Origin of the sequence: Halorientalis pallida (assembly GCF_004118325.1) — an archaeon.
In the GTDB taxonomy this organism is placed as follows: domain Archaea; phylum Halobacteriota; class Halobacteria; order Halobacteriales; family Haloarculaceae; genus Halorientalis; species Halorientalis pallida.
Genome location: NZ_RDFA01000006.1, coordinates 54,964 through 108,627 on the forward strand (window position 1 = coordinate 54,964; position 53,664 = coordinate 108,627).

A 53,664-nucleotide genomic window follows, 5' to 3' on the forward strand; every position below is an offset into this window, starting at 1 on the left:
CCGCTACCGCTCGCGCCGTGATAAAAGGCCCGCCGAGTCCGACCTGGTCGCTCGGTGCCTTTTTGCCCCTGCCGGGCGGACGGTGGAGCATGTCAGCCGTCGAGTTCGACCAGGTCCTCGTGCCCCTCGACGGGAGCGAGGAGTCACTGGAAGCCGCCGAGTACGCCGTCGCCGTCGCCGAGCGGTACGACGCGGACGTCCACGCACTGTACGTCCTCGACGAATCGGTCGTCCGCAGTCTGGAGTCGGGCGAACTCGAAGGCGATACCGTGGCCGCCGACACCGAGGAGTTCATGGAGTCCGTCGACCGACTCGTGGCCGACCACGACATCGCGATGGGGCACTCGATGGCGCTCGGCTTCGTCACGACCCAACTCACCCACCACCCCGGGAGCGTCATCCTCGACACCGCCGACGCCGTCGCCGCCGACTTCCTCGTGATCCCACGGGAACCGGTCTCGGGCGACCCCGACGAGGTCCTCGGGAAAGCCGCCGAGTACGTCCTCCAGTACGCCAGCCAACCCGTCCTCTCTGTGTGAGCGGCTGCCACGGGCCACCCCGCCGCCCAGACGTGTATGCTGACAAACGTTTTTATTCCCGACTCAAGTACTTATATACTCGGTGACGACCGCTGCCACCGGATTACCGGAACCGCCAGCAGACGGCGGGTCTCGGAAGCGCTATACACACTCCGTAGGGGGCAGTTCGGGTAACTACCCCAACGTTTATGATACTCCTCAGCAAGTATATGATATATACCGGATCTCGATCCGGATATGCTAAGGGGGGTTTAGCATATGGGGAAGCAAGCAACGCAACACGTAGCACAAGCAGTAGTCAGTACTGAGCGGAAATCACACACGGGCGCTCTGGGGGGTGCCTGAGATGACCGCCGATAGCGTGCGGGCTCGGCTCGGCGAACCGGTCGCGAACCTCTGGTTGGCGTTCGACCACCAGCTGTTCGCACTCTCGCCCCAGGCGAGTCGCCTGCTGGCGATTCTCGTGACCGCCGCGTCGGCGCTCATGGGGGTGGTGATGCTTCGAATCGTGGCTACCACGGCCGTGATGTCGGCGGCCGCGCAGTCGGGCGGATCCAGCGGGGGGGCCGATCCGAGGGTCCAGGGCGTGCTCTGTGAGAGCGCGATCCCGATCGATACCTTGATCGCGTTCGGTCTCGCCGCGATCTCGATGTTCCTGCTGGTCAAGGCCATCATGCAGGGGACCGTCGCGTTCAACAAGCTGGGTTCGTCGCGGGCACAACAGCAGTTCGAGGGCAAGCAGGCACTGGCCGGCGCTGGCAAGACGGCGGCCGGTGCCTTCGTCCCACCGCTGTTCGTCGCGGTGCTGAACACGATCTTCCCGGACCAGATGATCGCCCAGTGCCTGATGAACGGACTCACTGGCGGGAACATCTTCGGCACGATCGCCGTGCTACCGTTCTGAGGGCGGGCCAGGAGTGCTCTCCGCCCCGACCGGGGGCCTGCGATGGTGCCCGGCGAGCCGGCGTCACGCACACGGGGGGTCGCCTCCGGACAGTCGAACAGTCACATCGCCGACCACAGTCTCGGGAGTGTCGAACACATGAGACGTTACGTCTTGCTCGCGCTGGTGCTCTGTACCGTACTGGCGGCCCCTACCTCGGCCGCCGCCGGCACACTGTCCGGTCCGGCGGACGGGACCGCAACACAGCAGGCCGTCGGTACCGACTTCGCCCTGCAGACCGACGACAGCACCGGGAACGACACGAGCAGTACACGGAACGACACGGACGGGACTCAGAACGGGACGAGCGGCGACGCCGGCGACGACGGCCTGACCGAGGACGACATCCAGGATGCCGTCATCGGTGCGCTGTTGGGCTCGGACTCCGGGTCGGGCGGTGACTCCGGCTCGGATTCGGACTCGGGCTCCGATTCTGACTCCGGTGTCTTCACCTCGATCGCAGAGGACGCCATCGAGGGCGCAATCCTCGACCTGCTCGACGGACTCGGTGACGACGCGTCGGCGGTCGCGCAGGACTTCCGGAAGAAAGGCATCATCTTCCGCGTCCCGGCACCGGGTGCGATGGGCCAACCGCTGACGTGGGTCCAGCCCAGCGAGTGGACTGGCGACCACGGGGAGAAGTGGGAGCAAACGTACAACTACTTCTGGGTGATCGGATTCCTCGGATTCGCCGGCCTGCTCCCCGCCTTGATGCTCGCGATGGGGAAGGGGAACCGGTCGCCCGACCGTGGCACTGCACAGCGGTTCGTCCGCGGATTCCTCTTGATCGTCCTCGGCTGGATCGTCGTCGCGTTCCTCTATCACTCCGCGGACGCGGTCACGCAACTCATCGCCCCGTCACCCTGGGGTGGTGATGGACCAGGTGGTGCGCCCGGGTACATGGACGTGCTGGAGACGAGCAAGAACAGCGACCTGGCGGTTCTCGGACCGGTCCTCAGCGGCACCAAGGGCGGGCTCTTGATGACCGCGTTCGGCGTCCTCTACGTGCAGTTCGTCCTGACCTTCGTCTGTGCGGCCCTGTGGCCCGCGATGTGGGTGCTCAACGCCTACCGGTCGACGATGGCCCGCTCGGCAGGGAAGATCGGGCTGACGTTCATGGGCGCGTTGCTGCTGATGAAGATGATGCAGGCCGTCATCTTCCGGTTCCTCGTCGGGTTGGATCTGACAGGGACGACGGGCGAACTCGCGGCGACGGTCGGGATCGGTGTCACGTTCGTCCTCCTACCCTACACCGTGCTGGCGAAGATGATCCCGCGGACGTTGTTGATCTTCGGTCTGCACGAACTCCGGGAGAAAGGCCGGGAGGACAGACGCTACCAGGAGCGGATGGGGAACGTTCGCCGGAAGTTCAACCAGTCGCTCCGGCGCAGTCCGGACGGCGGCGTCGAACGGATCGGACCGGCCGACCGGGGTTCGAAGGGACTGCCGAACCGCCAGCGCGGTCGGCTGGAGTCGACCCGCGCCGACCGTGGGCGCGAACTCCCGCGGGGCTCGAGCGGTCGGCCCGACCGACGAACTGGCGGCGATTCGGAGGACAGGAGGTAACTACCGATGTCGAACGATCTTCCACGACCGAGCGACGAGAGACGCGAACAGCGCACCACGCGGGACCCGAGTCAACTGGTCCCGCCGTACATCGACACCTCGATCGAGATTCTCGGTCCGCTGACGACCGCGGATCTCCTCCTGTACCTGCCGGCCGGGATCGCGGCGCTGGTCGCGCTGTTCGCGCTGACGTCGGACACGTGGGGGCTGTTCGTCCCGGCGCTGGTCACCGGCGGCGTCCTCACGTTCGTCGCGACGGCAGCCAAGATCACGACCGACTGGTACTCCTCGCCGCGCGGACGCGTCGAGGCGTGGCTCCACTCGCTGTGGCGCTCACGGACACTCCCCTGGGACCACGAAGACGTCGTCGACCGGTCGATCCCCGGCGTTCGCGGGTTCCAGCCCGAGGGCACCGCCAAGATGGACGACGGCCGCTACGTCGGGGTCGTCCGCGTCGACCCGACTAACGCTGCCCTGGGGGCCGACCGCGAACTCGACGGGCTCGCGGCACAGCTGTCGGGCGTTATCGACGAACAGATCAAGGACTTCGACTTCAAGCTGTTCGCCACGACGGGCGAGTACGACGCCGAGGACGTCGTCGGGCAGTACGAACAGCGCGCGGAAAGCGCCGACCGGCTCGACGAGGACTTCCAGACCGCGATGTACAAGCGGGAACTGCTCGAGGACGTGGCCGACTGGTACCGCGAGACCGACCGGCCCCAGTGGGCGGCCAACGACTGGCGGTACTACGTCGTGGTCGAGGTCACGCCCGGCGACGTGCAGTCCCCCGGTGACGTGAGCGTCTGGGACATGCTCAACCCGCTCTCGAGTGTCGACCCCGAGGCGGCGGACAAGCGTCAGTACGCGACCCTGCTCGACCGGCTCTCGACGGTCGAGGGGGCCATCGACGGCATCACGGGCCTGCACGCCGCCCGGATCGGTGTGCGGGAACACATCGAACTCCTCAGCGAGTACTGGACCGGCCAGGACGCGGTGCCTAGCGAGAACCTGATCCGGGCCATCGAGGAGGAGGAACTCTCGGATGCCCAGCAGGCCCGCATGGACGAACTGTTCGCGCCCGACGAACTCGACGTGCACGGCGACTACGTCGAGGTGGGCGACGAGTTCTGTCGGACCTTCTGGATCGCCGAGTGGCCCGTCGAACCCCAATCACTGTTCCTCCGTGACCTGTTCACCCTGCGGGGCGTCGACGTGGACGTGTGCTTCCACGTCGGAGCCACGGACAAGCGCACGACGACCGCCGAACTCGAACGGATCATCGCCGACATCGAGTCCGAGGGTCACGAACGCCGCGAGAGTTCCGACGTGTCCGCGGCGGACATCGACCGCGACGTGGACGCCTACGTGACCTATCGGGAACTCCTGCGGACGACCCGGACCCAGCCCTGGGACTTCGCGGGCTACGTCACCGTCAGAGCCGATACCGAGGCCGCCCTCAGGCGCGCCGAGTCGGCCATCGAGGAGTTCGACGACGTCGAATTCGCCAAGCAGTCGGTACTCGACGACGACGCCGAGACGATCCGCGACACGCTCGAATCCTCCCCCGCGGACTGTTTCACCGTCGTCCCGACCAGTCGCCAACTCGAGGCGTTCCAGTCCGGCGCGCCGACGGGTCGTGACGCCTTCACCGATGCCTCGAAGATCGACAAGACAACCTCGGTGCCCGGCGGGGCCATCGGCGCGACCTTCCCCTTCTGCGGGACGGACGTGCGCGAACCGACCGGGATGGACTGGGGGCGCAACAAACAGAACGGCGCGATGCTGAAGGCCGACCCCTTCGAGCGCGAGAGCGCCCCGCACATCCTCACCATCGGGAAGTCCCGGAGCGGGAAGACCTACGCCTCGACGAAGGCCGCGGCCCGGTGGTACCTCCAGAGTGAGGATCACACGCTGATCCTCTGTGACACCCAGAGTGGGTTCGACGGCATCACGAAACTGCTCGGCGGCGAGCACATCGTCGTCGACGGGACCCAGACGAGCAACCCGCTGGACATCCAGCCGCTGCCCGACCACGTCCGGGAGTCCGCCGGTGGCCGCGTCGATCCCTACCGCATGAAGATCGAGGAGGCCACACAGTTTTTCGCCGGCATCCTCCGCTCGCAGGGGATCGACCCCGGCGACTACGTCGCCACCATCGAGGAGGGGCTGGAGGGCACCTACGACCGCGCGGGCATCTACCAGGACGACCTGGACAGCCACGCCCGCGAGAGCCCGACCATCGAGGACTTCATCGACACGCTGGGGGACATGCTGGAGAACCCCGACACCTACACCCACACCGAACACGCCGCCGAGATCGAGCAGAAAGTCGAGCGGGTCAGCGACCTGCTCGACAAGCTCTCGGGGTTCAAGCAGGGCGGGAAGTATCACCACCTCGAAACCGGCGCGGGGATCATGGACCCGGACGTGGACATGGCGTACCTGGACCTCCAGCAACTCCGGGACGCCAGTGACGCAGAGAAGTCGATCATGCTCCAGCTCATGCTGGGGCAGGTCGCACAGAAGGCCAAACGGACGCGGGGCAAACTCGTGTTCGTGATCGACGAGGCGCACGTCCTCTTCCACTCCGAGGAGATGACCCGCTGGCTCCAGAAGGCCGCCCGGGAGTGGGCCCGCTACGACGCCGCGCTGTGGTTCATCAGCCAGTCGCCACGCGAGTTCATCCAGCAGTCCTCCGAGCGGGACGTGGGTCAGGAGAACGAACGCCGCACCATCGTCGACCAGTGCTCGACGATCAACTTCTTCCGAACGCCGCGCGTGTCCCCGGACACGCTCGCGCAGTTCGGCCTCGACCGCCAGCAGATCGACTGGATCCGCGAGGAGGCCACGCCCGGCAAGTCCGGGAAGGGGTACTCCGAGGCGCTGACCTACTTCGAGGACTACGAGGGCTGGTTCCCGACGTACGTGGAGGCCTCGCCGTTCGAGGATCTCGTCTACAACTACACGCCCCGTGAACACGGGAACTTCCACGAGTACGTCCAGCGCCACTGGGGGGCCGTCGAGGAGGGGATCATCGTCGACGGCGAGATCACCGTCGATCCGAGCGTCCCGCTGACCGACTCACGGACCGCCGAGGCGGAACCGATCACGGACGGGAAAGGACAGGACCCCGACGAGTCCACGCTGGAACCGCCCGAACCGGAGCCCGAGGAAATCGACGCCGAAACCGACGATCCGTTGGACCCCGGCCTCGATGGGGAACACGAGTCCACGGCCGACGCCGCGACCGATCCCAACGGGACGCCGCCCTGGCTCGACGAGTCCGAGGACGACCCCGATCCGGACGACGTGGACCTATTCTAGCCGGATCGCCATCTCCAGTTCGAAGCTCTCGGTGCTGGTCATCTCGAAGCCGACCTTCTTGTAGACCGCGATGGCGGGGTCGTTCCAGCGCTCGACGGTCAGCCAGACCTGTTCGACGCCCTCCTCCTGTGCGTACCCGAGCAAGTGTTCGAGCAGCTCGGTGCCGATGCCCGCGCCCTGATAAGGGCGGACGACGAAGATCGCCAGTTCGTAGCTCTCGCCCTCGTCGGGGACGAGCGTCGCGTGGCCGACCGGCGCGCCGTCGTGGCAGGCCACGACGTTCAGGCAGTCGTCGGAGAGCAAGACGTCGAGCCAGTCGCGGATGGGCTCCTCGCGGACCGGCGGAATCCCCTGGGCGCGGTCTTCGGCCTCGAAGTCGAGGTACATCTCGACGAGCGCCTCGGGGTCGTCGTCGCCGCCGGAGCGGTACCGGATCTCACGGCCCTCGCCGTCGGTGACGGTGTCGGGTGGACTCGGGAACTCGCCGGCGGGCTCGTCGGGGTACTCCCGGGTCATCTGACGAGGGTCACCGTCGTTTCGGCGTTCAACAGGACGAACTCGAGCGTCTCGTCGAAGTTGATCTTCCCGAGCGGGCTCCGCTCGCCCCCGGCGACGACCAGGCGGTCGAACTGCTCCTGCTCGGCGAGTTCGACCAGCCGACTGCCGGGGTGGCCCGAGAGATGCCGGATGTCGGGCTCCATACTCGTCTCGGCTAGTCGCTCGCGGATCTCGGTCTCGATCTCCTCGGGTGTGAGGGTGATGTCTTCGCGGTCGACGATGGCGACCGTCACCGCGTCGCCGGCTTCCTCGGCCCGCGTGACCGTGTCGGCGAGCGCCTCGAACGATCCGTCGCTGCCGCCGATGCCCAGCAACACTTTCATATTCGTGCCCTCGCGCCGACGGGTCAAAAACCCTCAACACGTTTCCACCGCCACAAGGGCCACGCCGCTGCGTCAGACGTGCGGCCGACACCGCCGATACGCTTTTTCGCCCGGGGGACAGACACCTGATATGCCCGATTCTCCCGTGTCCGACGCCGACGATCGGCCCGGCGACGACCACGACGCCCGGGAGTCCCCGACCGAGGACCAGCCCACAGACGCGGCCGCCGACCAGCAGGACGACGCCGACCAGTCGCCCAACCCGTCCGTGCCCGATGCGGACGAGTCCGCGGGCACGTCTCCACAGCCCTCCGTGCCTGATGATGTCCAGAAGTACGACCGCTTCAAGAAGATCGAGGGCGGCACGTACGACCGGGCCAACGAGTTCCTGCGGGACCGAACCTACATCACCGCCCGCGAGTGGGCGATCGCCCGCCTGTGTGCGGACTTCCGGACCGAGACCGGCGTCGAGATGACAAAGATCGGTGAGAACCTGCCGGAACTGGTCCCGTTCATGACCGACACCTACACGCCCCAGGCGGTCAACCAGGCCCGCGCCGCCTTCGAGGAGAAGGTCCGCAAGGCCGGCGCGACCTTCCTCTACGGCGCGATGTGTGACTTCTTCACCGCCGAAGAGCTGGACGACGTGATGTACGAGGCCACCGAGGTGGCGAAGTTCCTGCTGGAAGTCGAGGGCGTCGAACTCTCCGTCGAGGAGGAACTCGAAGCCGAGGACCGCATCTCCGAGGTCATGCGGGACGTGCGGGAACACTCCGCCGCCCTCCGGCACGACGAGTGTCCCCACTGCGGCGGCGAACTCGAGGGCGGCGAGAGCGACGGCGGCAACACGGCGGCGGAAGCCGACGACTGATCGACGACCGACGGGGGTTCGAGACTGGCAGTGTGTCGACGATAATTGACAGAAAAAGATATCACGCACGAGTCGACCGCGAGATCGATCATGAATCCCGAGTGGAAGGTGATCCTTCTGGACGGACTGATCGGCGTGTCGATGCTCGTGAACAGCTACCTGGGTGTCTCGTCGTCCGTCCAGTGGTGGGCCGTTGTCGTGTTCGTCGGGGCGGCCGTCTGGAACGCCGGAATCTTCTATCGGGTGGAGCGGACGGCAGTCGAGGAGAGCCTCCGTGAGATACTGGTGGGTAGTCTCGTGATTGCCAGTCCCGTTCTGGTCGCAATCGCGATGGTCGTCTCGAACCACCCGCTGGCCGACACGATTCTGGTCGGTGTCTTCGCCGGGTTCGGGGCGGGTATCCTCGGGTACCGCTTCCTCTACGGGATCGTCCGCCCGATCCCCGAACGGCGTCTCGAACGGGCGAGCCGACGGGCTGTCTGAGTCACCGGACCAGGTAGTACGGGTCCTCGGCGATCCGGGGTTCGAGCGCGTCCCGCAGGTCCCGTGCCGACACGGAGACGACGCGCAGACCGTTGAGGTCGTGGTGGTCGAGGACGCCGTCGTCGATCAGGTCTCGCTGGATGCCCAGGCGGTCCCAGAAGTAGAGGTAGTTGTTCTTGCTGTAGTTGCGCTGGGTGATCTCCTCTTCCGTGCCGCCGGGGTACCGGACCGTCCCGTCGATCTCGACCGTCTCGCTGTAGGGTACGTCGGTGACCCGTTCGATGTAGTGCAGTTGCGTGCTGACGAGCCAGCGGGTGCCGATGTCGAGGATGCGCACGTCGTCGCGCTCTAGCTGGGCGTAACAGCCGTCCGGGCCGAAGGTGTCCCTGACCGTACAGCCGTCGAAGCGGTAGTCCCCACACACCTGGATCGAGTGCAGGGGGTCGGCGGTCCGGTAGTCGGCGTCGTCGAAGAACAGGCCGGCGAACGCGCCGAGTTCGGGCTCGGAGTCCGTGCGGTGGAACTCCCCCGTTCGGCGAAACGACTGGGTGAACGCGGGTGTGAGGATCGAGTCGAACCGGGCGTCGAGGTGGTCACGGACGAACTCGTACGGGTCGCCGTCGAACGCGGCGTTCACGTCGCTGAGGCCGACGTGGACGAACACCACGTCCTCGTCGTAACCGTCCAGAATCTCGGCGAAGACGGCCTCGTCGACGGGGCCGGTCGGTTCCTCGCGCTGGCGCACGGCGTAGTGTTTCGCGCTACTCCAGAGCGTTTCCGCGAGCGTCGTGGGTGGGGGGACGTGCGTGGTCTGTGACGGCGACACCGGGAGCGCGCTGCTCGGGGATCCGTCGAAAGGAAGTTTCGACCGCATCTCCGGGAAGTGGCGCACCATCCCGCGGAACTGCACCCTCGACGCGGTTAGTTATAGACTGCCCAATCGGGAGGCCACCAGTAAGCGGTGGTTAGCCCGCGACCCCGGTCAGGCCCGGTCGTCGCCGCCGTCGGTCCCGCCGTCACTGCCGTCGGTCTCGCCGTCGGTGTCGGCGGTCGGGCCGCCGGTTTCAGTCGACCGTTCGATGGCGCGGACGTTGACGCCGACCGCGTCGCCGAAGCGTTCGCTGGCAGTCTCGCCAGCGTCCGCGGCCTCGATGGCCGAGTCCGGTCCGAACCGCTCGTAGACGACCTCGCCGCGAACCAGCGTTAGTTCGGGGAACACCCCGCGTTTCCCCTCGAACGGCGTCCACTCGCACTTCGAGTGGAGGTCCTCGCCGCGGATCTCGCGGCTGTCGTCGGGATCGACGAGGACGAGGTCGGCGTCCATCCCCGCCTCGATCCGGCCCTTCGTCGGGAGATCGAACACCTCGGCGACGTTCGTGGCGGTGAGGTCACGGACGCGTTCGTAGGTGATCTCGTCGTTGCGGGCGGCCTCCAGCAGGAGCGGGAGGGCGGTCTCGACGCCGGGGACGCCGGAGGGAGCGTCCCAGATGCTGGCGTCTTTCTCCTCGCGGGTGTGGGGGGCGTGGTCGGTGGCGACGATGTCGACGGTGCCGTCGACGACGCGCTCCCAGACCTTGCTCCGGAGACGTTCGCGGCGCAGTGGCGGATTCATCCGGCCGAACGTGTCCAGCTCGCCCAGGTCGCGCCGGGAGAGGAACATGTGGTGGGGCGTGACTTCGCAGGTCATGCCGTGTTCTTTGGCTACGTCGATGCCGTCGGGCGTGGAGGTGTGGGCGACGTGGAGGTGGGCGTCGAAGCGGTCGCCGACCTCGGCGGCGGCCCGGACGGCGGCGGCCTCGGCGCGGGCGGTGCGGTAGGCGCTCCAGGCGTCGGCGTCGTCGCGTTCTCTCGCCCCGGGTTCGAACTCAGTGGCGTCCTCGGCGTGGACGGTGACCACCGCGTCCTGCCGGGCGGCGGTCTTGACCGCGCTGGCGAACAGCTCCACGTCGATCCCCATCTCGCCCGTCGAGTCCGCGAGGAAGACCTCGCCCAGGGCGAACATCGGTCGCTGGAGCAGGGCGCTGGGCACCCACTGCTCGGTGACGCCGCCGTTGATGCCGAAGTCGACGAGCGAGCCCTCGCTCGCGCGCTCGGCCTTCCCGTCGAAGGAGGCCCCGTCGATGGTCGGGGGGTCGGTGTTGGGCTGGTCGACGACGCAGGTCACCCCGCCCGCCGCCGCGGACCGACTCCCGGTCTCCCAGGTCTCCTTGTGCGAGAAGCCGGGCTCGCGGAAGTGGACGTGGGCGTCGATCATCCCCGGCAGGAGTCGCTTGCCGCTGGCGTCCACGAAGCGTTCGTCGACCGACTCGGGCATCGGCAGGTCCTCCTCGACGGCCGCGATGGTCTCCCCCTCGACGAGCACGTCGCGCTCCCGACCGTCCGGGAGCGTCGCGTTCCGAATGAGCATACCAACCCTCCGAGCGGGTGGGTCCTAAAACTCGCGGACGGGCCCCCGGGGTCGGGCCGGTCACTCCCCGGCCCACTCCACGGTCGGCAGGTCGTCGACCCACTCGACGCTGCCGAGGTGGTCGCCCACGAGCGCGTCCTCGATGCGCATGATGATCGCGACGGGATCGACCTCGCCGCCGGCCCGCGCGATGCTCCCGACGGTGTCGGGGTCGAAGGGCACGTCGAGGGCGTCGTACACCGGGTCCAGCACCGACCCGATCTCCTCGTGGCCGTCGACGACGACGATGCCGGCGACCAGCGCCGCGTCGCCGGTCACTCGCTGGGCGATGCCACAGACCTTGCCGCCGGCGGCCTGCAGCGAGTAACTCCCCGGGCAGAAGGCGTTCTCGGGCTCGCCGCGTTCGGCGTCGACCCCGATCTCGCGCAGGGCGTCGCGCACGTCGACGCGAACGGCCGCGTAGCGCTCGTCGATCCCCTGGCGCTCGTCGTCGGCGACGGGCTCGATCCGCGCGAACGCGATGGTGTCGCCGGTGTAGGCGACCGGCCGGCCGCCGACCCGACGCTCGCAGACGGGACACTCCCGCTCGCGGGCGGCGGCGACGGCGGCCTCGTACCCCTCGCTGTTGGTGTCCCGGGGGCCGAAGGCGACCTGTCGGTGGGGTCGCCAAACCCGGACGGCGGGTTCCCCGGCGGTGCCCGCGTGTTCGATCAGGAGCCGGGTGACTGCCCGGTCGGCCTCGGCGTCCTCGCCCCGTCCCCGGACCACTCGCATGTCACAGAGAGGGGGACCACCGAATAAGGACCTGACGGCTCGTTCCCGACGGGTTGAAATCCGATCTGACCTATCTTCCGCCAATGGCCGTCACGCTCGACGCCGCCGTGCTCGATCGGTACCCCCGGTTCTCGCAGTACAATTCGCCATACGCCGCCCACGACGAGGGTGCGGCCGTCGACCTGTATCCCGACACCGGCGATGGCGGGCGGGGCGGTCCGGCCCCCTCGCCGGTCGCCGGCGAGGTGCTCGACACTCGGACCGTCGATGCCCCGCCGAAGCCCTACGCGGTCGATCACGACCACCTGATCCTCGTGGACACGGGCGCGCACGTCGCCCGTATCCTCCACGTCGACCCCGCCGTTTCGGCCGGGGATCGGATCGCGGTCGGTGACTCGCTGGGGCGGCTGGTCCGCTCGGGGTTCTTCGCCCCCTGGGTCGACGATCACATCCACCTCGGCTTTCGCGCACCCGACGCCAACCACTACCGGGCGTCGGGGTCGATCCCGCTGGACCTGGAGATCGACGTGTCCCCGGTCCGCTGGGACGGGACCGGGACCGTGGTCGAGGCCGGCGAGACCTACGCCGTGCTGGGCGCCCCGGACCACCCCGACCCGGGAACCGCCTTCGCCGGGGTGGCCGCGACCGTCGACGGAACCGAGTGCGTGCTGGACGGCGGCCTCCCCCACTACGACGGTGGTGGCGTCCTCGGCGGTGAGTCGGGGCCGGTCACGTTCCTCGGCCAGCGGGTCGGCACCAGCGACGGGCGGACGGTCGCGTGGGACGAGGTGGCCGTGCGCGCGGCCGTCACCGCGAGCGAGCCGACGGAAGCCGAGGGAATCACGGGACTCTCGCTGTTTTCCGATCGCGAGTCACTGGGTGTGAAACTCGTCTGCCCGGACCACGGGTTCGCGGTCGGGGACGAGCTGTCGGTCACGCTCGCGCGGCGCTGACAGCACTGTGGGGTGAGTTCACAGGTCGAAAGAACCGGTGAGTAAAAGATGGGCGGGTGTACACGTGTTGCACACATGGCCAACGACCTTCCGGAAGGCGCACCGGTGATGCTCCGGATGTCTGTCGAACGGGAGAACGGGTACCTCTCCTGGCTGGGCGTGCAGATGGGTGACATCGAGTTCGGTGAGGCGAATCTCACGATTCCGTTCGACGAGCGGTTCACCGACAAGGAGGCCGATCCGCCGACCGTCCACGACGGTATCGTGACGACGCTGGTCGAACAGACCACGGAACTGGCGATCCGCACGACGATGCCCGACCCAGTCAACGACCGAGTCGACCTGCTGAGTACGACGGTCAACTTCCTCGACGAGGCGGCCCACGACCTCGAAGCCACGGCCAGCGTCGTCGACACCGGCGACGGGTCGGCGGTCGCCGAGGCGTCCATCGAGAGCCGCGACCCGCAGGGGACGCCGGTGACCGTCGCCTCCGGCCAGGGCGTGTTCCGGATCGACTAGTCGAAGGCCACCGACTCCAGGGTCGTGACCTCGCCGAACAGCCAGTCGGCGTGGTCCAGCGCGTACTCGTGGTGTGCTTCTTCGATGTAGCCGATTGCGTCCTCGACCAGCACCGGCCGGTAGTCCCGGAGTCCGGCACTGCCCGCGGTGTGCAGCACACAGACGTTGGCCAGCGTCCCACAGAAGAGCAGGTCGTCGATCCCCCGCGCGGAGAGCCAGCCGTCGAGTTCCGTCTCGTGGAAGGCGTCGTAGGTGTGTTTCTCGACGACGTGGTCCGCGGGCCGGACGTCGAGATCCTCGACGATCTCGGCCTCCCAGGAGCCCTCGACGACGTGCTCGCCCCACTGCTCGAACTCGTCGTAGTAGTGGGCGTCCTCGAACTGCTCGGACGGGTGTACGTCCCGGGTGTAGATCACCTGCACCCCGGCCTCCCGGGCCCGCTCGATCAGGTCGTCGATAGGGTCGATCACGGCCTCGCTCTCGGGCGCGTAGAGGCTCCCGTCGGGGTGACAGAAGCCGTTCTGCATGTCCACCACCACCACTGCCGTCGAGTCGGTGTCGAAGTCCATGTACGGTGGTACGGCCGGCCTCGAAAAAACCCCTTTCCCGGTCGGTCCACTTTTGACTCGCCGGGCCAAGGGTCGGGGTATGCGTGCCGCTCACGGACTGATACTCGCCGCCCTCCTCGTCCTCGCTGGCTGTAGTGGTGTGCCGGGTACCGGCGCCGACACGCCCGGGACCACCGCCGTCGACACGCCGACCGACGGCGGACTGGGCGACGCCGACACGCCGACCGGAACGGACGAACCCGACGCCGGTGGAACGACGCTCGACGACCCGGCCACCGACCGGATCGGCTGGGAAGCCGGCTACTGGGCCAACGAGTCGCTGTCGGTGACCAACGCCGATGGGCTGAACGAGAGCGAACTGGACGCCGTCGTCGCCCGGTCGATGGCCCGCGTCGAGGTCCTCCGGGAGAAAGAATTCCGGTCGTCGGTCCCCGTCGAGATCATCTCCCGGGCCGAGTTCAAATCGGAGAGCAAGCCGGAGCTGACCCCTTCGCTTCGCACCTTCGACGACGCGAAGTACGAGGCGATGTTCTTCGTCGGCGAGGATCGCTCCTCGGTCCAGGCCCAACTCGACAACCAGGGCGAGAACGTGCTCGGCTACTTCGACCCCCGCAACGACACGATCAAACTGGTCGCCGAGAGCGGCCAGCCTCGACTCCGCAACGAGCGGACGCTGGGCCACGAACTCGTCCACGCGCTGCAGGACCAGTACCACAACCTCTCGGCGATCACGGGCGACACCCGCGACGAGAGCAACGGCCAGTCGGCGCTGATCGAGGGCGAGGCCCGGACGGTCGGGCTGGCCTACGAGCGCCGCTGTGGCGACGGCTGGAGCTGTCTCTCGACGAGCAGTACTCCGCCGACGGACATCCACTTCGGGATCTACCTGCTGAACTTCTTCCCGTACAGCGACGGGCCAGGCCTGATCTCGGAACTCCGCGAGCAGGGCGGCTGGGAGGCCGTCGACGTGGCGTTCGACGACCCGCCCGAGAGCGCCGAACAGGCGATCTACCCCGACCAGTACACGGAACCGCGCGACTCGCCCGCGACAGTCTCGCTGTCCGATACCGCGACCGACGGCTGGACGAGAGTGCGACCGGAGTCGCCGGTCCCAGGCACCGAACGTGCCGACTACGGCCGGTTGGGCCAGTCGGCCCTGAGCGCGATGTTCGCCTACACGCTGTACGACCGGTCGGGGCCGGCGCTGCTCACCCCGGATCAGGTCGTCAATCGGAACGACCGCTCGGACCCGCTGAACTACGACCTCCCGATGACCGACGGCTGGGCGGGCGACCGGCTCCACGTCTACGAGAACGGAGACGTCGGCGAGAATCAGACGGCCTACGTCTGGCGGCTGCGCTGGAACACGACCGCTCACGCCCGGGAGTTCGCCGACGGCTACCGGCGGCTCCTCCAGTACTGGGGTGCCAGCCCGGTCGACGGCCGCGAGAACGTCCGGACGATCCCCGAGGACGACGCGTTCGGTGACGCCTTCCGGGTAACTCGCGAGAACGATACTGTGACCGTCGTGAACGCGCCCACGGCCGAGGAGCTATCGGCGGTGCACGGGTCGTGAAGCGGACGGTCGCCGCGCTGGTCCTGCTCGCCCTGGTCGCGCTGGCGGGCTGTAACGCACCCATCGACGACGGCGGGCGACCGGACCCCCTCTGGGATCGAGTCGGCTGGGAGGGTGGTCACTGGTACGACGATCCGATCCGGGTCACGACCGACGACGGGCTGAACGAGCGCGAACGCGAGGCGGTCGTCGCCCGGGCGATGGCTCGCATCGAACACCTGCGGGGCGAGGAGTTCCGGGACCCGGTCCCCGTGGCGGTGATCTCCCGGCAGGAGTACCGCGAGCGCTACGGCGGTGGCGGCGGCCGGGACCGCTTCGGCGACCAGCTCTACGAGGCACTCCTGCTGGTCGGGGAGAACAGTTCGACGGCCGACGACCGCGGGCAAGCGCTGGACGCCTCGGTCCAGGGGTTCTACGCGACGCGCACCGGCGAGATCGTCCTCGTCAGCGACTCCGCCACGCCGACCGTCGACCGCTCGACGCTGGTCCACGAACTCGTCCACGCGCTCCAGCACCAGCAACTCTCGCTCGGGGTCGCCACCGAGACCCAGGACGCCCGTCGCGCCCAGTTGAGCGTGATCGAGGGCGAAGCCAACAACCTCCAGACGATGTACGCCGACCGCTGTGGCGAGGCGTGGGACTGCGTCGAGCGCCCGACCCGACAGGGGAGCGGCGGTGGCGACAGCGACCTCAACCTCGGCCTGTTCCTGACGATCTTCGCGCCGTACGCGACCGGGCCGGACTTCGTCGAGGCGATCCGCGACCGGGGCGGCTGGGCGGCCGTCGACGACCTCTACGCGCAGTTCCCGACGAGCACGGAGCAGGTGATCCACCCGGAGACGTACCCCGACGAGGAACCCGTGTCGGTGACGGTCGCCGACCGCTCGAACGACGACTGGAACCGGTACGACCGCGACCCGGCCGGCGATACGGCGGGCGAGGCGGCGATCTACGCGATGCTGTGGGCCAACGGGGCCATCGACCAGCAGGGCCGGACCGTCTACGACTACGACAGCCGCTACTCGGCGGGCTGGGCGGGCGACCGGATCGTCCCCTACCGCAACGGCGACCGCGACGGGTACGTCTGGGCCAGCGAGTGGGACACCACCGCCGACGCCCGGGAGTTCGTCCGGGCTTACCGGGCGATCCTTGCCTCGCGGGCGAGCGAGCGACCGGCCCAGAACGTGTACGTCCTGCCCGAGTCCGACGCGTTCGGCGACGCCTTCCGCGTGACCAGAGAGGGGCAGCGCGTTCGGATCGTCAACGGGCCGACCGCCGGTGCGCTCCCGGCCGTCGGCGGCGACGAGTAGGTTTTTCGTCCGGGCGACGGTATCGCCGTCCATGAGTTCCTTCGACATCGTCCCGCCCGAGGCCATCGCCGAGGGCCGCGCGACCGACGCCTACTTCGACCGGACGGTCGAGGCGCTCGACCACGCCGACCGCAATCCCCACGTCGTCGCCGAGGTCACCGCCGACCAGTTCCCCACCGGCGAGTTCGAGGCCCTCGCCGGCGTCAAAGACGCCGCCCACCTGCTGGCGGGCCTTCCACTCGACGCGTACGCCCTCCGGGAGGGGCAGCTGTTCGACGGTGGGCCGGTCTGCCGGATCGAGGGCCCCTATCGGGACTTCGCGGTCTACGAAACTGCGCTTCTGGGATTCCTCTCTCACGCCTCGGCGGCCGCCACGAGCGCCCTGCGCGCCAAGCGGGCCGCCCCCGACGCCCAGGTGCTCAGTTTCGGGACTCGCCACGTCCACCCCGCCATCGGCGCGATGGTCGAGCGTAGTGCCCTGATCGGCGGGATGGACGGCATCTCCAACGTGGCCGGGGGCGACGTGATCGACCGCGAGGCCGGCGGCACGATGCCCCACGCGCTCGTGATCGCCTTCGGCAAGGGCAACCAGGCGGACGCCTGGCGGGCCTTCGACGAGGCGGTCGCGCCCGAGGTCCCCCGAATCGCGCTCTGTGACACCTACAGCGACGAGACCGACGAGGCGATCCGGGCCGCCGAGACGATTCCGGAGCTGGACGGCGTCCGCATCGACACGACCGGCTCCCGGCGGGGGAACTTCCGGCACATCCTCCGGGAGGTCCGGTGGGAGCTGGACGCCCGCGGTCACGAGGACGTGGCCGTGTTCGCCAGCGGTGGCATCACACCCGAGACGATCCGCGAACTCCGGGACGTGGCCGACGGGTTCGGCGTCGGCAGTTACGTCAGCAACGCCGACCCCGTCGACTTCGCGCTGGACATCGTCGAGGTCGAAGGCGAACCCGCGGCCAAGCGTGGCAAACTCTCCGGGACGAAGCAGGTCTACCGGACGCCCGACGGGGGACACCACGTCGGACTGGCCGACCGCGAGGGGCCCGACGACGGCGAGCCGTTGCTGGAGCCGCTGCTCGAGGACGGCGAGATCGTCCGCGAGTTCGAAATCGAGGCCGCTGGGCAACGGGCGCTCGAAGACGCCGAGCGGGTGGGGCTCGGCGCGGAGTAGGCGCTCAGAAGTCCAGTTCCTGAATGGAGCCCTCGGGTTCGCGCTCGCGGAAGACCCGCCCCTCGAAGAGGGTGACCATCGTGTCGTCGTCCTCCCACGCGCCCGGGGCGAGGCCGGTGGTCCGGCAGGCCCGGTCGAGGTACTCGGCGGCGCTCCAGCCGTTCTCGATGGGGACGGTGGGGTAGAGCCAGCCGCTGTCGGCCCCGCGCTCGACGGCGACACCGTGACGGCCGAGTTCGAGGTCCGCGAGTGGGTCGTCGGTCAGGACGACGTTGCCGACGATACACACCGACACACAGATCGAGGAGAGTTCCGCGGTGTCGACGCCCGACCCACAGGAGTCCTCGCTGGCGGCGTCGATGGCCGCGTCCACCAGTGCCTCCCCGAGGTGGTCGTTCCAGTCGTAACTGCCGGCACAGCCGCGTAGCCGGCCCCGACCGTGGGTGTTCTCGAGCCGGACGAACGCCCCCGTTCGCAGGTAGAAGGCGTCGCGCATGCTCCCGAGTTGTTCGCGTGTGCCGTTCTCCACGAACGACTCGACGGCGTTCCGGGCCAGTTCCACGGCTCGAACGCCGTCCGTCTGCGTGAGTTCGCCCGCTGCCTCTGACATTGTCTGCCTTATGAGCACCGGCTCCTTGAAGATTCCTAAATTATCGCCCCTCGGAGATTTCCACGTCGTTGGCGGCCCGAGTCGACCGAACGGCTTAATCCCGGGGGTTGTCTAGGACGTGATGGCAGAGGGAGTCCGGCCACCGTGCCCCGGACCGCACCGCGCAAGGGGCATGAGGAAAGTCCCCCCACCGTCCGGGCAGGTGACCGGGCGCAAGCCCGGAGCGGGAGACCGCTGGCTCTGGAACAGAAACGACACCCCTCCGCGCGAGCGATGAGGCGTGCGAACCCCGACCGTAAGGGAGGGGGAGTTGACCAGCCGAGCGTAGCGGGGTTCGCGAGAACCCCGGACGGCGAACGGCACAGCCGTGAGCCGGGCGGCGACCCAGTCGCCACAGGACCGCGGAGAACGGATGGAACGGCGAATCCTCACCGGTGCAAGCCCGCGTCGTCAGGTAGCCCGGACACCGCCGGATTCGGCGACCTGGCGCGGGCGCGTAGCCGAATGCCGGACCGAACAGAAGGGGGCTTACTCCCCTCAGCCGCTCGACCCTGTGAGCGACCGCCATCGCGGCTCGTTTCGCCCACAATTGACTTGACGGTCGGACTCCACGGACCGATAGATGAGGTCAGCCGTCGCCGTCGTCGCCGTCCTCGGTGTGGCCGTCCTGGCTGGTTGCTCGTTACCCAATGAAACCCTCGGTGCGGACACGAAATCCTGGTCCGAGACGGAGTTCGTCGTCGCCGTCGACCCTGGACCACGGGACTCCGACGCCGCCTACGCCGCTGACACCCGCGCAGCCATCGACTTCTGGGAGGACAACGCCCAGCAGTACCTGGGCCACCCAGTCGAGTTCACCCTGCGGCCGAACGCCTCCGATCCGGACGTGGTCGTCCGCGCCGTCGCGGAAGTGACCGACTGCGGGACCGAGGAACACGCCGCCGGCTGTGCGCCGCTGGCCGACGACCTCCGGGAACAGCCGACGCCGGTCACGGTGCGGGTCAGACGCGGGTTCGACCGCGAGTCGACCCGGCAGGTCATCAAACACGAGTTCGGCCACATCCTCGGACAGGGCCACGACGACCCGCCGGCCGACGTGATGATGGCAACGAGTACGCTCGCCACCACGCCCCGGCCGAACGCGACCGACCGCCCCGTCCCCTGGAGCGACCCCGAGCTGGCGGTCTACGTCGACGCCGGCAACGTCTCGGCCGACGACCGCACGCAGGTCCGCGAGCAGGTGGACCACGCGCTGGATTACTACGCCGACGGCGCGGCGGGCACGGTCCCGGACAACGTGACCTTCCGCCGGGTCGACGACCGCGCGGCCGCGGACGTGGTCGTCACCTTCCCCGACCGGCTTCCCTGTGAGGGGATCGACCGGTCCCGGGGGTCCTGTCGCCAGCTCACCGGAATCGATCCCGACGGTGACGGGACGAGCGAGCGCTACACTCGCGCCGAAGTCTACCTGACGGGGCTCGCGCCCGACGCGGTGGGCTGGCACGTCGGCCGCTGGCTCGGCGACGCCTTCGGTGCGGCCGACGTGACCGACCTCGCGCCGCCGTTCCGCGACGCCTCCTACGAACAGCGCCGGAGCGCCTGGTGGCGCTAGTCGAGGCCGACGACCGTCGACACGCGCGCGTTCTCCTTCAGTCGGAGTCCGGTACCGCCGACCGACAGCGGCACCCGGTCCAGCTCCTGTACCCGGAGCGTCGGGTGGAAGGCCCCACGTGCCAGCAGTTCGTCGCGCGTCTGAACGCCGAGTCGCAGGTCCGCCGGCGCGTCCGTGGCCACGGACTCGTTGTATTCGAGCAGATACTGGCCGGCGTCGAGGTGCCACCACTCGTAGTCGTCGTCGGCGTCGCGCTTCTCGCTGGGATGGAGGTCGGTCTCTGCGGGGTCGAGTTCGCCGCCACCGAAGTCGACCCGGCCGGGGGCTGTCACCTCGTGTACCGCCGCGACCGTCAGATCGAGCCCGCCGTCCTCGGTCTGGGTCGGTTCGTGGACGACCCCCTCGACGAACCGTGCTGGATCGGCCTGCATACCTACGACTCGTCGCGCTCGAGTGAAAAGCCTCACCCGGCTCAGGCGCTCGCGTCCGCCCTCGCCACGGTCTCGTCGCCGTCGGTCTCCCAGGTCGAGTAGAAGCGAACGTCGGAGACGACGATTCGGGCGCCACCCTCGTCGCTCTCGTCGACCTCGACCGCCCAACCGTAGGCGTGACAGAGCGTCCGGACCATCCCGAGGCCAAGTCCCTGTCGGTCCGCACGGGTGGTGTACCCCAGCTCGAAGACCTGCTCGCGCTCGCCGTCGGGGATGCCGGGCCCGTCGTCCTCGACCGCGAACCCGTCGCGGGTCCGGACGAGACGGACGGTCACGTCGCGACCGCCGTACTCCACGGTGTTCTCGAACAGGGCCTCGAACAGCCCCGTCAGCTTCTCCGGGTCGGCCGACACCGCCAGGTCCGTGTCGACCTCGACCGTCAACCGCGCGGCGGGGGGCGCACAGTCGGCCCACGCCGCGGTGGCCGTGTCCGCCAGCGACACCTGCGTCCGCTGGGACCGGCCCCACAGCCACAACCCGTACGCCCCGAGGACGGCGACGATGCCGCTCCCCAGCAGCGCCCCCTTCAGTACGGTGACGGCCACCATCGCGCCGACGTTCGACGGTCACGGTAAAAAGTCTCACACCCGGATTTTTCGATTCGATAGCCGGGGTGTGGAAGAAGGCGTCCGTGACTACACCTCGAATCCGTCCTCCCACCGGAAGACCCCGTCCGCCTGCACCACGTCGCCGTCTATCTCCAGCCGCGACCCCCCGTCCATCCGGCGGATCAGATCGGCGTGGACCGCCGACTCGTTGCGTTCCTCGGCGTGGCCATCCGGGAAGTTCGAGGCGTAGGCCCGGCCGACGGCCATGTGGACCGTTCCGCCCATCTTCTCGTCGAAGAGGATCGTGTCGGTCGGGCGGTCGATACCGCGATTCATCCCGATCCCGAGTTCACCCAGCCGCTTCGCCCCGGCGTCGGTCTCCAGCGTCTCGGCGATGGCGGCCTCGCCCTGGGCGGCAGCGAAGTCGACGACCTCGCCGTCCTCGAAGGTCAGTTCCACGTCCCGGACCCGGCGGTCCGAGATGGTCATGGGCACGTCGAAGGTGACGGTGCCCGCGACGGAGTCGACGACGGGCGCGGTGAACACCTCGCCGCTGGGCAGGTTGTGCGAGTCGTAGGCCACCGAGGCGGCGCTGTTGACCGCGATCCGGTTCTCGATCGACATGGTGAGGTCGGTTCCCTCGCCGACGACCCGGACCTCGCTCCCGTCGTCGAGCAGGTCTTTCAGTTGCCCCATCTCCGCGGCCAGTGACTCCCAGTCCCGGAGGACGGCGTCGTAGACGAAGTCCCGGTACTCCTCGTAGGCCATGCCGGCCCGTTGGGCGAGCGAGCGGGTGGGGTGGATGGTCGACACCCAGTCGGTGTCCAGGCGAGCCTCGCGGATCCCCTCGCGGGCGCGGGCCGCGGCCTGCCGGCGCTCGCTGGGCACGTCCGCCAGCGCCGTCGTGTTGCGCCCGCCGCCCAGCGAGAGGACGCTGTCGGCCTGCTCGTACATCGCCAGTTCATACTCCGGATCGCCGTCGAACTCGCCGTCGTGGCCCCGGAGGTACGCTCGCGAAATCTCGTCGGAACCGTAGACGGTGAGGAGGTTCGCGCCGCGCTCGCCCAGTTTCTCGGCGACGGCGACCGCCAGGTCGTGGGCCCCCTCCGCGACCCGGAGGACCACGTCGTCGCCGGCCTCGATGTGTGCGCTCCAGTCCACCAGCGTCTCCGCGTGGTCGTAGACGCGCTGATCCATGCCGGCGAGAGGGGCGGCATCGTCAAAACGCCGGTGGTCCCCCACTCACCCCTCGAACTTGTGGAGGCCCCGATCCGCGAAGGCGTGGTCGAGACAGAGTTCGCTGGCTTCGGTGGCGTACCCCTCCTCTGCTGGTCGAGCGCGATCCAGCAGCCGAGTTCCGCGTGATCACGGTGTGGATCGATATCGAACAGGAAGACCAGGCCCACCGGTATCCCGTCCCGGCACGGGAGAAACTGGACGGACGCGTCGTCGTCCAGGAAGGCGACGGGGTCGTCCTCGTGAACCGGCGTCGGTGTCGGTGCGCCCTCCCGTACGTGGGGTCGTTGCCGTGTTCGAGGAGGAAGTCGTAGTCGTCGGGCGTGACCGGCCGGAGGGTCAGTCGGTCACCGCGGAGGAACGGAGCGCCGGGCATACCGAGCCGTCCGAACCCTCGACTCAAAAAAGGTGGGCGGGCCGACCGCTTCGGGTGACCCGCGGTCAGGCCGTCAGTTCCGCGAGGAAAAAGAGCGCGGAACTCCCGAGTGGGTCGTCGACGTGGCGCTCCCAGCGAATCTCGAACCCGGCCGCTTCGAGTTGCTCGCGTGTGCGGTCGCGGCCGGGCGTACTGAAGAACATCCGCTCGTCGCTCCCGAGCCAGCCGCGTCGGACCGTCTCGTAGCGCGACCCGCCGACGGTCGTGAGGACGAGCCCGCCGGGCCGAAGGACGCGCGCGAACTCCCGGTAGACCTCGGGGTGGTCGGCCTGCGGGACGTGGAAGACGGCGTGGTACGCCGTGATCGCGTCGACGCTCCCCGCCCGGAGTGGGAGTCGGGCCATGTCCCCCTGCACGAGGCGAGCCGCGGGGACGTTTCGCGTGGCCAGGTCCAGTCCCGTCCGCGCGAAATCGAGCCCGATCCGGTCCGTTCCGTCGAGGTTCGCCAGCGTGCGCTGGCCGTCGCCACAGCCCACGTCCAGCACCCGCGCGTCCGCCGGGAGCTGTTCGACCAGTTCGTCGAGGAGGGCCACGTCGTTGCCGTCGGTCGGTCGCGTCCGTGCGTACGTCTCCGAGAGTGCTTCCCAGGACTCCCTGACCTCTCTGCGGTCCATGGCCGGCGTAGGGGCCGGACGGATATCGACCTTGGGTCGGGGACAGGGCCCCGCCGTCCGCCGCGCCGGGTTCATGCGCCTGCGGCCCCAAACAGGAGCGATGCAGTTGGCAACACCCCACCACATCGGTGGTCGTTACTACGTCGAGGCGGTCTCCGTCGGCCGGGACCCCGACAGCGCGACCGTGCGCGACTGTCCCAGCTGTGGCGGGCACGTCTTCGACGACGAGTGGCACCTCGTGGCGACCGTCCTCGACCAGGCCAGCGACGCCCGACAGTGTCACGTCTACTGTGGCGACGACTGCTTCCGTGGCTGGCTCCGGCTGTTCGCCGGCGCGTGACTACGCCTCGCGCGTGTTGATCTCGGCGGCGACACGCTCGCCGGGCCGACGCAACTCGCCGCTCTCGACCTCGTAGACGTAGCCCGTGACCGTCACGTCGTCGGGGACGAGGGGATGACTGCGGAGGAACTCCACCTGTTCGGTGCAGGCGGCGTCGATATCGTCGGTCATCTTGAGCCACTCGTCGATCCCGGCACCGCCGATGGTCAACTCCGGCAAGGCGGGGTCGAGGTCGACGCCGCCGAGGTCGCCGGCCTGAGCCTGGAGGCCGGAGACGACGGCCTCGTCGCTGGCGCTCATCATCCCGCAGTCGGTGTGGGTGACGACGACGATCTCGTCGGTGTCGAAGAAGTTGGTCGTCAGCGCCGCCGATCGGATCACGTCGTCGGTGACCTTCCCGCCGGCGTTGCGGAAGATGTGGGCGTCACCGAGGGTCAGGCCGAGCGCGTCCGCGACGGGGATGCGCTCGTCCATGCAGGTGACCACCATGAGCCGCTGGTCGTTGGGAATGTCTTTGCGCCGTCGCCGCGCCCAGTCGTCGCGCCGCGCGACCCGCTCGTCGACCGCCTCGTGAACGCGTTCGTGGTCGTGGTCGGTCTCGGAGTCGTGGTCCGGGGTGGACATTGCGCGACCCCGTTCCACGTTCGGTGTGGTAAAACATATCATGCCGGAGAACGCGGCCGGTAGCTGTGACGGGGGTGGATCCGCGGCCGCTCACGCCCCTTCGGACGGGTCGTCCGCCTGCACGCGCCGTCCGAGTCGGCCGGTCGCGCTGTCGGAGTCGCCGGTGGCCGGGACGAGGTCGCTCCCGTCGGCCGCCCCGAGACCGTGGGGTGGGACGTTGTTGTACACCGTCTCGTGGTCGTCCTCCCCGACGACGTACGTCTCGTGCCAGATGCCGACCGAACTGTCGTCTGCAGTGCCGTCCTGGTAGTAGTCGACCCAGGCCGGCCGGTGGCGCCTGTCCTCGTCGTGGGCGTACTCGCGCAGGGACTCGAAGGAGTCCCAGTACTGGACGAAGCCGATATTTCGGAGGCCGGGACCGACGACGGTTCGGCTCCCCAGCAGGCCGGAGTCGGGGTCGGACTGTAGTTCCCGGACCATCCGTGGCGCCACCAGCGCCACCGGGAGCCAGCGGTGGACCTTCCAGAACTGGTTGACCCGCATGCCGATCTGGAAGACGACGAACTCGCCCTCGCGGTCGGCCTGGACTTTCTCCGTGACGACGCCGTCGGGGTCCCGGCCGCCGTCCGCGCGTCGCTCCGGACCGACGAGCGACGCCAGTCCGCGCCGAAGACGACCGAGAACACCCATCAGTCGTCCTCCGTCTCCAGCAACCGTTCGAGGCGGCGCTCGAACTCCACGTCGTCGATCTCGCCCTCCGCGTAGCGCCGCCGGAGCGCCGCCAGCGCGTCGTCTTCCGCCTCGGTCGTACCGTCCACGGTGCCGGCGGTACCCGTGGTGTCGGCCCGTGACCTGGCTCGGCTCACCGCCAGCGGGAGGACGCCGCCGTACCCCACCGGGAAGGCGATCCAGGCCCAGTCGATTCCCAGCGCCAGTCCGCCGAGTCCGACCGCAAGCACCGCGAGCGAGACGACGCCCGCCGTCCGCGCGACCGCCTCGTTCGCCGCTCCGTCGAGTCTGCCGCCGAACGCCGCTTGGTGAGTGGTCATACGCGAACGTATGGTGTCATCCGCAATAAAACTACTGAGTAAGCACTCACTTCGTTAGCCGTCCGGATCGAGAACGGGCAGTTCAGTGCGGTTTACGTCGGTTTCGGGCGGTTCCGCCAGCATCCGCGCGCCGCAGGCGCGCGATTCCCTCGGCGCGAAGCGGGGGCTGAGCGCCGAGCGAGTTTTCATACCACATTTTTGCAAGTAGTGCGGGAGCACAGCTCCCGCATACCATGCGAACGGGCGGCTTCGCCGCCCGTGAGCAGAGAGTGGTTGCGCGCCATCGGCGCGCACCCCGACGCAGTAAAAAATTTAGTCGTTGTAGATCAGGATCGTCGACAGATCGCTCTCGACGACCTCGACTTCTTCACCGGATTCGGCACGGTGTTCCTCGTGGATCTCGACGGCGTCGCCGGGGACGACGGCGACTTCTTCGCCCAGGTCGAGTTCGATCTCACCGTCGAGCTGTTTCTGTTGTTTCACGTCCTCGGGGTCGGCGGCTTCCAGTGCGCCGACGATCCGGCCGGTCTGTTCGCCGAACTCCGGCCCGATGACGCTGTGGTCGGGGTCGATCTCGACGGGCACGAGTTCGACGGCGGGGACACCCTCCCGGACGTGGACCGGCGCGTTGACGGCCTCGCTCAGGTCGTAGGTGTCGACGGCGCGTTCGGGGGTCTCCTCGGGGTAGACCTCGATCTTGTCGAGTTCGGCGTTCAGCGCGATGCCGGCGTCGGACTTCCAGCCCCGGACCGTGGCGGCGACCTCGGCGATGAGTTCGCCGGCGATCTCGGCGTCCTCGTCGTGCATGTCGATGTCGGGCCAGTCGGCGGCGTGGACGCTCCCCTCCGTGTGGGGCAGGCCGTCGTAGGCCTCCTCGGTCAGGAACGGGGCGAACGGCGAGAGCATGCGCAGGGAGGCCGAGAGCGCGGTCGCCAGCGCCTGCCTGGCGGCGTTGGCCTCGCCGGGACGGCCCTCGTAGAGGCGGCCCTTGATGAGTTCGAGGTAGTCGTCGGCCAGGTCGTGCCAGACGAACTCCCGGAGTTCCCGCAGGGCGGCGTCGAAGCGGTAGTCGTCCATGTGGTCGGCCACGCTGTCGGCGACCTGCGAGGTCCGCGAGAGGATCCACTTGTCGGCGTCCCGGTAGGCCGGGTCGGGGCGGTCGAGGTGCGCCGTGTCGAGGTGGCCCGACGCGAACTTGGTGATGTTCCAGATCTTGGTGCCGAACTTGGAGGCGGACTTGACCTCCTTCCACTGGAACTGGATGTCGCTGCCGGGCTGGCCGCCCAGCGCCATCGCCTGGCGGAAGGCGTCGGCGGAGTACTCCTCGACGGCTTCCTCGGGTTGGACGAAATTGCCGCGGGACTTGGACATCTTGTTGCCGTCCTCGCCGAAGACCATCCCGTTGATCAGCGCCTCCTCCCACGGGATGTCGTCGGCGATCTCGCCGGTCCGGAGGAGGGTGTAGAACGCCCACGTCCGGATGATGTCGTGGCCCTGTTCGCGCAGGGTCGTGGGCTCGAACTCCTCGTCGGGCCAGCCCCGCACGTACAGCGGCGTGATCGAGGAGTCCATCCACGTGTCCATCACGTCGGTCTCACCGGTCCACTCGTCGCCGCCACACTCTGGGCACGCCTCGATACCGGGCCCCTCGTCGGTGGGTTCGACGGGCAGTTCCCCGGGCCCGGCGATGTGGATGTGGTCACAGTCCTCGGTCTGACAGAACCAGGCGGGGATCGGTGTGGCGAACACGCGCTGGCGGGAGATGACCCAGTCCCACTCCATGCCGGTCGTCCAGTCCTCCAACCGGTCGTACATGTGCTCGGGGATCCACTCGACCTGCTGGGCGCGTTCGAGGATGGCGTCCTGATCGACCTCGACGAACCACTGTTCCTTCGAGAGGATCTCGATGGGCGTGTCACACCGCCAGCACTGCCCGACGGCCTGTTCGGTGGGTTCGGTGTCTTCGAGGTAGCCCTCGTCGTCGAGGTCGTCGGCGATCTCCTCCTTCGCCTCGTCGATAGTGAGACCCGCGTACTCGCCGGCGTCGTCGTTCAGGTGGCCGTCCTCGGTGAACACCATCCGCAGGTCGAGGTCGTGTTCGGCCCACCACTCGACGTCCTGTTTGTCCCCGAAGGTACAGATCATCACCGCGCCGGTCCCGAACTCGGGGTCGGACTCCTCGTCGGCGATGAGTTCGACCTCGTGACCGAACAGGGGAACCTCGAAGCGGTCGCCGATGCGGTCCGCGTAGCGCTCGTCGTCGGGATGGACCGCCATCGAGACACAGGCGGCCAGCAGTTCGGGTCGGGTCGTGGCGATCTCGATGTCCTCGGTGTTCCGCGGCTCCGCCGCGGAGTCAGAGGAGCTTCGCTCCTCGCTGTCCTCGTCGGCCCCCTCGAAGGTGACGTAGTAGAGGGTACCGTCGACGCCCTCCTCGGTCTCGACTTCGGCGTCGGCGATGGCAGTCTCACACCGGGGGCACCAGTTGACGGGGTGTTCGTCCCGGTAGACGAGGTCGTCGTCGGCCATCTCGACGAAGGATCGCTGGGTAGTGCCCCAGTACTCGGGGTCCATGGTCCGGAACTCGTGGTTCCAGTCCTGGGAGAATCCCAGGGTCCCCATCGTCTCTTTCATCGCGTCGATCTGGTCCTCGGTGTGCTCGATGCACATCTGCCGGAACTCGTCGCGGGGCACGTCCGTCCGGTGAATGTCGTTGTTCTCCTCGACTTTCACCTCGGTCGGGAGGCCGTGGCAGTCCCACCCCTGCGGGAAGAGCACGTCGTCGCCAACGAGTCGGTGGTAGCGGGCGGCGAAGTCCATGTAACACCAGCCCAGCGCGTTTCCGATGTGGAGGTTGCCAGTCGGGTACGGCGGCGGTGTGTCGACGACGTAGTCCGTATCGCCGTCGTCCTGGTACTCGTAGACGTCCATGTCCTGCCACTCGTCGCGCCACTTCGGCTCCACCTGGTCCGGGTCGTAGTTGTCGGGTAGCTCACTCATAGTTCAGATTGCCCTAGTGTCGGTCTCACGTCGCCGCTGTGGTCCGCGACGGGTCCCTCGCCTGGCCCCGCCTCCGGTCGAAAATACGTGCGACTGGTCGTCGCGCTAACGTACTACCGACGACATCAGGCCCATACCTCCCGGTTGTTCCGGTCGACTGTATAACTTTTCGCTTCCGCCCCGCCCGGAGCTGACACTTCCGGTCCCGTTGCGTCCGAACCACAACCCCTACCTGCCGGGCTGTCGACGCGCAGGTATGGAACTCGGCGTTATCGGACTCGGGCGGATGGGCCGGATCGTCGTCGACCGCGTCCTCGACGCGAGCCACGACGTGACCGCCTTCGACGTGGACGAAGAAGCCGTCGCGGACGCGGCCGACGCCGGCGCGACCCCGGCGGAGTCGATCCCCGACCTTGCGGAGCAGTTGGGCAGCGAAAAGCGAATCTGGTTGATGGTCCCCGCGGGCGACCCCGTCGACGCCGCGCTGGAGGAACTCGCGCCCCACCTCGACGGCGACGACGTGGTCGTCGACGGCGGCAACTCCAACTTCGAAGACTCCGTGCGTCGCGCGGAGGCGACCGACGCGGCCTACCTCGACTGTGGCACGTCGGGCGGCCCCGCAGGCGCGGAACTGGGTTTTTCCCTGATGGTCGGCGGCCCGGAGTGGGCCTACGCGGAACTCGTGCCCGTCTTCGACGCCGTCGCGACGGGGCCGGACGGTCACGACCGGATGGGTGCGGCGGGCTCGGGCCACTACGTGAAGATGATCCACAACGGCGTGGAGTACGCGCTGATGCAGGCCTACGGCGAGGGGTTCGAACTGTTGGCGAACGGCCGGTACGACCTCGATCTGGAAGCTGTCGCGCGCACGTGGAACAACGGTGCGGTGATCCGCTCGTGGTTGCTGGAACTCTGTGAGGAGGCCTTCCGCGAGGAGGGCAGCGACCTCGGGACGGTCGCGGACCACGTCGCGGGCGGTTCGACGGGGACCTGGACGGTTCAGGAGGCGCTCGAACAGGAGGTGTCGGTGCCGCTGATCTACCAGGCGCTGGCCGAGCGGTTCGACTCGCGTGCGACCGACGAGGAACCGGGGCGGTTCTCGCGGCGGCTGGCGAACCGACTGCGGTATGGCTTCGGGCGACACGAGGTCGCACGCCGCGAGGAGTAGGCCGAACGGGTCCGTTCACCGCTCGTGGTGGCTCGGAGTTCGTCACTTAGATAAACCCGTATTCCGTAGCCCGCGATATGGTAAGCGCAGGCATCCTGCTCGGGGCGTTTCTGACGCTCGTCGCGGTCGCCCTTCACTACTCGAAGGGGACCGGCTGGGAGGCCAACGAGGACATCTCCCAGGAGGTTCTGGAAAAGCGGGCCGAGTCGGTCCCGGAGACGGAGTTCCCGGAGCCGATGAACCGCTCCATCGGCGGCGGTGGCGTCGCGGCTGGCGCGGTCGCCGGCGGATCGGAGGGTGAACTCGCAGAGGGCGGCGAGGAAGCGGAAGACGAGGGCTTCGATCCCGAGGCCATCGCCGACGACGAGGTCGAGACCTACGAGATCGAGTTCGCCAAGGAGGGCGAGACCATCGAGGTCGCGAACAACGAGAACATCCTCGACGTGGGCGAAGACAAGGGTTGGGACCTGCCCTACGCCTGTCGCGAGGGCTCGTGTCTCTCCTGTGCCGGTCACATCGAGGACGGGCCGGCCGACGAGTACATCAAACACAGCAACAACGACACCCTCAACGAGGAAGAGATGGACAACGGGTACTGTCTGACCTGTACGGCCTATCCGACGGATTCGTTCACGCTCGAAACCGGCGAGCAGCCCTGATCCTCTGCGGTTCATAACCGTTATACCGACGCCTCCTGTAGCAGTGTTCGAGGGCGGCTAGTTCAGCGGACAGAACGCCTGGTTCCGGACCAGATGGTCGGGGGTTCAAATCCCTCGCCGCCCGTTGCTGTCGCGAACAACTCGTGAGCGACAGCAATCGGCACGTGGGATTTGAATGAGGCCGAGGTTCTGCGCGGAGCGCAGGTTCTCGGACGTGGTTCAAATCCCTCGCCGCCCGTCCAGCTTTTTTTTTCGGGTGACTCGCTACGCTCGCCACCACTCTCACCAGAACACGGAGTGTTCTGGTTGGCTCACGAGAGCTGTGCTCTCGTGAACGTCGAAAAACGTGGGCGAAAAACGGGACCTCACGTTCGTTCGGTCCTGGGAACCGCGCTCGCTTCGCTCGCGCGGATGCTCGTTCGTGTGTTGAACCAGGGAGGTCGCGCGCAACGAAGTGAGGACGTCCGACCGAGGTTCGAATCCCTCGCCGCCCCGCTAGGAATCCACGTCTTCGCTGGCCACGTTCGCGCTCGCGGTGAAGCCGACGGCACGCAGTCGCTCGGCCAGCGGTGTTCCGATGGCCGACGCGGGAGTGAGGACGCCACCGGACAGCGGTGAGTCGGTGTCGTCTTCGAGCAGACACATGGCGGATTCGCCGAGCATGCGCGCGGTCCCGCCGTAGCCCGGGTCGCGGTCGGCACCGACCACGGCGTCGACGGTGAAGGGGCCGTCCTCGTTCGTTCCCTGGCCGCGCACGCGAACCCGGAAGTGGCCCTGTTGCATCTGTTCTTCGCTCGGCCCCTCGCCAGGGTCGGGGAACACGAAGCGCTTGAGCGCCGAGCGGGTCGGGCCGAACGAGAGCGCGACGGTGAACGACCCGAGACCGCCGGAAATCAGGCCTGCGGTCGCCGCACCGCCGAGCCCGGGGCCGGTCGGGACGACCTCGGTACAGCGGAAGCCCCGTCCCCAGGGATACTCGAGGAGCGCGTTACTGCGCCGGACCACGCGCTCGTTGATCGGTGCCATTGGGGATGGGGCGGTCCAGGACGACCGGAGCGGGTCCTTGCGGGGGAGGCGCTGCTCGCCGGGATCGACGCCCTCGCGCTCGCCGGGTGGGGCCAGCGAGTACGGGTTCCCGAGCACCTTCCTGACTTCGGGGTCCTTCGACGCAGCCTCGAACAGTTCGGCCGCGCTGGCCAGCGTCCCACCACTCACACCGCCGCTGCCGGACTCCAGGTAGATCCGGACCCGGCTACAGGGGGCTCCGAATTCCTCCATCGCGAACGACTGGGCGAGCAGGGTGCCCAGGTCGGCGGGGACGGAGTCGAAGCCACAGCTGTGGACGATCCGCGTGTCGGCGTCGACCGCCGCGTCGTGATACTCGTCGACGATCTCCCGGGTCCAGTTCACTTCCCCGGTCAGGTCGCAGTAGTCGGTCCCGGCTTCGACACACGCCTCGACCAGCGGAGTGCCGTACTTCGTGTACGGGCCGACGGTCGTACAGACGACACGCGTGTCGCCAGCTATCTCGCGGAGCGTCTCCGGATCCGTCGCGTCGCCGATCACGATGGGGATCGACGCCCACTCGTCGTTCCCGTCGAGGAGTTCCGACTCGACGGCCTGCAGCCGATTCTCGTCTCGACCCCCCAGCGCCAGCGAGAGGGTGTCCGGTGTGTACTGTTCGGTGAGGTACTCGGCGACGAGGCGACCAGCCACGCCGGTCGCACCCCACACCACGACGTCGTGTTGTCGGTCAGCGTTCGACACGGGTATCTACCGCAGATAGTGGGGCCACGGGCTCAAGTGTTTGCCATTGTACGTGAGCCGCTGGCACGTGTGTTCCTTCCTCGCATCCAAACATTCATAATTGCGTAAAACACTCGTAACAAGCAGACTGGGGGAACGACGATGCAAGAATACGTCTACAGTGAGAGTCGGACAGACGGGGGCGACACGTGCGGTGAGCGACGAGGTGACGCGGATGGTTGAGAGCTTCTTCGCCCGCGTGCTACTGGACCTGGCCATCGTGTCGCTGATACTGGCGTCGATCGTGGAGGTGATCGTCGACGTTCGGGGGATGGACACGCCGGAATTCCTCCCATCGACACTGGCGGGGCTGTCACCGTCGGAACCGGCGACGGCGCTCGGTGTCGGCGGGATCGCGTTGCTCGTTCTCGGAATCGTCATCGAGATGGGGCTGTTCGGCCCGCTACCCGGTGGCCGGTTCCTGGTCGGGACGATCGCGGTGCTCGCGTTCCTGCTCACCGGCGGGTTCCTCATCGGCGAGGACGAAGAAGACGGTAGCGGATACGGTGGATAGGCCGTCGCTGTCGGTGGGCGGCCGTGCTGGTGGCCGGATCGACTGCCACCGTCGCGGTCCGTCTCCGGACGGACTCGCCCCGAACTGACTACGACGGTTCGACGGGTTCGAGATCGCCGCTGTCACAGTACGGGCAGGTCGGGTCGGTGAGGTCGGCGCGATACGCGAACCTGCGCTCACAGCGTGGACACCGGTAGTGGACGGCCTCGTAGTCCGGTGAAAACACCGTCTTGAGAGTGTCGAATACGCCCATCGTCGGACACCACTGTACGTACGGGCCGTGGCGATTTAATTCCGGTCCCGGTGGCCGGAGCGGCACGGTTTTGCCCGTCGCGGCACGAACGCGGGGCATGGAGCCCATCGACGACGTCGAGGCGTTTCGGACGGAACTGACGGAACTGCTCGCGGCCGCCGAGGCGGGTGACGTCGCCTCGGACGCCGTGGTCGGACTGCTGACCGCGCAACTGGCCGGGATGCGCGGGGACGTGCGCCTCCCGCTGTCGATGCCGCCCGAGCGGGCCCGGGAGTTCACCGACGAAGCGAGCGACCACGTCGGCGAACGGATGGAGGTCGATCTACTGGTCTCCGAGGACGTGATCCGTGATCTGGAACTCCAGCTCCAGGTCTTCGAGCGACGAACCGGGGACGATTAGGCGTCGGTTTCGAGGTCGAACGCCCAGGCGTCGTAGCCACCTTCGAGGCTGGCGATAGTTGCGTCGTCGTCGATTCCTTCGTAGGATTCGAGCAATCGACCGGCCTGCACCGAGCTGATCCCTTCCTTACAGACCATGACGACCTCCTCGCCCCAGTCGACCTCTTCGATTCGGGCGGCCAGCTGGCCGTAGGGGACGTTCGTCGCCCCGGGGATGTGCCCGGCCGAGTACTGCCGGGGCGGACGGGTGTCGACGACCTGTACGTCCGCGCCGTCTTCGAGTTTCTCCTGTAACCGCGACGGGGAAAGCTCCTCGACCATCGCCCGGCAGTAGACACGGCGGGGGCTAAAGCCCATCGTCCCGATTCGGTGAGATTTGTGTCCGACCAATAGAGCTAAATAGTGGTGTGGTATACCATGTCATGTATGGCGTCAGCACCGAGCGACGACGAGATCTTCGATCAGTTCCTCACGGAGCGCGGGCACGAGACGGAGCAGGTCGGCTGGGACCGGAGTTACAACAAAAAGCAGTGCCCGGAGTGCGGTGGCCTCCACGACACCGCAGCGACAGAGTGCTCGGTGTGCGGGTGGGGACCGGGCAACTGACGGCCGTCGGCGGCGTGCAGTGATTCTTCTCGATAGTTCGGCAGGGTACGGACCGGTAAACCGTTCGAAAGAGAGCGTCCGGCAGGAGTGAGGAGTCCTGCTCGGTCGGTAGGTGAAACGGCGGTCGGCTACAGCTCGTCCAGCGAGTCGTGCAGGAACAGCCCCAGCGCCAGGTGGTGGTACATCGCCTGCTCGATCTGCGATCGGGCGGCGTCCTCGTCTGCGACGGAGTACTCTTTCGTTCGGACCAGCTCGTGCATCGACAACACGTCGTCACCTTCGATATCGTGCAGTCGTGGGTACACCGTTCCCGGGCTCAACTGCGCGTCGAACAGCCGCGACAGGTCGTCGATCAGCGCCTTTCCGTGGGTGCCATCCCGCAACGCAATCAGCGCGATGAGGATCTCGTCCAGATTCTGTTTGACGATCTCGTCGTCGAATTCGAACGACTCCTCTACTGCCAGCCGCTCCATGACCGAAGACAACACCTGCTCCGGGTCGCCTTCTTGACCGGTACCTGGAGCGTCGGGTGACGCCGCCTCCAGGTCGTCACCGGCCGAAAGTTCTTGTATCAACGTATTCACCAGCGGACTCGTACTCACGTTATCTCCGGACATTGGCAATCACTTGGACTCGATCCACATCCACTCCTCTCTACCATGGATATATAATGCCTCTCCCCCGGTTTCCGAGAATGAAAATAGGTATATAAAGGCGTTTTCACGTGCTGAAAGAACCCCCTCCGGACCGGACACAGTTCACCGCCGACGGGACTTTCTCATCCGTGATACTCCCCGCAATATCTTTTTACACTGGTGGACTCTACACGAGATAGTGGCAGAGGAACGTAGTATCGAGGAGGTCCTCGACACGATCGGGGACGAGAACGCGCGGGAGATACTCGCGGCGATCAGCATCGAGCCGCGCTCGGCCAAGGAACTGGCCGAGGAGTGTGATCTGTCGCTCCCGACCGTGTACCGGCGCATCGAGATCCTCGAGGAACACGACCTCGTCAAGGACCGGACGCTGGTGGCTGACGACGGCAACCACTACAAGATCTACGAGTCCAACTTCGACAGCACCGTGATCTCGCTGGAGGAGCAAGGGGAGTACCGTGTGCGGATCTACCGCGAGGAGAACCTCCCGGATCGGTTCAGCCAGCTCTGGGACGAACTCAATCCCGAGTAGAGACGGGCCGCCGCGGCGGCCCGGATCGTCCGACGTACCTTTATGTTCGACGGGTGAGCAGAAGGTGCCATGGTCGAGACGGTGGCGATCGCGCGCGGGGTCCTCATCCTCATGCGACTCGTCACGTTCGGGTTGACGCTGGGGATCACGCTGATCAGCTTTCAGGCGTACCGGAAGAAACAGTCCGAGAAACTCCAGTCGGCGTTCATCGGCTTCGCCTTCATCAGCATGGGCGTCGCCATCACCAACGTCATCACGCAACTGGGGGCCGGTGGAGCGGGAACCTCCTCGTTGCAGTTCATCTTCCTCCAGATGACCGAGACGATCCCCTTCATCATCGGATTCGCCATGCTCTACCTCTCGCTGTACCGGTAACTGCCGACGAAGGAAAAATTCGTTCGGAACCGGTTCGGATCCAAGCCACGTTGCTTATGAGTGTGTAGATCCATTAGTGGTCCAATGACCGACACGACGCCTGAAGTGGTCCGCCTGTTCGGGGGGCCGGGGAGCGGGAAGACCACGGCGCTGCTGGACCGGGTCGAACAGTTACAAGAAGAAGGGGCAGACGTACGCGATATCCTCGTCGTCTCGTACACGCGCGCGGCGGCCGCGGAGATCCGCGAACGCCTCGCGGAGCGACTGGACACGACGCCCCGGGCCCTCCGCGGCAACGTCTGTACGATGCACGCGAAGGCCTACGAACTCCTCAATCTCTCGCGTGGCGACGTGGTGGGCGAGTCGGACAAAGAGGAGTTCTGCGAGGAGTACGGCATCGAGTACGAGGACGAGAACAAGGGCGCGCGCCGCCGGAGTGCCCGTTCGACGACCATCGGCAACAAGGTCATCGCGACCAGCCAGTGGCTCCAGCGCACCCGCCGGGACGTGGCCGACTGGTACGACGTGCCCTTCCAGTGGAACGTCGAGAAAGTTCGCCTCCCCCCGGAGGAAGACCCCAACTCACAGACTGGCAACAAGTACACGCCGACCTGGCCCTCCGACGACGACCGGATCGACGTGCCCGAGGCCATCCGCGCCTGGCGTGCCTACAAGGGCGAGAACGGGCTCGTCGGCTTCGCAGACATGCTCGAACGCGTCAAACAGCGCTCGCTCCTCCCGAACGTCGAGTACCTGGTGATCGACGAGTTCCAGGACATCACGACGCTGCAGTACGACGTGTACGAGGAGTGGAAACCGCACATGAAGCGGGTCCTGATCGCGGGTGACGACGACCAGGTCGTCTACGCCTGGCAGGGTGCCGACCCCGACCTCCTGCTGGACGAGGAGGTCTCCCAGGACGAAGTGCTGCCCAACTCCTACCGGCTTCCCTCGAAGATCCTCAACGTCGTCAACAAGGAGATCAGCCACATCGAGAAACGACAGGAGAAAGACCTCGAACCGCGCAAAGAGGGCGGCCGCGTCGAGGCCCCGCCCCGCCCTTCGATGCTCGACCTGGTCCGGAACGTCCGGGCCACGCTCGAAGAGGACGAGGATAGCACGTCGATGATCCTCTTCCGGGCGCGCTACCAGATGTTCCAGTTTATCGACGAGTTCATCGGTGAGGGGATTCCGTTCCAGTGTCTGACCGACCAGCGGATGTGGACCGATCGGCTGACCCAGTACGTTCGGGCGGTCGAAGGACTGGCGGAGGACGAGCCCGTCACGGCCCTGCAGGCCCGGCGGCTGGCGGACATGCTGGCGGATTCGGCGTTCGGCACCGGCGAGCGCGACGACTTCTTCGACGCCATCGACGAGGTCCAGGAGGAAGCGGACACCGACGACCTCGCGGAGATCACGGTCGAACCCGAGTTCGTCCGCGATCACGCGCCGTTCATGCCCGATCCGCGGTCGGCGGCCGACATGCTCCGGAAGGTCACCAACTTCCAGGAGCGGTCGGTCGACGCCTACTTCTCGGGCGACTATCAGGGGATGGCCACCGACGCGGTGCGGGTCGGGACGATCCACTCCGCGAAGGGTCGCGAGGCCGACCACGTCTTCCTCGCGACCGACCTCACCGAGAAGGTGGTCGAGCAGATGGCCGCGACCGTCGAACAGGAGGGTCGCGAGGTCGAGGGTGTCGAGGAGTTCACCAAGCACACCGATCCGGTCCCGACGCTGACGGACAACGAGCGCCGCGTGTTCTACGTCGGAATGTCGCGTGCGCGCGAACGTCTGGTCCTGCTGGAGAACCTCGTCGACGGCGCGCCGACGCTCCCCATCGACGTGCTGCTAGAGAACGAACCCTCCGAGAAGACCGTCGACCAACTGCTCGACGAAGCCAAAAACGCCGTCGCGATCCAGTAATTACTCCTCTTCGTCGTCGGGCGTCTCGACGACGGAACTGGCCACGTCTTGAGCGGCGTCGGTCGCTACGTCCGTCGGTTTGGTGACGTACTCTTCGGCAGCGATCATCAGCACGGCGACGAGGATGAACGCACCGCCGACGACTCGATCGCCGCCCAGGAACGTATCGAGGCCGAACAGTGCGACCGGCGCGGCCAGTATCACCGCTCCCATCAGCCCGAAGGTATCGAGGATGCCCAGTCCCATCTCGTGCCCGCCTTGGAAGCCACCGGACAAAAGCGGTGGGTGTTCGGCTCCACGACACGTTTTTCCACTCGCTGTGTCTCCGTTCGGGTATGCTCCCCCGCGAAAGCCGCGTCACCCTCGCCGCCCTCTCGGTCGCCGCCGTCGTCGGCGCAGTGAGTCTCGCCCTGAACCTCGACGCGGCACTCCCGTACGGGAGTGCGGTACTGTATCTGATCGCGTTCGTTGGGCTGAGCCTGCTCGTGCCACAGCTGTACCTCGCCTGGACGACGAGTGGCCCCGGAACGCGAAAGTGGCATCTCCGTGCCGGGCTCGGTGTGGCTGGCGTCCTGGCACTGACCGGTGCGAACGTCGATCCGTCGGGTCGGACGGCGATGCAGGTGATCGGCGTGGGGCTGCTGGTCACACTCTTTCTCGTCGAAGCCGTGCAGGGCTACTACGAGTCCGCGCTGTTCGAGGACGCCAGCGCCGAATGAAAACGGGTTTGCGGCCGCCCTCCCTAGGACGGGTATGTTCACCGGCATCGTCGAGCGGACGGGCGAGATCACCGACGTGACCGACGACGAAGGGGGCCGCCGCCTGACGGTCGCGGCAGACCTCGACGACCTCCACCACGGTCAGAGCATCGCCATCAGCGGCGCGTGCCTGACCGTCGAGGAGTTCGGAGACGACTGGTTCTCGCTGTTTCTCTCGGAAGAGACGCTGGACCGAACCTACCTCGGTGAGTTGACCGAGGGCGACCTCGTGAACGTCGAGCGGGCGCTGCCGGCAGACGGGCGCTTCGACGGCCACGTCGTGCAGGGCCACGTCGACGGGACGGCCGAGGTGACTGCCGTAGAGCGAATCGGGGACGACTGGGAGTTCCGGTTCTCCGTTCCGGAGGACATGGAGCGCTATCTGGTCGAGAAGGGCTCGGTGACGGTCGACGGGATCAGTCTCACCGTCGCCAGCCTCTCAGCGGAGGATTTCGGCGTCGCGGTCATCCCGGCGACCTACGACATCACCACGCTCTCGGAGAAGTCGGTGGGCGATCCGGTCCACCTGGAGGTGGACGTGGTGGCCAAGTACGTCGAACGGCTGCTGTCGGCCGACGCGGACCTGACGGCGACGCAGACGCCCTACGCCGAGCGGTTCGAGGACTAGCCCAGGTCGGGACTGTCCGCCGGTCCGTCGCTCCGACTGGCCCGGCGGTAGGCGTCGTTGTACTTCGAGAGTTTCCGGAGCAGCAGGTAGACGAACAGGCCGTCGTAGAGCACGACGAAGCCGAGGAAGACGACGAACGAGTCGACGGCGGTCACCTCGGCGACGACGGAAACCAGCACGGTCGCACAGGTGTTGTAAGTCGCGTGGACGAGCGTGGCGACGAGCAGCCCCTTCACGACGATGGGACCGGCGTTGTCGGGGTTGAACTTGGCGAGACCGAGGTAGTAGCCGGCGAAAGCCGAGTAGATGACGTGGCCGGGACCGGCCAGCGCCCGGATCGTGGCGATATCCGAGCCGGCCTGTATCAGATTCATGCCCGGGGCGACGGTCTGCAGAGTGGTGGTGATGTAGAGGGCGTTCTCGATGGTCGCGAAGCCCAGACCGGCGACTGCGCCGTAGACCGCGCCGTCGATCACCGCGTCGAACTCGGGCATGCGGTAGGCGTACATTCGGACGGCGAGCAGTTTCACCGCCTCCTCGACGGGGCCGACGACGAGGAAGTACAGCGCGAGCAGGCCCAGAATTGGAACCAGGCCGAACCCGGAACCGATCACTTGGACGTATCTGCCCACCGTGTCGTTGAGGATCCCCGCGAAGTTGGCGAACAGGATCCCGAGCAGGAAGGTGACGACGAGGATCTCGAGCGGTTCGGCGGTCGTCACGTCGGCCCGCCAGAGGTACGCCGCGAGGACGAACGCCGGCACGATCGACAGCACGACGAAGGTGCCGACACGGGGATCGATCAGGAGTCCGAACCCGCCCAGCACAAGCTGGAGGCCGAGGATGAGGGCTGCGACGACGACGACGGTCCAGCGCAACCCGACGATCGCGGCGCGGTAAAGCCCCTGAGAGAACCGGTCGAGTCCAGACCGCGTCTCCCACTCCGAAATCTCGTAGAGGTCAATCGACCCGTCGTCCATCGACTGGACCGGGTCTCGCTCCTCGTCCATGTCCGTGGGTCGGGGGACGCACACCTAACGCTTTGGCTCCGGACGCTCAGTGGACCTCGGCTTTCGCGGCGTCGCCGAGCAACCGCAAAGCGGCCGCCCCGAGGACGACGTTACAGGCCACGAGGACGGCAACGGCAGGGGCGACGGTGTTCCAGAGTCCGCCGAACCCGGTCACGTCGAAGACGCTCAGCACGTCCCGGCCGAGCATCAGCGCCCGGATGCCGTCGACGCCGTAGGTGATCGGGTTGACGACCGCGACCGCGCGAATCCAGCCGGGCAGGACCGACAACGGGAGGACGGCGCTGGAGACGAACAACAGCGGGAAGGTCAGCAGGTTCGCGATCATGATGGTCGCTTCCCGGTCGCGAGTCACCAGCGCGACGACGTTCGAGTACGCCATGAACACGCCGCCGAACAGCACCGTGACGGCGACGATGCCGACCAGTCCGGGCAGGCCGGTCCGGAGGTACCCCGCCGTCGTCGCATCCGACGTGAGCGCCAGCACGAGGTAGCCCAGCGCGAGGATGAGGAGCGTCTGGACGGCGATGCGGACGACCTCGGAGCAGACTTTTCCGAGGAACATCGCACCCCGGTGCATGGGGGAGACGAGCGTCTTCTCGAACATCCCGGTCTCCATGTCGTCGACGAGCCCGATCCCGGAGACGGCGGCCGCGGCCAGCGCCGACTGGATCACGATGGCCGGCGTGAGGTAGGTGACGTAGTGAACGTCGCCGACGGTCGCGGCGAGTGCGGGGCCGGCGACCGCACCCAACACCTCGGCCAGCAACACGAAGAAGATGACCGGCTGGACCAGCGAACTGAAGATCACGTAGGGGTTCCGGGAGGTCTTGACGAGCCAGCGCGTCAGGCTGATCCGCATGTCCGTGACCGGCCCGTTCCCGTCGGCTCTCCGGGCGGTGTCGCTCCCGGCGTCGTCGGCGTGACTCATCGGGCCACCTCCAGCTTCCGGGTCGCGTCGTCCCCGTCAGATTCGAGTTCGTCGTCGGTGAGCCGGAGGAACACGTCGTCGAGGGTGGGCGACCGCACGTCGAAGCCGGTGACGGCGACCCCCGCCGCATCGAGCGCGCGGAACAGTTCATTGATCCCCTCTCTGACGTTCTCGGCCGTGATTGCGAGTCCGTCGTCCGTCGGCTCGACCGTGGCGGCGTCGAAGGCGTCCGACCGGTACACCGCTCGTGTCGCCCGCTCGGTGTCGGCGGCGTCGACGAGGGTCACGTCGAGGACGTCGCCGCCGACCGCCGACTTCAGGGCGGCCGGGGTGTCGGTGGTGACGACTTCGCCGTCCTGGAGCAAGGCGAGTCGGTCACAGAGCCGGTCGACCTCTTCGAGATACTGGGTCGTCAGGAACACCGTCGTCCCGCGGTCGTTGATCGACTGCAGGTACTCCCAGAACCGGAGTCGCGCCTCGGGGTCGAGGCCGGTCGTCGGTTCGTCGAGGAAGACGACCGGCGGCCGGTGGACGAGAACGGTCGCGGCGTCCAGCCGTTTCTTCATGCCGCCGGAGAACGTCTCCGCGCGCTGGTCGGTCACGTCGTCGAGCCCGACCAGTTCGAGCAGTTCGGCGATGCGGTCGTCGCGCGCTCCCTTCGGGACGCCGTAGACCTCGCAGGTGTACCGCACGTTCTCGCGAGCGGTCAGCTCCTCGTCGACGCTGGTCTCTTGGGCCATATAGCCGATGGACTCGCGGACGGCCTGTGACTCGTCGGTGGTGTCGTAGCCGTCGATCCGGACCGAGCCCCGCGTCGGGTCCAACAGTGTCACGAGGGTCTTGATCGTGGTCGTCTTGCCGGCCCCGTTCGGGCCGAGGAAGCCGAAGAACTCCCCGGCACCGACGGTGAGGTCGACGCCGCGGACGGCTTCCGTGCCGTCGGCGTAGGTGACGTGGACGTTCTCTGCCTCGATGGCGAGCCGTCCCGCCGGCGGTTCGGCGCTGTTCGCCTCGACTGTGGGTCGTGTCGATTGCATCGCTGGACACAGTGGTACCCCATCGCCCGGGCTAACCCTGTCTCTCAGTCGTCCGGCCGTTTAAGTGTCAGTCGGGCAGTGGCGGCCAGGTCGAAGCGACGGTCGTCTCGATGACGTGGGTCTGGGCGCGCCGGAGGCGTTCGGACAGCGAGGAGGCGGTGATCCCCAGCTCCGCGGCGACGTCCTCCAGTGACGCCGTTCGCGGAATCTCGAAGTAGCCCATCTCGTAGGCGGTTCGGAGCGCTTCCTGCTGGCGGTCGGTCAGGCCCTCGCCCGGGGCCTCGGGTTCGCCGTCGCGGGTGAGCCGCCGGAGCCTAAAGCCCGCGTTTTCCTGCCAGAACTCGCGGAACGCGTCGAAGGCGTCGCGGTCGGCGAACCAGCCGGCCTGTATCCACCCCGTCGGCGTGACCTGAATTCGCTCGATCAGGGCGTCGGTCGTCGCCAGCGCGCGCAACCCGTCCAGATCGTCGATAGCGTCGCCGAGCGTCTCCTCCAGGCTCGTCGCGGGGACGGTCTGGTACTGCCGCGTCTCGCCCGCCTGCCCGACGAGCGTGTAGTCGGCGACGAACACCGACGACTCGAAGGCCCGCTCGAGGCCCTGCTGTTCGCCGCCGGTCACGTAGGTGATGAACAGCGGCCAGTTCCCGTGGTTGTACTGAATCTTCAGGTCCAGTTGCGCCTCGGGGACCGCCTTCGCCACGGAGACGAGCGGGAGCGCCTCGCAGGTGATATCGAATTCGGCGACCAACCCCATGGCTGTCGGATGCTCGCCCCGCCCCATGTGCGTGTCGGACCACGACGATGTTTGCGGGTAATTCTCCGGCTACCTGGATGATTAAAGAGTATTATTTCGTTTAACGAGCATCGTTTTACGTGCGTGTCGGTCACTGGCTGGTAATGACACGCTACAGCGCCAGTCGGGGGATCATGTACTCTGCTCCGCCGACGGACGACGATGACGAGGAGGCGGCGGAGGCGACGCCGGCCGCGGAGAACGGGGAAGCGGCGACGGCGGACGACTGACGGCAGGACGAGCGAAGCGGGGAACGAAGTGACCCGCGAGAGCGCGATCGGAGCGCGCTCTCGAACGGAGAGGTTTTTGGGTGCAGGTCCTAATGGTGGGTAATGACTGTCACTGCAGGCGTCGTCGCCGTGCAGGGCGACGTGAGCGAACACGCCGCGGCCATCGAGCGGGCCGCCGCGTCCCACGGGCAGGACGCCGAAGTGCGGGAGATCAGGGAGTCGGGGATCGTGCCCGAGTGCGACCTGCTCCTGTTGCCTGGCGGCGAGTCGACGACGATCTCGCGGTTGCTCCAGCGCGAGGGGATCGCCCCCGAGATCAGAGACCACGTCGAGGCGGACAAGCCGGTGCTGGCGACGTGTGCGGGGTTGATCGTCCTCTCGACGGACGCCAACGACGACCGCGTCGAGACGCTGGATCTGGTGGACGCGACCGTCGAGCGCAACGCCTTCGGCCGGCAGAAAGACAGCTTCGAGGCCCCGCTTTCCGTGGCTGGGCTGGACGAGCCCTTCCACGCCGTGTTCATCCGCGCGCCGCTGATCGAGTCGGTCGGCGACGCCGAGGTGCTGGCGGCGTGGGACGGGCGGCCGGTCGCCGTGCGGGACGGGCCGGTCGTGGGGACCTCGTTCCACCCGGAACTGACCGACGATGCGCGGATGCACGACCTCGCCTTCTTCGCCGACGACTGACTCGGCGGGGGCGGGGGGCCGGTGACCGGGGTTTTTTCCGACTCACGCCCTCGGCCAGGGTATGGACGCATCTATCGACGCCGTGCGGGTCGCCGGCACGCCGACGGGGCCGGTGCCGGTCGTCTTGCTCGCGGTCGAGGGCGAGTCGGATCTGTTGCCGATCTTCATCGGGTTCGACGAGGCCGCGAGCATCGCCCGCGGGCTCGACGCCGAGGACATCGGGCGGCCGCTGACCCACGACCTCACGCTGAACCTGGTGGAGGAACTCGGTGGGCGGATCGAGCGCGTCGCCGTCAGCGACGTCGAGGACGGGACCTACATCGCCGACCTCCACCTGGCGACGCCGCGGGAGTCGACGGTGCTCGACGCGCGGCCGAGCGATTCGCTGGCGCTGGCCGCCCGGACGAACGCGCCCCTGGCGGTCGACGAGTCCGTCTTCGAGGCGGGGCGGCGCGACCCCGACGAGTTCGACGACCTGGACGACATCCGCGAAGTGATGGAAGTTTAGTCGCCCGGTGAGAAAGACAGGCATGGACGATACCGACGCCGTCCTCGACGAACTGTTCGCGGTCATCGAGGACCGCAAGGAACAGTTGCCCGAGGACTCCTACACCGCCTCGCTGTTCACCCACGAGAAAGGCGAGAACGCCGTCCTCGAAAAACTGGGCGAGGAGACGACCGAACTCCTGCTCGCGGCAAAAGACGACGACCGCGAGGAGATCGCTCACGAGGCCGCCGACATCGTCTATCACATGCTGGTCCTGCTCTCGATGAAGGAGATGGGCGTGGCCGATCTGCGGGCGGAGTTGCGAGAGCGGCGGTAGTCCCGGTCCAGCGCCGTCACTCGCGGTTCGGACAGACCGTGACGCCGGTGAACTCGAAGCGGGTCCCGTCGCCTTCCTCGGCCAGTGATACGTCCCAGCCGTGAGCCTGGGCGATCTCTCTGACGATGGCGAGCCCCATCCCCGTCCCGTCGCCGGTCGTGTAGCCGTAGTCGAACACGAAGTCTCGCTCGTCGGGTAGGATACCGGGGCCGTCGTCTTCGACGTAGAAGCCGACGGGGTCGTCGCCGAGTACGCCGAGGCGGACGGTCACGTCGTGGCCGCCGTGGGTGACGGCGTTCGAGTAGAGGTTCTGGAGCAGTTCCACCAGTCGGTCGGCGTCGGCTTCGACGGCACAGTCGGTCCGACACTCCAGCGTGGCGTCGGGGGCGTTGACCCGGCCCCACGCGGCGCGGGCACAGCCCTCGAGGTCCGTCTCCCCGAGTTCGCCGATGACCTGTCCGTCCCGAGCCAGCGTGAGCACGTCGTCGATCAACGCCTCCATGCGATCGACGGCGTCCTCGATGTGATCGTGGTGGCCGCTCCCGCTCTCGGCCCGGGCGGCTTCGACGCGGGCGCGGATCACCTGCAGGGGGTTCCGGAGATCGTGCGAGACGACGCTCGCGAACCGCTCCAGGCGCTCGTTCTGCCGTTCGAGTTCCCGCTGGTACTGCTCGCGCTCGGTCACGTCCCGGGAGTTGACGACCACACCGGCGAGGGCGGGGTCCCTGAGGCGGTTGTGGGCGACCGACTCCAGGGTGCGCCACTCGCCGGCCGCGGTCTGCATCCGGTAGGTGACCTGTCGCGTCTCGCCGAGCCAATTCTTCGGATCGGCGAAAAACGAAAGCACCCGGTCCCGGTCGTCGGGATGGATGCGGTCGACAGGGTTCTGATCGACGCACTCCGCTGGGGAGTAGCCCATGATGTCTTCGATGATCGGGTTGACGTAGCGGACCGTCCCGTCTCTGCGGTGGATCGTGAGCACATCCGTCGAGAACTCGACGAGTTGTTCGAACCGCCCGGCCGGCTCCTCCTTACCGGTCAGGTCCGGTCGAACGCGGGCGAGCGCGTCGCTCAACCGGTCGGCGAGGATGTCCGCGTCCGGGTCCGATTCGACAGGGACGTACTCGGTCACGCCGACCGAGAGGGCGTCGCTGACGAGTCGTTCGTCACCGTCACGCGAGAACAGGACGAACGGGACCGTCGGCCGCTGGCGTCGCGCCCGTTCTAAGAGGTCGACCCCGTCCATGTCCGCGAGTTCCGCGGCACTCAGCACGGCACCGACGGCTCCATCGTCCAGCATCTCGAGGGCCGCCGCGCCGCGCTCGGCCGTCTCCACCGACGACACCTCTGTCGTCTCGGCCAACTCCTCGCTCAGCGCGTCCGGGTCCGGCTCGGGTGCGACCAGCACCGTTGGCGGGCCACTCCCGTCGACCATCGGCCGTGTTATGCACTGCTCGCACTTATCAATTGCTGGTTATTTCCCACAGGGCGGCAGAAAACGATCGTTCCGCGGCTCTGGGACCGTGTGCAGCGGCCCGCTGAGGTGTGGTCGGTCCGTGGCCGGTCGAGTGCGTGCCAAAGGACGCGCTTTTATGCACGAACCGTCTACGGACGGCAACATGATTCTCGAGGACCTCCCGACGACGCCCACGTCGGAGGAGCTCATCGATCAGGCGTTCTCCCGGGCGGCTCGTGCGGGGCGGGCCAAATCCGGGTTCGAGGCCCAGCAGTCGATGCTCCAGACCGCCGCGAACGTCGTCTCGGACAACCTCGAGAACGTCGTGACGTCCTGGCCCGATATCGACGAACTCGACCCCTTCTACCGCGAGTTGATCGACGCCCTCGTGGGCGTCGACGATCTACGCCAGCACCTCTCGGAGATCGGCTGGGCCAGTCGGAAGGCCAGCGACATCCGCGACGAGTACCAGGGTCGGTTCCGGAACGTCGACGCCGACGGCGCGAAGAAGCTCCGCAAGCAGGCGTTCGCCCGCATCGCGGACGTGGTGGAGGAGGTCGAAGGCGACCTCGAAGCCGTCAACGAGGCCCGCAACACCCTCCGGGAGTTGCCGGACATCCGGCCCGACGAGCCGACCATCGTCGTCGCTGGCTACCCAAACGTGGGTAAATCCTCCTTCGTCAACCGAGTCACCAACGCTCGCAACGAGACGGCCTCCTACCCCTTCACGACCACCGAGATCCGGGTGGGCCACATCGAGCGTGACCACATCCGTTATCAACTCGTGGACACGCCCGGCCTGCTGGACCGGCCGCCGGAGGACCGCAACGAGATCGAATCGCAGGCGGTCAGCGCGCTCGAACACCTCGCCGACGCCGTGCTGGTGATGGTCGACGCCAGCGGGGAGTGCGGGTATCCCCTCGACGTGCAGCTCGAACTCAGGGACGCGCTGGCGGCCCGGTTCGCGGACGTGCCCGTCCTGACGGTGTGTAACAAGAGCGACCGGTCGACCGACGTGGACGCCGACCTGTACATGAGCGTCACCGAGGGCGAGAACGTCCAGGAGACGCTCGACGCGGCCGTCGAGGCCGTCGGGTACGAGCCCGAACTGCCCTACGACGAGTGAGTCAGGCGTCTTCGATGGTCACGTAGCGGACCTGTGTCTCCACGTCGTGGCCGGCCGCGCGGTCGACGGCGGTGTCGATTCGTCCACTGAGTCCGGCCACCGACTCGCCGTTCCCGGGCGGGACGCCGACGGTCACGACCACGCGGTCGGACTGGCTCAGCAGGATGCTCTCGGTGAACTGTACTTCGGTGTCCAGAAGCGTCGCACGCTCGGTGTCAGCGACCACGCCCTCGACGCCCCCGCGGATGTCCTCCTCGCTGGCGGCGTTCTGAAAGGAGTTGTAGGTGACCCCGCCCAGGAAGATCGAGAGGACGGCGATGGCGACCGCCAGGATGGCCACGCGTTTCAACACCGCGCTCCGGGCCTGGTCGAGCTGGAACCAGTTGTGGGGCCGGTAACCGCTGTACCAGAGGACGGCGATGGCGGCGACGTTGATCGAGAGGCCGTTGACCAGCGCGAGAACGCCCGACCCGACACTGACCATCGGGAGGCCCCAGGCGACGCCGATGCCGACCGTGGCGGCCGGCGGGATCAGGGCGACGGCGATCATGACGCCCACGATGGCCGCCGAGACGCCCGAGGACAGCGAGAGCGCGCCGGCGACGCCGGCCCCCAGCGCGACCGCCAGCGAGAGGAAGTCCGGGGCCAGTCGCTCGCGGATTTCGGGGACCTCGGTGATCTCGATGCCGGGTGGAACGAGGTGGGCGTACCGGACGAGGACGGCGAAGGCGGCGGCGCTGACGACCGCCAGTGACATGCCCAGCACCTGTAGTTTGACGCCACGAACGAACAACTCGTCTTCGTCGAGGACGGTGCCGACGCTGGCGGCCATCGCCGGGCCGATGAGGGGGGCGATGACCATCGAGCCGACGACGACCGCCGGCGAGTCGAGCAACAGGCCGGCGGTGGCGATGATGGCGCTGATGACCGTCATGGTCGCGTAGGTCTGCAGCGTCGGGGCCAGTTCCTCCGCGCGGCTCTGTAACTCCTCGCGAGCGATGCGGTTCTCGTCGATTGCTTCCTCCTCGGCGTACCTGCCCTCCAGTTCCTCGAACCGTCGGGAGACGACGGTGCTGGCCTCGACGACGACGGTGTAGGCCTCGTCGTCGATGCCCGCGTCTCGGAGCCGTTCGAGGACGGGCTCGACCGCAGGATTGGGCAGCGGCGCGTAGACGATGGCCGTGAACTCGCGGCCGCTGGTCTCGTCGGTGACGACGTAGTCGACACCCTCGTCGTCGAGGGCACCGAGAACCGTCTCGCGTTTCCCCGTCGGGATGGTCACCTGGAGGAGTCGCACACCCGACACTCACACGGCGGTGGGAAATACGTGGCGGGCCGCGGCCACCACGGGCCTTCCACAGGCCGAAATAGCGGCCCTTATCCGGCCCAGTCGTCTACACCGCCCCATGTTCGATTCGCGGCCGAACCGGAGCGCGGAGGTCGTCCTCGTGGGGCGCTCGAACGTCGGCAAGTCGACGCTGATGCGTGAACTGACCGGCCACACGTTCGATACGGGCCAGCGACCTGGAGTTACCCGCCAGCCCAACCACTACGACTGGAACGCCGAGGACTTCGTCCTCACCGACCTCCCCGGCTTCGGGTTCATGAAAGGCGTCCCCGACGAGGTCCGCGAGGAGATCAAAGACGACATCGTCGCGTACCTGGAGACCCACGCCGAGCAGATCCTCGTCGCGGTGCTGGTGGTCGACGGGAAAGCGGTGATCGACATCATCGACCGCCACTCCGGGCCCGACGAGATTCCACACGACGTGGAGATGTTCCACTTCCTGCGTGACATGGGCATCCCCGTCGTCGTCGCGGTCAACAAGATGGACAAGGTCGACGACCGCGACGAGCGTCTGGACGCGCTCTGTGATCGACTCGGACTGCTCCCGCCCTGGAAACAGTGGCAGGAGACCATCGCCCCGATCACCGCCAAACGCGGCTCCATCGACCCCATGACCGAGGCCGTCCGCCACCACCTCCACGAGCAGCAACGCGACGACCTCTTCACCTTTTTCTGAGAGTTTTATTCCGTGGAATTATCGATTGTGAAAAGTGGCTGCGGGCGAACTGGGGCGACCGACCGGTCGCTGTCGGGTGATCGAGACCGACGTATCTCGGGGGTACAGTAGAAAACGGGGGGTAGAGGGGGATGTTGGGGGGTGGCACCCGAAAATTGGGTGCACCTGAGCTTTGGAGCCTGATAATAATGAACCTTCCGACTGGCGACCCTCCTGACAGCTAGCCAACAGACAGTGGGCGGGGGGTTCGAGGTGTCGCCGGCGGGTGCCCGAGGTGGTGAAAGGGATTAGTGGGCCCGCCGCCAAATGGCAGTCGTGACCACGCCCGCACCCGACTCCGATGCGCCCCCGCCGACCGTCCGGGAGGCGGTCAAGGCGGACCTGCTCGCGGTGTATCGCATCGAGAAGGCCTCGTTCCCCCAGCCGTGGCCCTTCGCCGCCTTCCAGCGGTACGTCGGGGAACCGGCCTTCCTCGTCGCGGAGGTCGGTGCCGGCGTCGCGGGCTACATCGTCGCCGACTCGGTGCCCAACCACGGCCGGCCGCTGGGTCACGTCAAGGACCTGGCCGTCCACCCCGACCAGCGGGGCCAGGGCGTCGGCTCCACGCTCCTCCAGCGGGCACTCGGCGTCATGCGCGCCCAGAACGCCGCCGAAGTGAAACTCGAAGTCCGGGAGAGCAACGAGACGGCGCGGCGGCTCTACGAATCCTTCGGCTTCGAGCACCGGCGGACGGTCCCTCGCTACTACGACGACGGGGAGAACGCCCTCGTCATGATCGCCGACCTGTAAGGCCTATCCGTCCGCACGCGTACCCTCGGGTATGGGATACGCCTGCCCGGTGTGTGAGGACCCACAGGCCGACGCCGAACACCTGGCCAACCACCTCGCCTTCACCGCCTTGCTCGGCGACGACGCCCACGAGGCCTGGCTCGACGAACACGCGCCCGACTGGGACCAGGCCGACGCCGACGCCCTGGCCGCGACCGTCACCGAGATCGCAGCGGAGACCGACTACCCGCAGGTCTTCGAGAACACGGTCGACGGGCACGATCACGACCACGACCACGAGCGGTCGGGCGCGTTGTTCGACGACGAGGGCCGGGCCGTCGAGCGTGGCCGCGAGCGCGCCCGGGACCTCAGCGGCCTCGACGACGCCGACGAGGACATTCTGGAGGAGGCCCGCGAGATGACCAGACGGATGCGAGGCGAAGGCGAGAGTGAGGGCGGCGACGCCGACGCCGACGCGACCGACTCCGAAACCGAGTAACGGGAGCGACCCGCAGACCCGGACATGCACACCGAGGGAGTGTTCGCACCCGAGACGGCGGCGGCAGCGAGCGAGTTGTACGCGGCCGTCGGCCCGGCTGCCCAGACCAGCGTCCGCGAGGTCGCGAAGGCCATGGACTTCGACAGCGAGGAGTACGAGGACCGTGTGACGGGATCGGTCGTCGCGACCGCCCACGAGGCCATCTTCGCCTCCATGCTCGAAGTGACCGTCGGCACCGACGCGGAGTTCGAAGAGTGGTGTGAGGCGCATCCGGACTTCGAACGGGAGGTGATCGGCAACGAGAACGTCGACCGCGTCGTCTGGCACCCCGTCCCGTTCGCCGAGACGGTCGTCGCCGCCACCTTCCAGGAGCGGCAAGACGCCGCCGTCGGTACCCTCCGCCGGCAGGCATTCGGCAGCGTCTATCGCGGTACCGTCACCGGCGACCGGTAAGATCCGCTATCGTTTTTCGGCCGGCCCACCGAAGGACGGGTATGCGACAGATCACGCGTCGGGTCACGCTCGCCGTCCTCGCCGCCATCGTCTTGCTGCTGGCGCTCGGTGCCCTCCCGGGCTACCTGAAAAGCGGCGATCCCTACTACATGACGGCGACGGCGACGGACAACCGGACGGCGATCCCGGCCGACTCGCTCGCGCCGAACCGCTATCCGTACACGGCGGCCGCGCTGTCGAACGCGACCGCGGCGGCGGCCGACGGGACCGCCAACGCCACGGGTCGGTCGGAACCGTACTGGAAGGGCCCGATCGGGTTGAAGGGCGCGTTCACCCACTCGCCGTTCGACGAGTTCGACGCGATCGGACAGCGCAACACGTCCGCGGCGACCGACACGGCCGTGTTCGTCCGCGAGAACGGCACCGTTTACCGCCTGGAGGTGACACAGACCCCATGACCGACGATCCGACGATCCGACGGTTCGACCCGGACAGCCACCCCGTCCGCGAACCCACGGACTTCGACTGGCCCGTCCTGGAGTCGGCGGTCGAGTACGAGACCGGCTGGTACACCGGCGGCTACGACCGGGTCGGCCAGCCCGACGGCTCCGAGAAACAGTACTACTGGGCGGACCTGCCCGCTGCCGCGGTAATCGTGGCCGTGGCACCGGGCCACGTCGTCGGGGAAACCGACGACGAGGACCACCTCGTCATGGTCGATCAGTACCGGCCGACGATCCAGGAGCAGTGTCTCGAACTACCCGCGGGCATCGTCGAGGACGGCGAGAGCTACACCGACGCCGGCCGGCGGGAACTCCGCGAGGAGACCGGCTTCGACGCCGCCGGCGTCTCCCTGATAGAGGAGTTCTGGTGTTCGACCGGTGTCCTCCGGCACCGCCGGGGCATCGTCTTCGCCGAAGGGCTGGAACCGGCCGACGCCGACCTCGACGACAACGAGTTCCTCACCGTCACGACCGTCCCCGTCGACGAAGCGCTGGACGTGGCCCGGCAGGAACCCGCCAACGACGCCACTATCGAGGGCATCCTGCTGGCCCAGGCCGAGAGCCTGCTCTAGTCGAACGCGACCGTCCGGGTCGCGCGCCGGTCGCCTGCGGCCGTCACGGTCAGCGTGTACTGCCCGTCCGGGAGGCCCGTGATCCACGTCTGGAACTGGCCGCCGGAGACGGAAGTGTTCGTCCGCAGGACTCGCGTCCCCGTGGCGTCGGTGACCCGGACCGCGACGGACTCGGTCGGACTCCGGCCGCTGACCCGGAGCGTCCCCGACCGGATCGTCGCGTCCTGCTCGGGTGTGTCCAGTCAGAACGCCCCCGCTTCAGGCTCGTCGGCCCTCACCCGCACCGCCTTCTCGACGCTCGTCCCGTCGCTTCGTGCCACGACCCGGTACGATCCCGCGTCGGGTGCCGAGAGTCGCGCCCGGAACCCGTCGCTGCCGGCCTCGAACTGCCGAGTGGCGACCGTCTCACCGGTGTCGTCGACGAGGGTAACCGTCAGGCCGCCGCTCGCGCCCCAACCCCGGACCGTGACCGTCGTCCCGGTGACCGACGCCGAGAGCGTGACCGGCGACCCGACCAGCGGCGTCGCCGGCGTGATCGAAACTTCCTGGACGACGAGTCGGGCGTCGGGCACGTCGCTGTCCGACTGCGTCCCAGTCGGCGCATCGCCCGCCCCGACCGATGCACCCGCGACTGCGAGCAAAGCTGTACATCCCAGTACCGCCAGTGTGTGTCCCCCGTTGACCATTCGGTCTCCATCCCCCCGGTGTGTTCGTATCCACCCGCCAGTTCTTTTCAGACAAAAGCGTTGTCGATATTACTCGAATCTGTGGTCAACGCGCGCTCGCGAAGCGTGGGACTCGCGGTGAGACGGTTGGAAAAGACCCGACGGCAGCTCTTGGCCCGTCCGAACCTCGGTCAGGATGGGTTCGGTGTTACGCCACGTTGAAGCCTTTGTCGCGGAGGAAATCCTCGACGCGTCCGGTGTGGTTGCCCTGGAGCTCGATGGAGCCGTCCTCGACCGTGCCGCCACAGGCGAACTTCGATTTCAGGTCCGAGGACAGACTGTCCATGTCCACGTCGTTGGGATCGAACCCTTCGATGACCGTTACCTCTTTACCGTATCGGCGCTCGTCGATGCGGATGCTGATTTCCTGGGACTCTTTGGCGACGTCCTCGCAGACGCAGAGCTCCTCGGGCAGCCCGCACGTCGAGCAGACTTCCGACATTACAAGTCGGCTCTACGAAACCGACGTATTAAACACCTTCGGGACCCACGAAAGCATCCCACTGCAAGCCGTTCTCGGCCGTCAGCCGAACGGGCCCGTCCGCTCCCGGACGATCTCGTTCGCCGCCGCCACCGCGTCGTCGGCCAGCCCCGCCGTCACCTCCCCCGCGTACCGGGCCCGCTCGTGGAGCCGATACACCCGTTCGACGTCCTCGTCGGCGTCGATGGCCGTCAGGTACTGCCGCGGCGTCTCGCCGTCTCGGCGCGGTCGTTCCTCGCGCGCCAGGACGTACTCGACGCGCTCGAACGCCCGCTGCACGTCACTCGCCGGGTCGGCCCGCGGTTGCCAGCGGACCCACACGGCCCGGTAGGCGCGTTCGGACAGGCCGAGCCGGCGTGCGCCCGCGGCGACCCCGGCCAGCACCACGAGGATCAGCGCCGCCTCCTCGCGCGATGGCGGCTCGGGCAGGGGGATCCCGCCGCTCCCGTCGCTGGTCGTCCGCTGTGCGTTCCCGTCTGTGGCTGGCGTCTGGATCGTCGACGGCGTCGAGCCCGGGGTATTCGGATTCTGGTCCCTCGTCGTCGGCTCCGGCGTCGACGGCGGCTCGGTCGTCGGTTCGGGGTCGTCGTCCCCGTTGCCGGCGTCCCCGCCGCCACCGTCGATCTGTTCTCGCTCCGCGTCCTGTCGGGGTCCGGCCGGTGTCGGGTCGAACTTCACCCAGCCCACGTCGGCGAAGTACACCTCGACCCAGGCGTGAGAGTCCAGCCCCCGAACCTGATACGTGCCGCTGTCGACCTCTTCGCCCGTCGTGTAGCCGACCACGAACCGCGC

At 67.6% G+C, this 53,664-nt stretch carries 63 protein-coding genes, 1 tRNA gene and 1 other RNA gene (1 of these 65 only partly in view); 36 read left to right on the forward strand and 29 right to left on the reverse strand.

Annotated elements, in window-relative coordinates; translation table 11 throughout:
- Window positions 1-89 precede the first annotated feature (89 nt).
- The 4 genes from EAF64_RS15900 (at window position 90) to EAF64_RS15915 (ending at window position 6,372) form a co-directional block, all read left to right on the forward strand.
- Window positions 90-539 carry a universal stress protein gene (locus EAF64_RS15900; RefSeq protein ID WP_129069976.1) on the forward strand — a complete coding sequence of 150 codons (450 nt, stop codon included), beginning with the start codon at window positions 90-92 and terminating at the stop codon, window positions 537-539.
- A gap of 346 nt (window positions 540-885) precedes the next feature.
- Window positions 886-1,443: a hypothetical protein gene (locus EAF64_RS15905; protein ID WP_129069977.1), complete on the forward strand. Its 558-nt coding sequence runs from the start codon at window positions 886-888 to the stop codon at window positions 1,441-1,443.
- Between the two features lie 138 nt (window positions 1,444-1,581).
- Complete coding sequence (locus EAF64_RS15910; protein WP_129069978.1) at window positions 1,582-3,048, forward strand: hypothetical protein; 1,467 nt, start codon at window positions 1,582-1,584, stop codon at window positions 3,046-3,048.
- Between the two features lie 6 nt (window positions 3,049-3,054).
- Window positions 3,055-6,372 (forward strand): transfer complex protein, encoded by a 3,318-nt coding sequence (locus EAF64_RS15915; protein ID WP_129069979.1) that lies wholly within the window; start codon window positions 3,055-3,057, stop codon window positions 6,370-6,372.
- Here EAF64_RS15915 and EAF64_RS15920 read toward each other — a convergent pair.
- Together EAF64_RS15920 and EAF64_RS15925 are read right to left on the reverse strand one after the other, a co-directional pair.
- Complete coding sequence (locus tag EAF64_RS15920) at window positions 6,364-6,888, reverse strand: GNAT family N-acetyltransferase (RefSeq protein WP_129069980.1); 525 nt, start codon at window positions 6,886-6,888, stop codon at window positions 6,364-6,366. The genes EAF64_RS15915 and EAF64_RS15920 overlap by 9 nt on opposite strands.
- Complete coding sequence (locus EAF64_RS15925) at window positions 6,885-7,253, reverse strand: universal stress protein (protein WP_129069981.1); 369 nt, start codon at window positions 7,251-7,253, stop codon at window positions 6,885-6,887. The genes EAF64_RS15920 and EAF64_RS15925 overlap by 4 nt, the downstream gene beginning before the upstream one ends.
- A 130-nt stretch (window positions 7,254-7,383) precedes the next feature.
- Here EAF64_RS15925 and EAF64_RS15930 point away from each other — a divergent pair, with 130 nt between their 5' ends.
- Complete coding sequence (locus EAF64_RS15930; protein ID WP_227739019.1) at window positions 7,384-8,124, forward strand: DUF5806 family protein; 741 nt, start codon at window positions 7,384-7,386, stop codon at window positions 8,122-8,124.
- A gap of 90 nt (window positions 8,125-8,214) precedes the next feature.
- Window positions 8,215-8,607 (forward strand): hypothetical protein, encoded by a 393-nt coding sequence (locus EAF64_RS15935; RefSeq protein ID WP_129069982.1) that lies wholly within the window; start codon window positions 8,215-8,217, stop codon window positions 8,605-8,607.
- 1 nt (window position 8,608) lies between these two features.
- On the opposite strand, the gene EAF64_RS15940 is transcribed toward EAF64_RS15935, so the two are convergent.
- The 3 genes from EAF64_RS15940 to EAF64_RS15950 form a co-directional block, all read right to left on the reverse strand.
- Window positions 8,609-9,433: an AAC(3) family N-acetyltransferase gene (locus EAF64_RS15940; protein ID WP_193767723.1), complete on the reverse strand. Its 825-nt coding sequence runs from the start codon at window positions 9,431-9,433 to the stop codon at window positions 8,609-8,611.
- 156 nt (window positions 9,434-9,589) lie between these two features.
- Window positions 9,590-11,014, reverse strand: a complete 1,425-nt coding sequence (locus EAF64_RS15945; RefSeq protein WP_129069984.1) for a dihydroorotase — start codon at window positions 11,012-11,014, stop codon at window positions 9,590-9,592.
- 60 nt (window positions 11,015-11,074) lie between these two features.
- Window positions 11,075-11,788, reverse strand: coding sequence for a lipoyl protein ligase domain-containing protein (locus EAF64_RS15950; RefSeq protein ID WP_129069985.1), 714 nt, complete (start codon window positions 11,786-11,788; stop codon window positions 11,075-11,077).
- Window positions 11,789-11,871: 83 nt separating this feature from the next.
- Between EAF64_RS15950 and EAF64_RS15955 the strand changes: the two genes are divergently transcribed.
- Together EAF64_RS15955 and EAF64_RS15960 are read left to right on the forward strand one after the other, a co-directional pair.
- On the forward strand, window positions 11,872-12,741 hold the full coding sequence (locus EAF64_RS15955) for a hypothetical protein (RefSeq protein ID WP_129069986.1): 870 nt from the start codon (window positions 11,872-11,874) through the stop codon (window positions 12,739-12,741).
- A gap of 75 nt (window positions 12,742-12,816) precedes the next feature.
- Complete coding sequence (locus tag EAF64_RS15960) at window positions 12,817-13,260, forward strand: PaaI family thioesterase (protein ID WP_193767724.1); 444 nt, start codon at window positions 12,817-12,819, stop codon at window positions 13,258-13,260.
- Here the strand turns inward: EAF64_RS15960 and EAF64_RS15965 are convergent.
- Complete coding sequence (locus EAF64_RS15965) at window positions 13,257-13,829, reverse strand: cysteine hydrolase family protein (protein WP_129069988.1); 573 nt, start codon at window positions 13,827-13,829, stop codon at window positions 13,257-13,259. The genes EAF64_RS15960 and EAF64_RS15965 overlap by 4 nt on opposite strands.
- 79 nt (window positions 13,830-13,908) lie before the next feature.
- Here EAF64_RS15965 and EAF64_RS15970 point away from each other — a divergent pair, with 79 nt between their 5' ends.
- The 3 genes from EAF64_RS15970 to EAF64_RS15980 are packed head-to-tail and all read left to right on the forward strand — an operon-like array spanning window position 13,909 to window position 17,895.
- Complete coding sequence (locus EAF64_RS15970) at window positions 13,909-15,405, forward strand: Hvo_1808 family surface protein (protein WP_129069989.1); 1,497 nt, start codon at window positions 13,909-13,911, stop codon at window positions 15,403-15,405.
- Window positions 15,402-16,715, forward strand: coding sequence for an Hvo_1808 family surface protein (locus tag EAF64_RS15975; protein WP_129069990.1), 1,314 nt, complete (start codon window positions 15,402-15,404; stop codon window positions 16,713-16,715). The genes EAF64_RS15970 and EAF64_RS15975 overlap by 4 nt, the downstream gene beginning before the upstream one ends.
- A 31-nt stretch (window positions 16,716-16,746) precedes the next feature.
- Window positions 16,747-17,895: a nicotinate phosphoribosyltransferase gene (locus tag EAF64_RS15980; RefSeq protein ID WP_129069991.1), complete on the forward strand. Its 1,149-nt coding sequence runs from the start codon at window positions 16,747-16,749 to the stop codon at window positions 17,893-17,895.
- 4 nt (window positions 17,896-17,899) lie between these two features.
- Here the strand turns inward: EAF64_RS15980 and EAF64_RS15985 are convergent, their stop codons facing one another.
- The gene (locus EAF64_RS15985) at window positions 17,900-18,505 is read right to left on the reverse strand and encodes a TIGR00296 family protein (RefSeq protein ID WP_129069992.1); all 606 of its coding nucleotides are present in this window, start codon (window positions 18,503-18,505) and stop codon (window positions 17,900-17,902) included.
- Between the two features lie 123 nt (window positions 18,506-18,628).
- Between EAF64_RS15985 and rnpB the strand changes: the two genes are divergently transcribed.
- An RNA gene (rnpB, locus tag EAF64_RS15990) (RNase P RNA component) lies at window positions 18,629-19,048 on the forward strand.
- Between the two features lie 79 nt (window positions 19,049-19,127).
- Entirely contained in the window at window positions 19,128-20,117 is a 990-nt protein-coding gene (locus EAF64_RS15995) for a matrixin (RefSeq protein ID WP_129069993.1), read from the forward strand.
- Here the strand turns inward: EAF64_RS15995 and EAF64_RS16000 are convergent.
- The 4 genes from EAF64_RS16000 to EAF64_RS16015 form a co-directional block, all read right to left on the reverse strand.
- A complete protein-coding gene (locus EAF64_RS16000; RefSeq protein WP_129069994.1) occupies window positions 20,114-20,548 on the reverse strand; it encodes a dCTP deaminase in 435 nt (144 codons plus the stop codon). The genes EAF64_RS15995 and EAF64_RS16000 overlap by 4 nt on opposite strands.
- Window positions 20,549-20,589: 41 nt before the next feature.
- On the reverse strand, window positions 20,590-21,156 hold the full coding sequence (locus tag EAF64_RS16005) for a sensor histidine kinase (protein WP_129069995.1): 567 nt from the start codon (window positions 21,154-21,156) through the stop codon (window positions 20,590-20,592).
- Between the two features lie 87 nt (window positions 21,157-21,243).
- Window positions 21,244-22,353, reverse strand: a complete 1,110-nt coding sequence (locus tag EAF64_RS16010) for an aminopeptidase (RefSeq protein WP_129069996.1) — start codon at window positions 22,351-22,353, stop codon at window positions 21,244-21,246.
- Between the two features lie 480 nt (window positions 22,354-22,833).
- Complete coding sequence (locus EAF64_RS16015; protein WP_129069997.1) at window positions 22,834-23,442, reverse strand: class I SAM-dependent methyltransferase; 609 nt, start codon at window positions 23,440-23,442, stop codon at window positions 22,834-22,836.
- Window positions 23,443-23,542: 100 nt separating this feature from the next.
- Between EAF64_RS16015 and EAF64_RS16020 the strand changes: the two genes are divergently transcribed.
- Window positions 23,543-23,782 carry a DUF7576 family protein gene (locus EAF64_RS16020; protein ID WP_129069998.1) on the forward strand — a complete coding sequence of 80 codons (240 nt, stop codon included), beginning with the start codon at window positions 23,543-23,545 and terminating at the stop codon, window positions 23,780-23,782.
- Here the strand turns inward: EAF64_RS16020 and EAF64_RS16025 are convergent, their stop codons facing one another.
- From EAF64_RS16025 to EAF64_RS16040, 4 genes are all read right to left on the reverse strand, one after another.
- A complete protein-coding gene (locus tag EAF64_RS16025; protein ID WP_129069999.1) occupies window positions 23,783-24,406 on the reverse strand; it encodes a beta-class carbonic anhydrase in 624 nt (207 codons plus the stop codon).
- 90 nt (window positions 24,407-24,496) lie between these two features.
- Window positions 24,497-25,096, reverse strand: coding sequence for a DUF4188 domain-containing protein (locus tag EAF64_RS16030; RefSeq protein WP_129070000.1), 600 nt, complete (start codon window positions 25,094-25,096; stop codon window positions 24,497-24,499).
- The gene (locus tag EAF64_RS16035) at window positions 25,096-25,455 is read right to left on the reverse strand and encodes an SHOCT domain-containing protein (protein WP_129070001.1); all 360 of its coding nucleotides are present in this window, start codon (window positions 25,453-25,455) and stop codon (window positions 25,096-25,098) included. The genes EAF64_RS16030 and EAF64_RS16035 overlap by 1 nt, the downstream gene beginning before the upstream one ends.
- Before the next feature lie 312 nt (window positions 25,456-25,767).
- On the reverse strand, window positions 25,768-28,455 hold the full coding sequence (locus EAF64_RS16040; protein WP_129070002.1) for a valine--tRNA ligase: 2,688 nt from the start codon (window positions 28,453-28,455) through the stop codon (window positions 25,768-25,770).
- A 256-nt stretch (window positions 28,456-28,711) separates the two neighbouring features.
- Between EAF64_RS16040 and EAF64_RS16045 the strand changes: the two genes are divergently transcribed.
- The 3 genes from EAF64_RS16045 to EAF64_RS16055 all read left to right on the forward strand — a co-directional run bounded on the left by EAF64_RS16045 (window position 28,712) and on the right by EAF64_RS16055 (window position 30,406).
- A complete protein-coding gene (locus tag EAF64_RS16045) occupies window positions 28,712-29,623 on the forward strand; it encodes an NADP-dependent phosphogluconate dehydrogenase (protein WP_129070003.1) in 912 nt (303 codons plus the stop codon).
- A gap of 77 nt (window positions 29,624-29,700) precedes the next feature.
- Window positions 29,701-30,282 carry a 2Fe-2S iron-sulfur cluster-binding protein gene (locus EAF64_RS16050; RefSeq protein ID WP_129070004.1) on the forward strand — a complete coding sequence of 194 codons (582 nt, stop codon included), beginning with the start codon at window positions 29,701-29,703 and terminating at the stop codon, window positions 30,280-30,282.
- A gap of 51 nt (window positions 30,283-30,333) precedes the next feature.
- A tRNA-Arg gene (locus EAF64_RS16055) sits at window positions 30,334-30,406 on the forward strand.
- 371 nt (window positions 30,407-30,777) lie between these two features.
- Here the strand turns inward: EAF64_RS16055 and EAF64_RS16060 are convergent.
- Entirely contained in the window at window positions 30,778-32,049 is a 1,272-nt protein-coding gene (locus EAF64_RS16060; protein WP_129070005.1) for a saccharopine dehydrogenase family protein, read from the reverse strand.
- A gap of 193 nt (window positions 32,050-32,242) precedes the next feature.
- On the opposite strand from EAF64_RS16060, the gene EAF64_RS16065 reads away from it, so the two are divergent.
- Complete coding sequence (locus tag EAF64_RS16065; RefSeq protein WP_129070006.1) at window positions 32,243-32,602, forward strand: hypothetical protein; 360 nt, start codon at window positions 32,243-32,245, stop codon at window positions 32,600-32,602.
- Between the two features lie 88 nt (window positions 32,603-32,690).
- Here the strand turns inward: EAF64_RS16065 and EAF64_RS21110 are convergent, their stop codons facing one another.
- Complete coding sequence (locus EAF64_RS21110; protein ID WP_193767725.1) at window positions 32,691-32,855, reverse strand: hypothetical protein; 165 nt, start codon at window positions 32,853-32,855, stop codon at window positions 32,691-32,693.
- A gap of 97 nt (window positions 32,856-32,952) precedes the next feature.
- Between EAF64_RS21110 and EAF64_RS16070 the strand changes: the two genes are divergently transcribed.
- A complete protein-coding gene (locus tag EAF64_RS16070; protein ID WP_129070007.1) occupies window positions 32,953-33,255 on the forward strand; it encodes a hypothetical protein in 303 nt (100 codons plus the stop codon).
- Here EAF64_RS16070 and EAF64_RS16075 read toward each other — a convergent pair.
- On the reverse strand, window positions 33,252-33,575 hold the full coding sequence (locus EAF64_RS16075) for a rhodanese-like domain-containing protein (protein ID WP_129070008.1): 324 nt from the start codon (window positions 33,573-33,575) through the stop codon (window positions 33,252-33,254). The two genes, EAF64_RS16070 and EAF64_RS16075, sit on opposite strands and share 4 nt — an antisense overlap.
- Before the next feature lie 105 nt (window positions 33,576-33,680).
- On the opposite strand from EAF64_RS16075, the gene EAF64_RS16080 reads away from it, so the two are divergent.
- Window positions 33,681-33,860: an HVO_0416 family zinc finger protein gene (locus EAF64_RS16080; RefSeq protein WP_092660755.1), complete on the forward strand. Its 180-nt coding sequence runs from the start codon at window positions 33,681-33,683 to the stop codon at window positions 33,858-33,860.
- A 128-nt stretch (window positions 33,861-33,988) separates the two neighbouring features.
- Here the strand turns inward: EAF64_RS16080 and EAF64_RS16085 are convergent, their stop codons facing one another.
- Window positions 33,989-34,462, reverse strand: coding sequence for a helix-turn-helix transcriptional regulator (locus tag EAF64_RS16085; protein ID WP_217630129.1), 474 nt, complete (start codon window positions 34,460-34,462; stop codon window positions 33,989-33,991).
- Window positions 34,463-34,694: 232 nt separating this feature from the next.
- Here EAF64_RS16085 and EAF64_RS16090 point away from each other — a divergent pair, with 232 nt between their 5' ends.
- From EAF64_RS16090 to EAF64_RS16100, 3 genes are all read left to right on the forward strand, one after another.
- Window positions 34,695-35,048, forward strand: a complete 354-nt coding sequence (locus EAF64_RS16090) for an ArsR/SmtB family transcription factor (RefSeq protein ID WP_092660760.1) — start codon at window positions 34,695-34,697, stop codon at window positions 35,046-35,048.
- Window positions 35,049-35,117: 69 nt separating this feature from the next.
- On the forward strand, window positions 35,118-35,423 hold the full coding sequence (locus tag EAF64_RS16095; protein ID WP_129070009.1) for a DUF7521 family protein: 306 nt from the start codon (window positions 35,118-35,120) through the stop codon (window positions 35,421-35,423).
- Between the two features lie 84 nt (window positions 35,424-35,507).
- Window positions 35,508-37,349, forward strand: coding sequence for a UvrD-helicase domain-containing protein (locus EAF64_RS16100; protein ID WP_129070010.1), 1,842 nt, complete (start codon window positions 35,508-35,510; stop codon window positions 37,347-37,349).
- Here the strand turns inward: EAF64_RS16100 and EAF64_RS16105 are convergent, their stop codons facing one another.
- Window positions 37,350-37,595: a DUF7533 family protein gene (locus EAF64_RS16105; protein WP_129070011.1), complete on the reverse strand. Its 246-nt coding sequence runs from the start codon at window positions 37,593-37,595 to the stop codon at window positions 37,350-37,352.
- An 89-nt stretch (window positions 37,596-37,684) separates the two neighbouring features.
- On the opposite strand from EAF64_RS16105, the gene EAF64_RS16110 reads away from it, so the two are divergent.
- A complete protein-coding gene (locus EAF64_RS16110) occupies window positions 37,685-38,068 on the forward strand; it encodes a hypothetical protein (RefSeq protein WP_129070012.1) in 384 nt (127 codons plus the stop codon).
- 34 nt (window positions 38,069-38,102) lie between these two features.
- The gene (locus EAF64_RS16115; RefSeq protein ID WP_129070013.1) at window positions 38,103-38,735 is read left to right on the forward strand and encodes a riboflavin synthase; all 633 of its coding nucleotides are present in this window, start codon (window positions 38,103-38,105) and stop codon (window positions 38,733-38,735) included.
- On the opposite strand, the gene EAF64_RS16120 is transcribed toward EAF64_RS16115, so the two are convergent.
- From EAF64_RS16120 to EAF64_RS16135, 4 genes are all read right to left on the reverse strand, one after another.
- Window positions 38,732-39,745 (reverse strand): PrsW family intramembrane metalloprotease, encoded by a 1,014-nt coding sequence (locus EAF64_RS16120; RefSeq protein ID WP_129070014.1) that lies wholly within the window; start codon window positions 39,743-39,745, stop codon window positions 38,732-38,734. The genes EAF64_RS16115 and EAF64_RS16120 overlap by 4 nt on opposite strands.
- A 46-nt stretch (window positions 39,746-39,791) precedes the next feature.
- Entirely contained in the window at window positions 39,792-40,694 is a 903-nt protein-coding gene (locus EAF64_RS16125; RefSeq protein WP_129070015.1) for an ABC transporter permease, read from the reverse strand.
- The gene (locus tag EAF64_RS16130) at window positions 40,691-41,731 is read right to left on the reverse strand and encodes an ABC transporter ATP-binding protein (protein WP_129070016.1); all 1,041 of its coding nucleotides are present in this window, start codon (window positions 41,729-41,731) and stop codon (window positions 40,691-40,693) included. The genes EAF64_RS16125 and EAF64_RS16130 overlap by 4 nt, the downstream gene beginning before the upstream one ends.
- A 67-nt stretch (window positions 41,732-41,798) precedes the next feature.
- Complete coding sequence (locus EAF64_RS16135) at window positions 41,799-42,485, reverse strand: helix-turn-helix domain-containing protein (protein ID WP_129070017.1); 687 nt, start codon at window positions 42,483-42,485, stop codon at window positions 41,799-41,801.
- Between the two features lie 143 nt (window positions 42,486-42,628).
- On the opposite strand from EAF64_RS16135, the gene EAF64_RS21645 reads away from it, so the two are divergent.
- From EAF64_RS21645 to hisE, 4 genes are all read left to right on the forward strand, one after another.
- The gene (locus tag EAF64_RS21645; protein WP_267899443.1) at window positions 42,629-42,754 is read left to right on the forward strand and encodes a hypothetical protein; all 126 of its coding nucleotides are present in this window, start codon (window positions 42,629-42,631) and stop codon (window positions 42,752-42,754) included.
- Between the two features lie 102 nt (window positions 42,755-42,856).
- Complete coding sequence (pdxT, locus tag EAF64_RS16140) at window positions 42,857-43,441, forward strand: pyridoxal 5'-phosphate synthase glutaminase subunit PdxT (RefSeq protein ID WP_129070018.1); 585 nt, start codon at window positions 42,857-42,859, stop codon at window positions 43,439-43,441.
- Between the two features lie 61 nt (window positions 43,442-43,502).
- Window positions 43,503-43,949, forward strand: coding sequence for a bifunctional nuclease family protein (locus tag EAF64_RS16145; protein ID WP_129070019.1), 447 nt, complete (start codon window positions 43,503-43,505; stop codon window positions 43,947-43,949).
- Between the two features lie 22 nt (window positions 43,950-43,971).
- Window positions 43,972-44,265, forward strand: a complete 294-nt coding sequence (gene hisE / locus EAF64_RS16150; RefSeq protein ID WP_129070020.1) for a phosphoribosyl-ATP diphosphatase — start codon at window positions 43,972-43,974, stop codon at window positions 44,263-44,265.
- 16 nt (window positions 44,266-44,281) lie between these two features.
- Here hisE and EAF64_RS16155 read toward each other — a convergent pair whose 3' ends face one another.
- Window positions 44,282-45,700: a hybrid sensor histidine kinase/response regulator gene (locus EAF64_RS16155; protein WP_129070021.1), complete on the reverse strand. Its 1,419-nt coding sequence runs from the start codon at window positions 45,698-45,700 to the stop codon at window positions 44,282-44,284.
- Between the two features lie 184 nt (window positions 45,701-45,884).
- On the opposite strand from EAF64_RS16155, the gene EAF64_RS16160 reads away from it, so the two are divergent.
- The gene (locus tag EAF64_RS16160; protein WP_129070022.1) at window positions 45,885-46,847 is read left to right on the forward strand and encodes an NOG1 family protein; all 963 of its coding nucleotides are present in this window, start codon (window positions 45,885-45,887) and stop codon (window positions 46,845-46,847) included.
- A 1-nt stretch (window position 46,848) separates the two neighbouring features.
- Here the strand turns inward: EAF64_RS16160 and EAF64_RS16165 are convergent, their stop codons facing one another.
- Window positions 46,849-48,144: a TIGR00341 family protein gene (locus EAF64_RS16165; RefSeq protein ID WP_129070023.1), complete on the reverse strand. Its 1,296-nt coding sequence runs from the start codon at window positions 48,142-48,144 to the stop codon at window positions 46,849-46,851.
- Window positions 48,145-48,253: 109 nt separating this feature from the next.
- Between EAF64_RS16165 and engB the strand changes: the two genes are divergently transcribed.
- The 6 genes from engB (at window position 48,254) to EAF64_RS16195 (ending at window position 51,666) form a co-directional block, all read left to right on the forward strand.
- Entirely contained in the window at window positions 48,254-48,871 is a 618-nt protein-coding gene (gene engB / locus EAF64_RS16170; RefSeq protein ID WP_129070024.1) for a GTP-binding protein EngB, read from the forward strand.
- A gap of 315 nt (window positions 48,872-49,186) precedes the next feature.
- Complete coding sequence (gene rimI / locus EAF64_RS16175; RefSeq protein WP_193767726.1) at window positions 49,187-49,660, forward strand: ribosomal protein S18-alanine N-acetyltransferase; 474 nt, start codon at window positions 49,187-49,189, stop codon at window positions 49,658-49,660.
- Window positions 49,661-49,691: 31 nt separating this feature from the next.
- Complete coding sequence (locus EAF64_RS16180; RefSeq protein WP_129070026.1) at window positions 49,692-50,138, forward strand: DUF5810 domain-containing protein; 447 nt, start codon at window positions 49,692-49,694, stop codon at window positions 50,136-50,138.
- A 24-nt stretch (window positions 50,139-50,162) separates the two neighbouring features.
- Complete coding sequence (locus tag EAF64_RS16185) at window positions 50,163-50,591, forward strand: DUF5809 family protein (RefSeq protein WP_129070027.1); 429 nt, start codon at window positions 50,163-50,165, stop codon at window positions 50,589-50,591.
- A gap of 41 nt (window positions 50,592-50,632) precedes the next feature.
- Window positions 50,633-51,049, forward strand: a complete 417-nt coding sequence (locus EAF64_RS16190; protein WP_129070028.1) for a hypothetical protein — start codon at window positions 50,633-50,635, stop codon at window positions 51,047-51,049.
- Window positions 51,046-51,666 carry an NUDIX hydrolase gene (locus EAF64_RS16195; RefSeq protein WP_129070029.1) on the forward strand — a complete coding sequence of 207 codons (621 nt, stop codon included), beginning with the start codon at window positions 51,046-51,048 and terminating at the stop codon, window positions 51,664-51,666. The genes EAF64_RS16190 and EAF64_RS16195 overlap by 4 nt, the downstream gene beginning before the upstream one ends.
- A 242-nt stretch (window positions 51,667-51,908) precedes the next feature.
- On the opposite strand, the gene EAF64_RS16200 is transcribed toward EAF64_RS16195, so the two are convergent.
- From EAF64_RS16200 to EAF64_RS16210, 3 genes are all read right to left on the reverse strand, one after another.
- Window positions 51,909-52,352 (reverse strand): hypothetical protein, encoded by a 444-nt coding sequence (locus EAF64_RS16200; RefSeq protein ID WP_129070030.1) that lies wholly within the window; start codon window positions 52,350-52,352, stop codon window positions 51,909-51,911.
- A gap of 187 nt (window positions 52,353-52,539) precedes the next feature.
- Window positions 52,540-52,833: a stress response translation initiation inhibitor YciH gene (gene yciH, locus EAF64_RS16205; RefSeq protein WP_077206667.1), complete on the reverse strand. Its 294-nt coding sequence runs from the start codon at window positions 52,831-52,833 to the stop codon at window positions 52,540-52,542.
- Between the two features lie 81 nt (window positions 52,834-52,914).
- Window positions 52,915-53,664: the 3' portion of a transglutaminase TgpA family protein gene (locus EAF64_RS16210; RefSeq protein WP_129070031.1), read on the reverse strand. Its footprint extends 1,437 nt past the window's final position; only the last 750 of its 2,187 coding nucleotides appear in the window; the start codon falls outside the window, past its right edge; the stop codon is at window positions 52,915-52,917.

Coding starts and splice junctions, on each gene's coding strand:
- EAF64_RS15900 (WP_129069976.1), top strand. CDS start 90: ATGTCAGCCGTCGAGTTCGACCAGGTCCTCGTGCCCCTCGACGGGAGC.
- EAF64_RS15905 (WP_129069977.1), top strand. CDS start 886: ATGACCGCCGATAGCGTGCGGGCTCGGCTCGGCGAACCGGTCGCGAAC.
- EAF64_RS15910 (WP_129069978.1), top strand. CDS start 1,582: ATGAGACGTTACGTCTTGCTCGCGCTGGTGCTCTGTACCGTACTGGCG.
- EAF64_RS15915 (WP_129069979.1), top strand. CDS start 3,055: ATGTCGAACGATCTTCCACGACCGAGCGACGAGAGACGCGAACAGCGC.
- EAF64_RS15920 (WP_129069980.1), bottom strand. CDS start 6,888: ATGACCCGGGAGTACCCCGACGAGCCCGCCGGCGAGTTCCCGAGTCCA.
- EAF64_RS15925 (WP_129069981.1), bottom strand. CDS start 7,253: ATGAAAGTGTTGCTGGGCATCGGCGGCAGCGACGGATCGTTCGAGGCG.
- EAF64_RS15930 (WP_227739019.1), top strand. CDS start 7,384: ATGCCCGATTCTCCCGTGTCCGACGCCGACGATCGGCCCGGCGACGAC.
- EAF64_RS15935 (WP_129069982.1), top strand. CDS start 8,215: ATGAATCCCGAGTGGAAGGTGATCCTTCTGGACGGACTGATCGGCGTG.
- EAF64_RS15945 (WP_129069984.1), bottom strand. CDS start 11,014: ATGCTCATTCGGAACGCGACGCTCCCGGACGGTCGGGAGCGCGACGTG.
- EAF64_RS15950 (WP_129069985.1), bottom strand. CDS start 11,788: ATGCGAGTGGTCCGGGGACGGGGCGAGGACGCCGAGGCCGACCGGGCA.
- EAF64_RS15955 (WP_129069986.1), top strand. CDS start 11,872: ATGGCCGTCACGCTCGACGCCGCCGTGCTCGATCGGTACCCCCGGTTC.
- EAF64_RS15960 (WP_193767724.1), top strand. CDS start 12,817: ATGGCCAACGACCTTCCGGAAGGCGCACCGGTGATGCTCCGGATGTCT.
- EAF64_RS15965 (WP_129069988.1), bottom strand. CDS start 13,829: ATGGACTTCGACACCGACTCGACGGCAGTGGTGGTGGTGGACATGCAG.
- EAF64_RS15970 (WP_129069989.1), top strand. CDS start 13,909: ATGCGTGCCGCTCACGGACTGATACTCGCCGCCCTCCTCGTCCTCGCT.
- EAF64_RS15980 (WP_129069991.1), top strand. CDS start 16,747: ATGAGTTCCTTCGACATCGTCCCGCCCGAGGCCATCGCCGAGGGCCGC.
- EAF64_RS15985 (WP_129069992.1), bottom strand. CDS start 18,505: ATGTCAGAGGCAGCGGGCGAACTCACGCAGACGGACGGCGTTCGAGCC.
- EAF64_RS15995 (WP_129069993.1), top strand. CDS start 19,128: ATGAGGTCAGCCGTCGCCGTCGTCGCCGTCCTCGGTGTGGCCGTCCTG.
- EAF64_RS16000 (WP_129069994.1), bottom strand. CDS start 20,548: ATGCAGGCCGATCCAGCACGGTTCGTCGAGGGGGTCGTCCACGAACCG.
- EAF64_RS16005 (WP_129069995.1), bottom strand. CDS start 21,156: ATGGTGGCCGTCACCGTACTGAAGGGGGCGCTGCTGGGGAGCGGCATC.
- EAF64_RS16010 (WP_129069996.1), bottom strand. CDS start 22,353: ATGGATCAGCGCGTCTACGACCACGCGGAGACGCTGGTGGACTGGAGC.
- EAF64_RS16015 (WP_129069997.1), bottom strand. CDS start 23,442: ATGGACCGCAGAGAGGTCAGGGAGTCCTGGGAAGCACTCTCGGAGACG.
- EAF64_RS16020 (WP_129069998.1), top strand. CDS start 23,543: ATGCAGTTGGCAACACCCCACCACATCGGTGGTCGTTACTACGTCGAG.
- EAF64_RS16025 (WP_129069999.1), bottom strand. CDS start 24,406: ATGTCCACCCCGGACCACGACTCCGAGACCGACCACGACCACGAACGC.
- EAF64_RS16030 (WP_129070000.1), bottom strand. CDS start 25,096: ATGGGTGTTCTCGGTCGTCTTCGGCGCGGACTGGCGTCGCTCGTCGGT.
- EAF64_RS16035 (WP_129070001.1), bottom strand. CDS start 25,455: ATGACCACTCACCAAGCGGCGTTCGGCGGCAGACTCGACGGAGCGGCG.
- EAF64_RS16040 (WP_129070002.1), bottom strand. CDS start 28,455: ATGAGTGAGCTACCCGACAACTACGACCCGGACCAGGTGGAGCCGAAG.
- EAF64_RS16045 (WP_129070003.1), top strand. CDS start 28,712: ATGGAACTCGGCGTTATCGGACTCGGGCGGATGGGCCGGATCGTCGTC.
- EAF64_RS16050 (WP_129070004.1), top strand. CDS start 29,701: ATGGTAAGCGCAGGCATCCTGCTCGGGGCGTTTCTGACGCTCGTCGCG.
- EAF64_RS21110 (WP_193767725.1), bottom strand. CDS start 32,855: ATGGGCGTATTCGACACTCTCAAGACGGTGTTTTCACCGGACTACGAG.
- EAF64_RS16070 (WP_129070007.1), top strand. CDS start 32,953: ATGGAGCCCATCGACGACGTCGAGGCGTTTCGGACGGAACTGACGGAA.
- EAF64_RS16075 (WP_129070008.1), bottom strand. CDS start 33,575: ATGGTCGAGGAGCTTTCCCCGTCGCGGTTACAGGAGAAACTCGAAGAC.
- EAF64_RS16080 (WP_092660755.1), top strand. CDS start 33,681: ATGGCGTCAGCACCGAGCGACGACGAGATCTTCGATCAGTTCCTCACG.
- EAF64_RS16095 (WP_129070009.1), top strand. CDS start 35,118: ATGGTCGAGACGGTGGCGATCGCGCGCGGGGTCCTCATCCTCATGCGA.
- EAF64_RS16100 (WP_129070010.1), top strand. CDS start 35,508: ATGACCGACACGACGCCTGAAGTGGTCCGCCTGTTCGGGGGGCCGGGG.
- EAF64_RS16105 (WP_129070011.1), bottom strand. CDS start 37,595: ATGGGACTGGGCATCCTCGATACCTTCGGGCTGATGGGAGCGGTGATA.
- EAF64_RS16110 (WP_129070012.1), top strand. CDS start 37,685: ATGCTCCCCCGCGAAAGCCGCGTCACCCTCGCCGCCCTCTCGGTCGCC.
- EAF64_RS16115 (WP_129070013.1), top strand. CDS start 38,103: ATGTTCACCGGCATCGTCGAGCGGACGGGCGAGATCACCGACGTGACC.
- EAF64_RS16120 (WP_129070014.1), bottom strand. CDS start 39,745: ATGGACGAGGAGCGAGACCCGGTCCAGTCGATGGACGACGGGTCGATT.
- EAF64_RS16125 (WP_129070015.1), bottom strand. CDS start 40,694: ATGAGTCACGCCGACGACGCCGGGAGCGACACCGCCCGGAGAGCCGAC.
- EAF64_RS16130 (WP_129070016.1), bottom strand. CDS start 41,731: ATGCAATCGACACGACCCACAGTCGAGGCGAACAGCGCCGAACCGCCG.
- EAF64_RS16135 (WP_129070017.1), bottom strand. CDS start 42,485: ATGGGGTTGGTCGCCGAATTCGATATCACCTGCGAGGCGCTCCCGCTC.
- EAF64_RS21645 (WP_267899443.1), top strand. CDS start 42,629: ATGACACGCTACAGCGCCAGTCGGGGGATCATGTACTCTGCTCCGCCG.
- pdxT (WP_129070018.1), top strand. CDS start 42,857: ATGACTGTCACTGCAGGCGTCGTCGCCGTGCAGGGCGACGTGAGCGAA.
- EAF64_RS16145 (WP_129070019.1), top strand. CDS start 43,503: ATGGACGCATCTATCGACGCCGTGCGGGTCGCCGGCACGCCGACGGGG.
- hisE (WP_129070020.1), top strand. CDS start 43,972: ATGGACGATACCGACGCCGTCCTCGACGAACTGTTCGCGGTCATCGAG.
- EAF64_RS16155 (WP_129070021.1), bottom strand. CDS start 45,700: ATGGTCGACGGGAGTGGCCCGCCAACGGTGCTGGTCGCACCCGAGCCG.
- EAF64_RS16160 (WP_129070022.1), top strand. CDS start 45,885: ATGATTCTCGAGGACCTCCCGACGACGCCCACGTCGGAGGAGCTCATC.
- engB (WP_129070024.1), top strand. CDS start 48,254: ATGTTCGATTCGCGGCCGAACCGGAGCGCGGAGGTCGTCCTCGTGGGG.
- EAF64_RS16180 (WP_129070026.1), top strand. CDS start 49,692: ATGGGATACGCCTGCCCGGTGTGTGAGGACCCACAGGCCGACGCCGAA.
- EAF64_RS16185 (WP_129070027.1), top strand. CDS start 50,163: ATGCACACCGAGGGAGTGTTCGCACCCGAGACGGCGGCGGCAGCGAGC.
- EAF64_RS16190 (WP_129070028.1), top strand. CDS start 50,633: ATGCGACAGATCACGCGTCGGGTCACGCTCGCCGTCCTCGCCGCCATC.
- EAF64_RS16195 (WP_129070029.1), top strand. CDS start 51,046: ATGACCGACGATCCGACGATCCGACGGTTCGACCCGGACAGCCACCCC.
- EAF64_RS16200 (WP_129070030.1), bottom strand. CDS start 52,352: ATGGTCAACGGGGGACACACACTGGCGGTACTGGGATGTACAGCTTTG.
- yciH (WP_077206667.1), bottom strand. CDS start 52,833: ATGTCGGAAGTCTGCTCGACGTGCGGGCTGCCCGAGGAGCTCTGCGTC.